The organism is Natrinema sp. 74 (assembly GCF_046097095.1).
Taxonomy (GTDB): Archaea; Halobacteriota; Halobacteria; order Halobacteriales; family Natrialbaceae; genus Natrinema.
Genome location: NZ_CP175698.1, coordinates 2,958,592 through 3,013,439, shown reverse-complemented (window position 1 = coordinate 3,013,439; position 54,848 = coordinate 2,958,592). Strand labels below are relative to the sequence as shown.

Below are 54,848 nucleotides of genomic sequence, written 5' to 3'. Positions count from 1 at the left end.
TGCCACGCCGCGATCGGTCCGACCGCCGGTCGGTCGCGTTCCGACGGAGTCGTCCGGGGTCGTTCCGCGAGCGTGGTCTCACAGACGGGGCAGACGTATGCGACGTGACGGGGTCGCGATCGACGGTTCCAATCGCCGCCGATGGGACTCGAGTGGTCACATTCCCAGCAAAACAGCGTCGCTTTTCGACGCGTCGGCGCACCGTCGGTGCGGTCGGATGCGGGCCGGGTCATCGCGCGGGAGTACGCGAGCCAGCTACAAAATCGTCCCTCGTCGACTGTTCACATAAATCAATCGTACGGCGAATCACCGCTGTGACACCGTCGAATGGGGAGAGAGTGCGAAAAACCGACCGACAACGACCGGCTCACCGTCCGGAGATCGCGATCGGTCGCCGGCACCGAAGCGGCCGTCCGTCACAGGTTTCCCCGACCGGCCCCTTCGTTGTGACATGACCGCGACCGACAAACCGGTTCGGCTCGAGACCGGCGATGAACTCGACGCCTTCGTCGACTCTCGCGACGTGGCGCTCGTAGAGTTCTATACCAGCGGCTGTGCGCTGTGCCAGGCGATGGAGCCAGTGCTCGGAAACGTCGCGCGTGCGACCGACGTCGCGATCGGGATGGTCAACCCGGGCGACGACATCGGACTCGTCGACCGGTTCGACATTCGGTCGGTGCCGACGCTGGTTCTGTTCGAGGACGGGGACGAGACCGCGCGACTGGCCGAGGGATTCCAGGGCGGCGACGCGGTCACCGACTTCCTGGCCGATCACGTCCCGACCGCCGTCAAAGCGGAGTGACGCCGTCAGCGGTCGCGCTTTCGACGGACCGCCACGTCATGCGCTCGTCCACGAACGCTTATGACCGCCCGCCGGCATGCAACGGCTATGACCGCGGGGGACGGTGCCGACCTGTTGGCGTTGCGCTGTGACGCCGTCGCCGAACTGACGAGCGCGGCGCTGGCCGACCTCCTCGAGTACGTCGATCCCGACCTGGTCTACGTGATCCGCGAGGCCGCTGACGTCCGGATCGTGAGCCGCTTCCGTCGCGCGTTCGACGGCCCGGTGGTCGCCGCCACGGGTCCCGCCGACGTGCGACTCGAGACGGTCGCGGGCGTCTCGTTCGCGTTCGCAGGGTCGGCGACGCTGCTCGCCGATCCGCCAGACGACGTCGTCGATCCGTCGACCGCCGACTTCGTCGTCTGTGACGACATCGCGCCGACGACCGATCCCGTCGCGCTCGAGGCGACCCTCGCCGGCCGTGACGGCGCGGCCCGCTGCCAGTCACGAGGGACCGAGCCGACGACGGTTCTCACCGGCGCGCTCGAGGCGAGTTACGACCACGTCTGGACGGCGACCGTCGACGGCGAGCCCGTCCGGCTGCCGGTCCGCGGCGTCGCTCCGCTGCGCCGCTCCGGCGCGGCCGAACTCGCCTGCCTCACCTGCAACCGAACCGGCTCCGTGGCGGTCTCGTCGGTGCCGGCCGACCGGTTCGGACTACAGGCGCTGTCCGGCGTCGGCCCGACGACCGCCGAACGGCTTCGAGCGAACGGCTACGATACGCGCGCGGCCGTCGCCGACGCCGCCGCGGCGGACCTGCGATCGGTCGAGGGCGTCGGCAATTCGACGGCTCGAGCAATCGCTCGGAGCGCCCGCGCACTCGCTGCATCCCGCGTCGTCCGGCGGACGGACGAACCGGTCCCGCCGGCGGCCGAGGGGGCGACGCCGCTGTTCGTCGACATCGAGACCGACGGGCTGCAGCCGACGATCATCTGGCTGATCGGCGTCTACGATCCCGAGCGCGACGCGTACGTCGACTTCGTCGACACCGAGCCGAGTCGCGACGACCCCGGCGCGGCGACCCGCGAGTTCGTCTCGTGGCTGGCCGCCGAGTACGACGCGCCGTCGCTGATCGCGTGGAACGGCCACGCGTTCGACTACGAGCATCTCGAGCGATTCGTCGCCCGCTACGCGCCCGCGTACCGTGAGTACTGGGCCGAGAGCGTGTACAGATACGACCTCTACGACTGGGCTGTGCGACGGGACAACGCCGTCCTGCCGGGTCGCACGAACCGACTCGAGGACGTGGCCGAAGCGCTGGGCTGTGAACGGTCAGGGCCGGCGGCGGCCCTCGACGGGAAGTCACTAGCCAAGCGGATCCGGCGGCTGCTCGAGGGGCCGAGCAACGCCGCCGATTCGAGCGCCGGTGGCGATTCGGCGCACGCGTCGACGATCGACTGGGAGGCCGCACGACGGTACTGCAAGGCCGACGTGCACGAACTGGCCGCGGTCGCCGACGCGATCACAGCGGCCGAGCCGGCGACCGACCGCGATCGAACCATCGGCGGCGAGACGACCCAGACCGGACTCACCGACTTCTAACTATGCCATTCGACGAACCCGACGCGACGGCCGGAGACAAGTTCGAGACCGGAGCGAACGACCTCGCGCTGACCGCCGAGGAGCTACGCGAGACGTACCCGTCGAACCGATACCACGGGCAGTTACGCGAGACGGTCACGCTACCGGCCGAGCCGGCCAGCCACGTCCCGGCCGAGGCGGTGCTCCCGGCCGACCTCGCGGCGAACCTCGGCGTCGACCCCTGGAGCCATCAGGCCGCGGCGCTCGAGGCGCTTGCCGACGGCGAGAACGTCTGCGTCGCGACCTCGACATCGTCGGGGAAGACCTACGTCTACGGCCTCCACGTCGCGCGGCGATTTCGGGAGAATCCCGACGTGCGCGCGCTGCTCGTCTACCCGACGAAGGCGCTCAGCCGCGACCAGGAACGTGAACTGAACGATCTCTTCGACGCGCTCGGACTGGACATCACGGTCGGCGTCTACGACGGCGACACGAAACGCGAAGAGAAGGCCCGCATCCGTGAGGAGGCGACCGTCGTCATCACGAATTTCGCAGGGCTGAACCAGTACCTCGAGGGCCACCACCGCTGGGCTGAGTTCCACGCAGACTGCGAGCTGATTGTGGTCGACGAGGCCCACGCGTGGACCGGGCTCAGCGGGATGCACGCCGCCTGGATCCTCCGGCGTGCCCGCCGGGTGATCGACTGGTACGGCGGCGATCCCCAGTACGTGCTGACGACCGCGACGATCGGTAATCCAGCCGAGCACGCGCAGGCGCTCACCGGCGAGCCGGCGACGGTGATCGACGACGACGGCTCGCCCAGCGGTCGCCGCCATCTCGCGTTTTGGGATCCGCCGACAGACGACGGTGGATACGGCGACGGCACCGGTGACGACGCCCGATCGCCGAGCAAGCGCCCCGCCACCGTCGAAGCGCCCGAGGTGTGGGCCCACTGCTGCTATCACGGCGTCTCCTCGCTGCTGTTCTGTGACTCCCGGAAGGGGACCGAACTGGCCGTCGGCCGGGCGCATGACTACCTCGAGAACCCCACCCTTCCCTATCGCGGGTCGACCCCTCTCGCCGCGTACAACGCGGGCCACGGCAAGCGCTCCCGGCGGGGAACCGAGAACCGACTCAAGAGTGGCGACGTCGACGGCGTCGCGACGACCAGCGCGCTCGAGGTCGGCATCGACGTCGGCGGGATCGATGGCACTGTTCTCATGGGATATCCCGGCTCGCGCCACTCGTTCTGGCAGCGACTCGGCCGCGCAGGGCGGGGCGAGCGCGAGTCGCTCTCGGTGTTCGTCCCCGACCATGCGACGCTGGATCAGTACGTCCTCCGGCACCCGGCGTACCTCCTCGAGGAGGAACCAGAGAGCGCGGTCGTCGATCTCGAGAACAACCACGTCTACCTGCAGCACCTGCGCTGTGCCGCCCAGGAACTCCCGCTGCGCCGGGAGGACGCGGCCCGGTTCGGCGGGCACGACCGCCTCGAGCGCGCCGTCGAGTACGGCCGGCGGACGGGCGATCTCGAGGGCTCGCTCGAAGGCGGGGTGACCTACGCCCACCGCGACCGGCCACAGGACGCAATCAGCCTCTACGCGTCGGGCGGAAATAGCTTCGAGGTCCGGCTGGCCGGCGAGGAATCGATCGACCACCAACCGATCGGTCGCGCACGCGCATACCGGGACTATCACGAGGGTGCGATCGTCCTCTATCAGGGCGACCAGTACGAGGTCATCGCGCTATACGAGGACCGACCGCAGCCGGTCGTCGAACTCGAGCCGGTCGACGTCGACTACTACACGCAGTCCCAGCGGCAAACGACGATCTACGATACCGAGGTCCGCGAGTCCCGCGAGGTCGGCCCAGTTCAACTCAACTGGGGGTACGGCACCGTCACGGTCCGCTACGACACCTTTTCGAAACGCGAGATCGGGACCGGCGACGTCCGGGCCGTCGGCCTCGAGACGGGCGTGTCGCCCCTGGAGATGCGCACCCAACTGTGCTGGGCCGAAGTGCCCACCGACGTCGAGCGCGCGGTGACGACCGCCCACAGCGACTATCGCAACGACAACTGTGCGGACCTCCCGCCGCGGCTCCACGGCTACCTCGGCGGGATCCACGCCGTCGAGCACGCCATGATCGGCGTCGCACCGCTCGAGCTCACCGTCGACGCGGCCGACCTCGGCGGCCTCGCGACCAACCGGCTGCCCGACGGCTCCGACGCCAGCGGCTGGTTCATCTACGACGGCGTCGACGGAGGGGTGGGCTTCTCGCGGCGTATCTACGAGGAATACGAGGCGGTCGCCCGCCGGGCGCGGGATCTGATAACCGACTGTGACTGCGGGCGCGACGAGGGCTGTCCGGCCTGTCTGATGGATCCGCGCTGTGGGAACGACAATCGACCGCTGTACGCGCCCGCCGCAACGGACGTGATCGACGCGCTGCTGGGCACGTTCGACGCGTCGGAAGCGGCGTGCGAGCCGGCCGCCGGCGAGGGCGACGAGAACGAGCGAGACGAGCGGCGGCCGCCGGCGTCGGTTTCCTGAGCTATTTGTCGGGCTCGAGTTCGCTGGGATCGAGTTCGCCGTCGAGGTACCGCTCGCCCGCGTCGGACAGTTCGTAGACGCCGGGCATGAGCTTCTCGAGCAGCCCGTACTTGGTCATCTCGCGGCAGCGAAAGGCCGCGTAGTTCCCCCGGCAGAGCCCCTCCGCTTCGATATGCGAGGGTTCGAAGATCTCCTCGTCGGAGTGGAACAACTCGAGGATCGGCTTGTCCGCAGGATGCATCCACTCGGCGTCGGTCTCTTCATCCTTGAGTTCCGTGTCGGCATCGAAGTCGGCTTCGCTGTCCGGCTCCGGTTCCGAGTCGGAATCGGGGTTGGTCGTGGAGTCGTCCATTGACGGATTCGTTGCGCTCCGGGAAGGAACGTTTGTCGCTCTCGATGCGAAAGCCGGCTACGGCCGGTTGGTGCGCCGCAGTCGACGCGAACGTTCGCATCGTTACCGGCTCGAGACGGTCGTCTCGGCGAGGGATGGACCGTCGCCCGTCCGCGTCCGGTTACGTCTCGTCGTCGAGCAGGCCGAGTTCGGTCGCGACGAGATCCGCGATTTGGTCGGCGACATCGGGGTCGACCTCGGCGATGTCGTCTCCGTCGTGAAGCCGATCGTTGTGTCGGTCGATCGCGTCGGCGACGTCCGATAGCGGGACGCGGGACGTCGTTTCGCAGGCGGGACAGACGACCGGAACGCGCGGGCCGTCCTCGTCCGAGTCGTTCGTATTCGTCATTTCCCGGAGATCAGGCGGCGACCGTCAAAATGTAATTGGTTCCGCTGGCGGATACCTACCCATGTTCCGACGGGAGGCGAGCAGAAATCATCAAATGATATGGTATGACGAACCAATGTGGCCGCACGCCGTCTCTGACAGCCGATTTCGGCAATACCCGCGCTGAACGGCCAGCAGTATTATTGTGATTCAGTCGAATAATCAGATAGACGGGAGTACGACAGTCTGTCGACTGGTCACCCCAGTCGTTTCGCGTCCCCGTCACACACGGAACTCCATGGTTCCTCGGCTACACGTGGGGTGTAGCCATTCCCTGTCTTTCGTCTCGTATCTCTCCTCACGGTGAGCCGCGGCTGCCAGCGACCACGGATGCAACTCGAGGTGGGTGGACGAGCGCACACCGGTCGCTCGTTTTCACGGGTCAGTCTCGGACGCGGGCGAGAATCGCGACCGAGAGGGCGACGCCGGCAACGAGCACGCCGAAGCCGGGCATCTCGTTCCCGCCGTCGGAGCCGGACTCGCTCTTATCGGTGGTCTCGTCCGTTCCGTCTGATGGGGCGGTCGAGCCGTTCTCCGTTCCGTTGGACGCGTTCGGAGGCTCGAAGCGTTCGTCGGCCGGCGCGTCGAGTTGGAGGATGACGTCCACTTGACCGTGGGTCGAATTCTCGGCCGCGTTGTAGGTCCAGCCGCCGCCGGCCGCTTCGTAGGGCTCTGCGGCGGCGATCGGATCGATATCGGTGTTCCAGCCATCGCCCGCGGGCGTCTGCTGGATGTAACCGACGACGTCGATTCGGTCGGCGTACTGGCCGCTGAGCTGTGCTTTGCCGTAGGTGAGGGTCGCATTCTCGGGATTGCCGTGGAACTCGATGCAGTGGGAGTCCAGGTAGCCGTCGCCTTGGGCGATGTCCGGACTGGTCCCGAACTGATCGCCGTCGAGCGGGAACTCGTAGTGGTCGTTCATCGGGAACGTCACGGTCATTGGATCGGCCTCGGAGTGCCACGTCGTCGCCCCGCCGGTCGGGATCGTGACGGACGTGTTCGGCACTGACTCGCCGATGACCGGCTCGCCGTTTTCATTGACCAGCGTGACGCAGATCTTTCCGGAGCCGCCCCCGAGGTACGGACTGCGGTACTCGTCGCGCGGGTTCTCGTAGCTCACCCAGCTCCCGTCGTCGGCCTTCGCCTCGAAGTGCAGATCGCCCGGCTCCGGCACTGGCTCGAGGTAGGCCCGTTCCGAGACGGAGTTGTTCGATGCTTGTGCGACCGTCCCAGCGGTGCTCGCCACGACGAGACTGACGACGACGATCAGTCCGATCCCGAGCGTGAGGAGTCGCTGCCCACTGATTAGGTACGGTCTCCATCGCCTATCCATGGCCACCACCTTCGATTTCGACGGCCGTGCTATCGACGGTACAACTGGTTTGTGACGACGATTGTCGTCTTCCAATACTTGTCATCGGAACTGGGTTCCGGGTACTACATTCTATATATGAGCGTCGTACTCGGGGAGTAGGAGGATGCTATGCACAGTAAGGACCGTCTGTGAACACCTTCATCGCGGAAACCGATCGATACCGGATCGGCCCAGTCGACGCCCGGCTTGAGACGACGGTTCGCCGCGCCTCGTCGTCCTGCGCTCTCTATGGGAGGTTTTGTATCCTGTTCAATTAATAGAGGGCGTCTAGGACTGGAGCCCACATATCGCCCTTTCAGTTAAACTTAACACCCATCATACGACAGTGCGTGGTATGGTAGAAGACACCAGATCGTTTGAGCGGATACTGACGAAGAGAGATCTCTTTGTGCTCGCGTTCGGCGCGATGATCGGCTGGGGATGGATCATCCAGACGGGGTACTGGATCGACGAAGCAGGCGTCGCTGGCTCCGTACTCGGCTTCGTCGCAGGCGCGATTATGGTTTGTATCGTCGGGCTGATCTACGGCGAACTCGCCTCTGCGCTGCCGTTCGTCGGCGGCGAACACGTGTACAGCCACCGAGCGCTCGGGCCGGTCGGCTCGTTCATCTGCACGTGGTCGTTAGTGCTTGGATACGTCGGCGTCGTCGTCTTCGAGGTCATCGCGCTGCCGTCTGCGCTGGCCTACGTCGTGCCGGGGTTCAATATGATCGAACTCTGGACGATCGCCGGTGAGCCGGTGTACGCGTCTTGGGTACTCGTTGGCGGACTTGGAGCGGTCGTCATGACGGCGCTGAACTATCGCGGTGTGAAACCCGCGGCGCAGTTCCAGACGATCCTTGCACTGGTGATCGGGTTGGCTGGGGTTACGCTCGTCGCTGGGGCCCTGCTCAACGGCCAGTCCCAGCCCCATCCGCCGCTGTCGGACGTCGGCGCGACCGGCGTCGCGACGGTCGCGATCATGACGCCGTTCATGTTCGTCGGGTTTGACGTCATTCCGCAGTCGGCGGAGGAAGCCGACGTTCCGCCGCGGTTCATCGGACTGCTTATCCCGGCGTCGGTGACGCTGGCCGCACTGTTCTACATTGCGGTCATCTGGGCATCCGGACAGGCGATGCCCGGCGCTGAACTCGCCGACAGCTCGCTCCCAGCCGCCAAGGCCATGGAAGCAATCTTTAACAGCCAACTGATCGGCCGCATCATGGCACTGGCCGGTATCGCGGGTATCCTAACGAGTTGGAACTCTTTCCTGCTCGGGGCCAGTCGCGCCGTCTTCGCGCTCGCCGACTCTGGAATGCTTCCCGAACGAATCGACACGCTTCACCCCAAATACAACACGCCCTCGACGGCCGTCGTCCTTATCGGCGGGCTCTCAGTCTTTGCCCCGCTGTTCGGCGAACAGATGCTGGTCTGGGTCGTCAACGCCGCCGGTCTCGGACTCGTCGTCGCGTGGTTCTTCGTGGTCGTCTCCTTCTTCGTGTTGCGCCGTCGCGAACCCGAACTGGATCGTCCGCTGAAGCTCCCGTACGGGTACGCGTTCGGAACCGTCGCACTCGTCCTGACACTCGGGTTCATCGGTCTCTACCTGCCGGGCGGCCCGTCGGCGCTCGTCTGGCCCTACGAGTGGGGTATCGTCCTCTTCTGGGCCCTTCTGGGCGTCGCTCTGTACAGCGTCTCGTCGACCGAATCGGACGTTGACGTGACGGATCTGGATACGGACCAACTCGAGTAGCGACGTTCCCACTACGATCTCCGTTGCCCGAGATGGTTGCGTGCCGGCGCGGAATCCGAACCGAGATGGTTCGCAGATAGCGTGCTAATCGAACGGTGCCCACAGACACACCGTAGCTGATTCATACTGAATGGTGAATTGACAGTGGACGATCGCACAGGTCAGAGTGAGACCATCCGGCTCTACTATATGGCGGGCTCTCGGACGGATCGTGCGACTGTCCACTGTCGTGTCGCCGGGCGAGGATGGATCACCGATCGCAACGCCCGTACGGTGTTTCGCTCGTCCCGTCTGCGCCGACTATCGGTGCAGTCACTCCCCGCGCTCGATGGTCTCGAGCAGCGTCTCTAACTCGAAGTCGTTCAGCGGATGCGGTTCGTCCTTGACGGTCTCGACGACGAACTGCGAACTCGTCCGGACGACCTCGTCGATTTCCTCGTAATCGCTGATAAGGCGGTGGACCATCTCGCGGTCGGAGAGGTGGGCGATGACGATGAAATCGGTGTCGCCCATCGTGAAGTAGACCTGATTGACGCCTTCGATATTGGTGAGCTTCTCCCCGACTTCCTCGTGGTATTTGTTGTCGTACTCCGCGATGACTTCCGAGATGACCGTCAGTTCGAGCCCGAGTTTCTCGAGGTCGACGTCGAACAGATCGTTGATCACGACGCCGTCTTCCTTGAGTTTCGTCAGCCGGTAGTGGACGGTCGACTTCGGAATGTCGGTGTGTTCCGAGATTTCGTCCGGGCTCCCCGTTCCGAGTTCCGCGACGGCCTGCAGAATACGAATATTTCGCTCGTCCATGGCCGGCACGACGGACCACGCGGATAAACAACATTCGAACCAGAGCCCAACGACCGACCGAGCGTTGTATTCAATCCGGCTCTCATCGAGCCCCGACGGCTCGAGGCGCTCGACCGACCGGTGGCTGCGATCTGTCGTACATAGTCCCAAATACTATATTTTAATAGGACATGGTCCAGAGATACACAGTATGTCCGAACATCGGTCCGGGTCGTCCGCCGACCGCGAGTCGAACGCGTCCGTGGTATCGACCTACGATGACCACGTCATGCCCATCTGGAAATCGCTCAACGTCCCCGTCAAACGGGCCTCGGGATGTACGCTCGAGGACGTCGACGGAAACGAGTACCTCGACGTATTCTCCGGAATCTCGGTGACGAACGCCGGGCACGGAAACGAAGCGGTCGTCGACGCCGCGAAAGAGCAACTCGACGAGTTCGTCCACGGCTGTTCGTACGTCCACCCGAACGAGCCGGTCGCCGACCTCGCCGAACTGATCGCGGACGTGACGCCGGGTGAGTTACAGAAGAGCTTCTTCTGTAACTCCGGGACGGAAGCGGTCGAGGGCGCAATCAAACTCGCACGCAAGTACACCGGTTCGAAGGAAGTCATTGCCCTCGAGATGGGGTTTCACGGCCGCACCCTCGGCAGTCTCGCGCTGACGGGGAACAAGTCCTACAAGCAGGGCATGGCCCCGACGCTCAACGACGTCGCCCACGCCACACCGCCCTACGGCTACCGGTGTCCGCGCTGTGACGGCGATCGGTGCGATGCCAGTTGCGCCGACGAACTCGAGCGGGTCATCGGCTCGCACACGAGCGGGGATCTCGCAGCGGTCGTCGTCGAACCGGTCATGGGCGAGGCTGGGATCGTCGTTCCGCCGACGGGGTGGCTCGAGCGCGTCCAGGAGATTGCCCACGATCACGGCGCGTTGCTTATCGCCGACGAAGTCCAGACCGGGTACGGCCGCACCGGCGAACTGTTCGCCAGCGAGCACTTCGACGTCGAACCGGACATCATGACGCAGGCGAAGGGGATTGCAAACGGCCTGCCACTCGGTGCCTTCACCGCGTCCGCAGAGATCGCGGACGCCTTCGAGTCGGGCGATCACCTCTCGACGTTCGGCGGGAACCCCGTCGCCTGCGCCGCCGCGCTGGCGACGATCGACGAACTGCAGGACGGCATCGTCGACAACACCCGCGAGCAAGGCGAGTGGCTCGAGTCCGAACTCGCCGCGCTCGAAGACGAGTACGCGGTTGTCGGCCAGACGCGCGGCCTCGGGTTGATGTGGGGCGTCGAACTCGTCGAACCGGGCACGACCGGACCGCAGAACGTCGCACCGCGACCAGACGCCGAGCTCGCGTCGGCCGTGGCCGACCATCTCCGCGACGAGTCGAGCGTCGTGATGGGCGTCGGCGGCTACTACAAGAACGTCATGCGCTTCCAGCCGCCGCTGACCATCTCGCGCGACCAACTCGAGCGAGCCGTCGACGGCCTTCGGACGGCCCTCGATGCGATCGCCTGACGGGCCGATCACGATCGACGCTGCGAGCGGTTGCGATATGACCGACGCGCAGTGACCTCGACGGCTGCCGCTTCGAGGCGACCCGACCGGCACGCCCGGCTATGAATACAGTCCAACAAATTGGGTAAAGGTAGATTTATCTGCTAATGAACAGCACTATTCTACATGATGTTCGAAAAAGTCCTAGTCGCGAACCGCGAGGAGATCGCCGTTCGAATCATCCAGTCGTGTAAAGAGCTGGGTATCGACGCGGTGGCCGTCTACAGCGACACGGACGAGGACGCCAAACACGTCCGTCTGGCCGACGAGGCGTACCACATCGGACCTTCGAAGGCCAAAGAGAGTTACCTGAATCAGGAGGCGCTCCTCGAGGCCGCGCGAGCGGCCGACGCAGATGCGATTCACCCGGGATATGGGTTCCTCGCGGAGAACGAGTCGTTCGCAGCCAACGTCGAGAACAGCGAGTTCACGTGGATCGGACCACCGAGCGACGTGATGGCCGACTTCGGCGAGAAGACCGAAGCGCGCAAGATCATGGCGGACGCGGATGTCCCCATCGTCCCGGGAACGACCGAGCCGGTGACGTCACCAGAGGAAGTCGAGGCGTTCGCCGAAGAGCACGGCTATCCCGTCGCCATCAAGGCCGACGGCGGCGGCGGCGGTCGCGGACTCAAGATCGTTCGCGACCCCGACGAGATCGAATCGAAACTGCAGGAGGCGATCCGAGAGGGGGACGCGTACTTCGACAATCCGAACGTCTACCTCGAGCGGTTCCTCGAAGAGCCACGCCACATCGAAGTCCAGATTATCGGCGACGAACACGGGAACGTCCGGCACCTCGGCGAACGGGATTGCACCATTCAGCGCCGTCAACAGAAGCTCGTCGAAGAGTCTCCTTCGCCGGTACTAGACGACGAGACGCGCGACGAGATCTGTGCGGCCGCCCGTCGCGGCGCAGCGACGGCGGACTACGTCAACGCCGGGACGGTCGAGTTCCTCTATGAGGACGGCGAGTTCTACTTCATCGAAGTCAACGCGCGGATTCAGGTCGAACACACCGTGACGGAGGAACTCACCGATATCGACCTGGTCAAGTGGCAGCTTCGAGTCGCCGCCGGCGAAGAGCTGTCGTTTTCACAAGACGAGATCGAACCGCGGGGCGCTGCCATGGAGTTCCGCCTCAACGCAGAAGACCCCGACAACGACTTCACGCCGATTCCGGGGACGCTCTCGGCGTACGAACCGCCGCGTGGCATCGGTGTCCGCGTCGACGACGGCGTCGACGAGGGCGACTCGATCGCCCCCTTCTACGACTCGATGTTCGGCAAGCTGATCGTCACCGGGCAGGATAGGGACGAAGTGATCGCCCGCGGGAAGCGCGCGCTCGACGAAACGACGATCGAGGGGATTCCGACGACGATCCCCTTCCACCGACGGCTGCTCGAGGACGACGGCTTCGTGGCCAACGAGCACACGACGAAGTACGTAGAGCGAGCGCTCGTCGACGAATAGCGGTCAAAAACCGTCTCGCGCGGCTCGAGGCTATGCGATTTCGGACAGCGACGCGAGTTCGATCCCGTGTTCGTCGAGTCGGTCGTGGATCGCCTCGAGTATCGCAACGGCGTTCGGATTATCCCCGTGGATGCAGATGCTGTCGGCGGGGATCGATATCTCTTCGCCGTTGGCTGCTTCGACGACGCCTTCCGTGGCGATCGAGACGAACCGGTCGGCCACGAGTTCCGGATCGCGGTCGGCGAGTTCCTGTTCGACGATCAGGGATCGGTCGGCCCGATAATCCAGATCGACGTACCCTTCGAAGACGGCCCGGAGGCCGTCGATTTCCTGTGCGACCTCGTAGATATTCATGTCGGTCGCGAGGTACACGAGGTCGTCGTCGACCTCAAGCAGTCCTTCCATGACGGCGCGGGCGTGCTCCGGGCTCTCCGAGAGCATCGAGTACATCGCGCCGTGTGGTTTGACGTGTTGGACGGTGGCCCCGTGTCGGCGCGCGAACGCCGTGAGCGCGCCGAGCTGGTAGACGACGTAATCCCGAACCTCCTCGGGGGTGGCGTCGATCTTCCGGCGGCCAAAGCCGGTTCTGTCCGGGAGGCCGGGGTGGACACCGATTCCGACATCGTGTTCGGCCGCCAGCTCGACCGTCTCGCGCATCACGTGGGGATCGCCGGCATGATAGCCGCCAGCGATGTTCGCGGACGTGATGTAGGGCATGACCTCGGCGTCGTGGCCCATCGTCCAATTCCCGAAGCTCTCTCCCATATCGCAGTTGATGTCTATCGCTGTCATGCTGACTTCCGCTACTCGAGTTCGACGAGCGCCTGATCGGCTTCGACTTCGGCCTCGTTCTCGACGAGGAACTCGCCGACGGTTCCCGAACGGTCGGCTTCGATGTCGTGGAAGTTCTTCATCACTTCGACGAGTCCGACCGTGTCGCCCGCTTCGACCTCGTCTCCTGGCTCGACGAACGGCGGGTCGTCTGGGTCCGGTTGTCGGTAGAAGACGCCTGGCATCGGTGATTTGATCGCGGTTTTCTCGGACATGGTGTGTGGTTGTGTTGAATTCAGTCCCAAATATAGTTGTTGCTCCAACTCACATTCCGTTCCTAATGGTTATATTGAACATCAGTCCTTTCCTTCGATTTCGGCTCGGATCGCTTCGAGGCGATCGTTACGTTCCGTGCGAGCGGTGATCGCGTCATCGACGTCGACGGCCTCGAAGTAGACCGAATCGTGGGTCTGGCGCTGCGCGAGCAGTCCGCGGTCTACGCTGATGACGGTGCCGACGGTCGCGTAGCCGCCGCCCGTAACCGCGTCCTGCATGAGGACGATCGGCTGATTTGGCACCTGAATCGATCCGATAGGATAGCCGAGATCGACGACGTTAGACGGCCCGGTGCCGGCACCGAACGGCTGTTCGCGCTCCTCGAACTCGAGGTCCGGCCCCTCGAGCCTGTAGCCGACGCGATCGGCCTCCGACGAGACCGTCCATTCGGCCTCGCAGAGCGTCTCCCTCGCCTCCTCGGTCAATCGATAATCCGTCAGGCCGAGGACGACTCGAACGGTCTCCTCGGCCGCGTACTCGGGGACGTACTCGTCGTCGAGTCGGGTTCCGACCAGTTCGTCACCGCCGTCGGTCGAGTCGCCGATCGCCAGTTCGTCGCCCGCCTCGAGGGCGCGGCCCTCGTGACCACCGATGCCGACGAGCGTGTACGTCGACCCGCTTCCCATCACGTCCGGTACGTCGATCCCCCCGGCCACGGCGAGATACGCGCGCGCTCCTTCGGTCGCAAACGAGAGCTCGAGTTCGTCGCCGGCGTCGATGGCGACGGTCTCCCACGTGCCGATCGGGTCGCCGTTGACGCTCGGCGACATGTCTGCACCGGTGATCGCGATGACGGCGTCCTCCTGAAACGTCGCCGTGACGCCCTGGTAGGTCATTTCGACGGTCGCGGCGTCGGCGTCGTTCCCGACGAGATAGTTCGCGACCGTGTGCGCGTACCGGTCCATCGCGCCGGACGGCGGCATTCCGATGTGGTAGTGGCCGGAGCGACCGAGATCCTGTACCGTCGTCGCGATGCCGCCCTCCTCGATGTCGATCATTCTAATCCCTCCACGAGTTGCGCGTTGTAGTCGTGTGGCGATTCGAAGAACTCGTCGGGCGAGAAGGTCACCGTCTCGTAGTCGAACTCGTAGGTTCCGTTCTCGACCGCCTCGCGGATCTCGTCGTACTCCTCGCGATCGATCCGTCTGTAACGCAGGATATCGCCGGGATTCGGGAACACCATCGAATCGCGGAAGTCGGGTAACGTCCGTTCGGTATCAAGCACTTCGACCGGCGTCCGACCGAACAGTTGGTAGCCACCGGCCCCCTGTACCGGATAGATGACCGAGAACGCGCCGCCGAAGCCGACCGCACGTCCGGGCGTGTCGGTCCGCGGTTCCACGTACTTCGGGACCTCCAACTGCCGGTTGCGCGGCACCATCTGGAAACACCAGGGGAGTCCCGGAACGAACCCGACCATCGTCACCATATGCGGCGCACCGACGAACGCGTCGATGAATGACTCGACGCTGTCGAATCCGTTAAGCTGTGCCGAGTACTCGAGATCCGTCGACTCCGGGTCCTGATGGCGTTCGCGGAACTCCATGAGCGTCTCGTGTGTCCACGGATCGTCGAACAGAACGGGAACGTCGATGACTCGCGTCTCCCACTCGTAGTTCTCGATGTCGATCTCCGCTTCGATCGCTTTCAGCTCATCGATCAGCGCGTCCGGGTGGATGACTTCCGGATCGATCCGAAGCATGTAGGATGCGTTGGCCGGACAGTTCTCGACGATCCCGTCGATGTCTCGCTCGGCGACCTGTTGGGTGATCGCCATCGCCTTGAAGTTGGCCGTGAAGCTCATCTCCTCTGCAAGCTCGACAAACACGTGATCGTCTCCCCCGTACTCGTACCGCGGTTCGGGGAGTTCCACAGGTGTAATTCGTTCGTCGTCCATGCCGTGCGATGACAATTCAGTAGTCAACTATGAATAGATATTGGTCCCGAACCGATATTTCATAGATATCTCGAACGTGGTCCGGCAGTGAGATGATAGTAGAACGATATCCGAAATAGGGACCGGGCGCGATTTCGCGAACCGGTTATTTTCCGTCCACAGAAATTACTGCCGACCGGTCGGTCGTCGCGCTCACCCGTCCCCGCCTCCGAGCGCTTCCTCGGAAAGCGATCCGTCGACGGCAGTAAATTCCGTACAACCGCACTGACAGCCGTCTCGGCGACCGATCGGCCGGAGCGTTTCGTCGCTAAACTCGAGTGCGGCGTAGAGCGAACCGCACTGTTCGCACGCGGCGATCGTCCGTCGGTTCGCGTCGGTGTTACCCATTTTCCCAGCGATAGTCGTCGAACTACAGGTAAATGGATCCTGTGATAATTCGGGTGACGAAAACAGTGTTATTCCCGGCGTAACAACGTCGATCGGTCGCGCCGACGGACAGTCGGAAACCTAACTGAGCGTCTCTGACGGCGGAGAATACCGCTGTATCATTTTAGAACAGAGAACTATAGCGGGTACGTGACCGGGCTTGAGGGGTGCACGTGCTGGCCGGTCGCTTTTCCGGCGGGTAGCGATACCCTCTCGTATGAGTGATGATGGACGGAGTCACGACCGCGTACAGGACCACGCCGAGCAGCGCAAGTCCGAACGAGCCGCTCACACCGAATCGATCCTCGAGGACGTCGAGCGCCATCTCGGGGAGATGGAGTATCCGGTCACCAGCGAGGAACTCGCCACCGAGTACGGCGACGAACGGATCGATATGCCAAACGAGACGGAGACGCTCGGCGAAGTCTTCGACCGGCTGGTCGACGAGCAGTACGACTCGCCCGAAGCGGCTCGCGAAGCCGTCTACGGTGAGATCACTGGCGAGGCAGGCAGTCCGAACGAGGCCAACGACGAACGCGACCTCGACGAGCTCGAGGAGGAGAGCCAGGGATCGCTCGGCGAGAGCGGCGGCACCACGTACTGACTCACACCTCGACCTGTCGACGGCCGACAGCGTAGGACATCCCGGCGATCGCCGCGCTGTCGGGCGGATTGTGATAGCAGAACGGATTTACGTTCGCAACACCTGTTTTCGTCTATGGATTACGAATCGAGTCTCGACCGAGCGATGGACGACGTACCAGACATCGGGGGCGACGAACAGCGATTGCAGATCCCCGATCCGGAGCCCCAGAAGGACGGCGCGTTCACTCGCGTCACGAACCTAGACGAAATCGCCGACGTACTCTCTCGAGAGACCGAGCACCTCCACCGGTTCATCCAGCGCGAACTGGGGACCAGCGGGAAACTCGAGAACGGTCGCGGCCGGTACAACGGGACATTCTCCCAACAGGACTTCGGCGCGGCGATCGACGCCTACGTCGACGAGTACGTCCTCTGCTCGGAGTGTGGCCTCCCCGACACCCGCCTCGTCCGCGAGGACCGCACGCCGATGCTCCGCTGTGACGCCTGCGGTGCGTTCCGGCCGGTCACCAAGCGCTCGACCAGCAGCCAGCAACAACAGCAGCAAGACGCCGTCGAAGAGGGCCAGACCTACACGGTCGAAATCACCGGAACCGGCCGCAAGGGCGACGGCGTCGCGGAGAAAGGCAGCTACACGATCTTCGTCCCCGGTGCCGACGAGGGCGACGTGGTCGACATCTACATCAAGAATATCTCGGGCAATCTGGCGTTCGCCCGACTCGACTGAGCTCACGGGTCGATCGTCCGTTTTCCGCCGCGAGCGCGACGCGCCACTGCGACGGCCGCTTGCGGACCGCGAAATTAAAGTCAACTTGTGCTAGTTACAGTCATGTGGGAGTATCGTTCGACCTCTTCGGGACGCTGGTGACCGCCGACCGCCCGGCCGACCCGGCCGCGGCCGTCGCGACCGAACTCGAGACGCGGGACGTGGCGGTACCCGACGACTGGGCCGACGCCTACGCCGAGCCCCACGTCGATGCGCCCGAGGGTGCAGAGGTACCGCTGCCGGCTCACGTCTCACAAGCGCTCGCGAGTCGCGGCGTCGACGACGAGCACAACGCGGCCAGACGCGCGGTCGTGGCGGCGTTCGATCCGACCGTCGAGACCAGACCGGGCGCACTCGAGACGGTCGCGGCCGCCCGCGAGCGGGGGCCGGTCGCGATCTGTTCGAACTGCAGCGTCCCGGAGCTGGTCGGCCGGACGCTTGTCAGATCCGAGTTCGAGCGCGACGACTTCGACGCTATCGTCACGAGCGTCGGCTGCGGCTGGCGCAAGCCCGCTCCCGACATCTTCGAAGAGACCGCCGACCGGCTCGGCGTCGCCCCCGACGAGCTGCTCCACGTCGGCGACGATCCGGTCGCCGACGGCGGGATCGAAGCCGTCGGCGGCACGGCACTGTTACTCGAGGAGTCGTCGCTCGCGGACGTGCCGGCCGAACTGGCGGCGTTCGCCGAACGCAGGAGCCATGACTGAGCGGCGACAGCGGGCGAACGGCACGGAGGCGACGACGTGACGCTGACGGCGCTGGCGGTCATCGGGCTGGCGTTCGGCCTCGATCTCGTGGTCGGCGAGCCGCCGACCGCACTCCATCCGGTGGCGTGGTTCGGCCGGCTCGTCGGCGTTCTCGATCGAGAGTGGAGCGAATCCGATCGCGGCCAGCGATTCGTCGGCATCGTGATCGCCGCCGTCGCCCCGCTCGTCTCCGCCGCGGTCGTCGGCGGGGTAGTCATCGCAGCGGCCGCGCTACATCCGATAGTCGGTGCCGTCGCCGCCGCGATCGTTCTGTTCCTGACGACTAGCCTGCGCTCGCTGCTCGAGTTGACCGAGACCGTGGTCGCGGCCACGGACGGCAGCCTCGAGCGCGCTCGCGAGAATATCATCGGGCTCGTCGGCCGCGATACGTCGACGCTTTCGGCGGACGAGCTTCGCAGTGCCGCCGTCGAGAGCGCGGCCGAGAATCTCGCAGATGGGGTGGTCGCGAGCCTGCTGCCCTTTGCGGTCCTCGTGCCGATCTCGCTGCCGGCCGCCGCCGCGATCGCCGCCTGGGTCAAGGGCGTCAACACGCTGGATTCGATGCTGGGCTACCCATCGAAGCCGATCGGAACGGCCAGCGCGCGGCTGGACGACGCCGTCATGTACCTGCCAGCCCGGATCGCGGCGGTCGCCATCGCCGTCGCCGCGGCCGATCCGCTGGCGCTTCGCCGCTCTCGGCGCTGGGCGCGGGTCCCGCCGTCGCCCAACTCCGGGTGGCCGATGGCGACGCTCGCGGTCGCGCTCTCGGTGCGCCTCGAGAAACGCGACGTCTATACGCTCAATCCGGCCGCCGACCTGCCGACGCTGGCCGAGGGCGAGCGGGCCGTCTCTCTCGTGGGACGAGGGGCCGTGGTCGCGGTCGTCGTCGCCGTCGCGCTTGCGCTCGTCGCACCGGCGGTCGGCGGGGGCCTCGCGACGCTGTCCCGAACGGGGCTGGGGGTGGCCGGATGACCGCGATCGGCCGCTGGCTCGGTGCCGTCCGCGGCGCTTGTGGCTTTCTGACGCGGCTGCCGGTCGACTACCGCGACGGCGACTGGGACGCGTTCCGGACGACGCCGGGTGCGTTCCCGGCCGTCGGTTTCGTCGCGGGCGCGCTGGCCGCGGTTCCGCTGCTCGCTGCCGACGCGCTGACAGCGCCGACCGTCGCGCTGGGCTACCTCCTCGCCGTCTACGCCGTGACGGGGATCCACCACCTCGACGGAATCGCGGATCTGGGCGACGCGCTAGTCGTCCACGGCGACGAAGAGCGCCGCCGCGAGGTGCTGAAGGATACGACGACCGGCGTCGGCGCGCTGCTGGCGGTCGCGATCACCGTCGCCGCGTTGGCGCTGGCCGGTCTTGGACTGGCCGGCCTCCCGGTCCGCGCGGCGGTCGGCGTCGCGGTCGCGGCCGAGGTCGGGACGAAACTCGGGATGGCCGCGATGGCTTGTTTCGGAGCGGCGAGTTACGACGGGATGGGGCGGCAGTTCACCGCGGCGTCCGGCCCCGGCTCGTTCGTCGCACCTGCGGCGGTCTCGCTCCCCGTCGTCGCGCTCACCTCGCCACCCCTCGCCGCGGTGACGGCCCTCTGCGGTGCCGTCGCCGGCATCGGGCTCCCGTGGTACTGGGCGAACCGCCACCTCGGGGGAATCAACGGCGACATCTTTGGCGCGGCCAACGAGATCGGCCGCGTCGCCGGCGTCCATCTGGGGGTGATCGCGTGGACGCTCTTGTGATGTGCGGGGGGAAGGGGACTCGTCTCGAGAGCGCTCGCGAAAAACCACTGCACCCGATCGCCGGGACGCCGATGGTCGACCGCGTGCTGGCGGCCCTCCGCGAGAGCGCGGTCGAGACGATCCACTGTGCCGTCTCGCCGAACGCGCCGGAAACGCGAGCACACCTCGAGTCGGCTGCCGGCGCAGCGACGATCGAGACGGCCGGCGAGGGGTACGTGACCGACCTGATGGAACTCCTCGAGCGCCCCGTGATTTCGCCGCCGGTGCTGACCGTCGCCGCGGACCTGCCGCTGCTCGAGGCCCCCGTCGTCGACCGGGTGCTCGCGGCCCACGGCGACGGAACCGGTTCGCGGACGGTCTGCGTCCCCGCGGCACTCAAGCGACGACTCGGGGTCAGCATCGACTCAAGACTCGAACCGAACGACCACCTCGCGCCGACCGGCGTCAACGTGGTCGGCACGACCGACGATACCACAGCCATGACAGACGTGTCCTACGACCCGCGACTCGCAGTGAACGTGAACCGACTCGAAGACGCCCGTATCGCGGCCGATCGGCTGCGGAGTTCCACCGCAGGAGGGAACTGAGATGCGCGTGCTCCTCCCCGCCGGAACGACCGAGACGGCCCTGATCGACGGCATCAGCGCCGCCGGAGCCGCGCCGGAGCTGATGGAACACACCCCCTCCGCCGACGTCGAGATCCTCGCGTACGGCGAGCCGACCGCGTCGCCGGTGACGCCGGTGAGCCCGAACGGCTGTCCGACGCCCGCGGCCGTGACCCGCGCCGTCCGGGAGGTCGTCGGCTTCGACGTGTCGGTGATCGACGCGGGGCTTACCCAGTCGACGGCCGCGCCGACGGTCGATCTCGGCGTCGATCCCGGGACCGATATCCGCGAGCCAACGGCCGTGCCGGACGCGGCCGCCGCCTTCGACCGCGCGTACGACTACGGCGCGAGCCTGCCCGAGGACGAGGTCATGATCGGCGAGACGGTCCCCGGCGGGACGACCACCGCACTCGGCGTCCTCACCGCGCTCGGCGAGCCGACAGGCGTCTCCTCGTCGCTGCCCGAGAACCCGATCGAGCGCAAGCGCCGCGTCGTCGACGAGGCCCTGGCCGCGAGCGACCTCGAGGCGGGCGACTGCGAGGGTGCGCCGCTCGAGGCGATCGAAGCCGTTGGCGACCCCGTCCAGCCGACGGTGGCCGGCATCGCAGCGGGCGCGCTCGAGGCCGGCACCGAGGTGACGCTGGCCGGCGGCACGCAGATGGTCGCCGTCGCGGCTATCCTTCGCCACGCCGGCGTCGACGAGCCGCTGTCGATCGCGACCACCTCGTTCGTGGCCGACGAGCGGGGCGACCGGCTCACCGCGTCCTGTGACCGGTTCGACTGCGAACTCACCGTCACCGATCCCGGCTTCGATGGACGCGATCACGTCGCGATGGCGCGTTACTGCGCCGGCGAGGCCAAGGAAGGCGTCGCGATGGGCGGCGCGCTCTCGCTCGTTCCCGAGGGACGGATGGACGCGGTCAGAGACCAACTCGAGACGGTCTGTGCCCGGCTCGGAATTGAGACCGGCGATGGCGGCGAGCCTGCCGGGCGCGACGCCGACGCCGGCGACGGGCCGGAGGGCGATTGTGGACCCTGAGTCGATACACACCGCCGAGCGGGTCCTCCATGGCGGCGAGTCCGACCGCGACCTGCTTGACTTCTCGGCTAACACCAACCCACGGACGCCCGAGGGCGTCGACGAGGTGTACACGGCTGCGCTCGAGGAATCGCGCCGCTATCCGGACGACGGCTATGCAGACTACCGTGACGCGGCGGCCGCGTTCGTCGGCTGCGATCCCGAACGGGTGATCCCGACCCCCGGCGGGCTGGCCGCGATCCGGCTGGCGATGGAACGTTCCCTCGAGCCGGGCGACGAGGCGCTGGTTCCCTACCCGAGTTTCGGCGAATACGCCCGCGAAGTCCGGTTACAGGGGGCCACCCCGCGGTTCGTCCGCTACGACGACCTGTTCGAGATGGGGCCGACGGTGCTCGAGCCCTGCGCGCTGGCGGTGGTCTGTACGCCGAACAACCCGACCGGGGAGGCGGCCGATCCGGCGGCGCTCGAGGCCTTCGCGGACCGCTGTGCGGCCGCGGACACGACCCTGCTCGTCGATGAGGCCTTCCTGGGCTATACGGAACTGCCGTCGGCGGCCACTCTCGAGCGCGACCACGTCATCGTCGCCCGCTCGCTCACCAAACTGTTCGGCTTGCCGGGGCTGCGCGCCGGCTTCGCCGTCGCGAGCGGGCAGCGACGAGACGACCTCGAGACGGCCCGGCGCGCGTGGTCGCTCGGGACGCCGGCGGCTCGAGTCGGCGCACACTGCCTGCGACGGGAGGGATTCGTTCGCGACACGCGCGAGCGCGTCGCCAGCGAGCGCGAACGGCTGCGCGCGGCGCTCGCGGCGACGTTCGATGTTCGCCCGTCAGACGCGCCCTACCTCCTGTGTAACGTCGGCGACCGCGACGTCGCTCGGGTCCTCGCCGACGCGCGGGCCGACGGCGTTGCGATCCGGGACGCGACGACCTTCCGGGGACTCGACTCGCACGTCCGCATCGCGGTCAAGGACCGTCCGTCGAACGACCGCCTGCTCGCGGCGGTAGGCGTGGGCGACGTCGGCGGTGAGAGTGAGCGTGAGTGACGGCCTCGCGTACGACGCGGTCGAGCGAGACGGCGTCCTCCGGGTCACCCGTCCGGACACCGAGTGGCTCTCGACCGGCTGGAACGGCGGCCGCCGCGTGGCCGATCACGCGTACAACGTCTCGGTTCCGGACGGGTGGAGTCGGACCGATCTCGAGGCGTACGTCGACGAACGACTCGAGCGCGCGTCCTTCGAGCAGGCTGGCACGGACGCGGGCGGGCCGGCCCTGCTGACCGGCGTCGACATCGGGGACGCCCGCGGGGCTCGCCGCGGTCCCGTGACGGCCTATGCGACCGCGGGCATCTCGAACCCCGCCGCGTTACCGATGGAGCCAACCGGCGACGCCGCGTCGGATCACGGGCGCCGGGAGCGCGGTCAGGGCCGGGGAACCGTCAACGTCATCCTCGGGACGACGCGGTCGCTCGCACCGGGCGCGCTGGCGAACCTGATCGCGGTCACGGCGGAGGCGAAGGCGGCGACGCTGCTCGCCGCGGCCGGCGTTCCCGGTACTACGACGGATGCAGTCGTCGTCGGCCACGATCCCACGGGGACGCCGGCCGACTTCTCCGGCAGCGCCACCGAAGTCGGCGCGGCGGCTCGCGCCTGCGTTCGAGAGGCCGTCCGAGCGTCGCTGCGCGCCCACTACGCCGAGAGCGACGTGACGCTTCCAGACACTGTCGCGGACGCGGCGTACGGCGTGTCGACCGACGGACGCGCCGCGGTGTTTCAGCCGGCGCTCGAGTCGACACCAGACACCGATCGAGACTCGGCAGAGTAACGGAGTCCGACGCGTCTCGATCGACGGGCCGGTATCGAACGGGCTCCGTCCCGTGTGCTCACGACAGCGGGACACCCCGTTGTATTGCCTTCTTTCGGTCTGTCTTCGCCAGTTACGAACGGAACACGCGTCCAATCCCGGCAGTTAACCAGCCGCGCGCACAACACCGCCCAATGGTCGAGGACGATCCGTCAGCCGAGAACGACGATCCGTCGGCGATCCGTTCGGTCGCGCTCTCGCCGGACGACGCCGTCAACGCCTACGCCTACAGTCGGGAGAACCCCGGCGAGGCCGTCCTTCGGATCACGCCGCCGTTTCACGGCCGAATGCGGGCTCGCATCCACGTCTACCGCGTCGACGACACCGAACTGACCGGCGCGGTCCACCTCGCGCCAGCCGACGTCATCGCGGACGATGTCGTCGCCGACTACCCCGACCTCGAGTCGGCGCTTGCAGACGCGGACATCGATACGGACGCGAACCCGGACGCGGCCGGGCGGATCCGCGAACGCCACGCCGACGCCGTCGCGGACTGGCAGGACCGCGCTCGCGGAGCGATCGTCGACGCGGTGACGCTCGAGGCCGACGATAGCCCCCGTCGCGTCGAGATCAAGACGCTCGGTTGAACGGAACGGACACCGCTCGAGCGGGGGTGCCGCGAGCGACACGACTCGCGGCTCGACGCGATCGATCGCAGAGCATCCTGTCTCACACTTTCACTTTCACTCCGGGCGGGTCGGTTTGACGTACTGTCGGTTTGACCGACCCGTATGGCACCGATCGTCGAGGCGGCCGACGAACGCGCCGATCGCAGCGAGGGAAGCGACCGATTCGGCTTCGACCCCGTCGACCGCCGCCCCGAGACGCGGCGAGAGCGAGAGCGGATCGACGTCACCGACCTGTCCGCCACGGACATCGAGGCGTTCGTCCGCACGAACGTCGAGACCGACGCCGTCTCGCTCGAGCACCGAGGCGGGCGCACGTACCTACTGCTCGAGGAGTGAGCGCGGACCGCCGACCGCGACATGTCGCGGATACCGTGTCCGCGCTCGCGGACGGATTCGTCACATGAGCTTTTGACCTCGGGCCGACGGCCGGGCGATGGGAACACGCTCCGCTCGATCGGTGAAATCGATATCGGACCCCGTAGCGTTTTCCGCGGCTCCGTGGGAGGAACACGCATGGAATCGCGGAACGGTGGCGACCGGGACCGATCGCCCGGCGTTACGTCGCGACGGCGGCTTCTCGTGGCCGCGGGAACCGCCGGCTTTGGCGGCGGCATCGGACCAATATCGACGCCATCGGCCGCGAACATTGGGAAACGGCGCGACGGTCGAACCGACGACGGAGCGGCGACCGCCGTCGCGGAACTGCCGCTGGTCGACGCACACACCCACGTGATTCCCCACGAGGCGCTCGACCGAGAGCCGTTGGTCGCCGACGATCTAGTGGCCTGGATGGACGAACACGGAATCGACCGCGCCGTCGTGCAGGCGCTGGATTCGCCTGAGAGCTATCCCGTGTCGGCCCCGAGCTGGTGGGTCCTCGAGCAGTGTTCCGCCCACCCCGATCGCCTGCTCCCGTTCTGTTCGGTCGACCCCCGGACGCTGGTCTACGGGACAGCGACGGTCGACTCCCTGCTCGAGGGGTACGTCGAGCGCGGCGCGCGCGGATTCGGGGAACTCAAGCCCGGCCTGCCGATCGACGACCGGCGACTTCGGACGGTGTACGACCTGTGCGCCGAGTACGAGCTGCCGATTCTCTGCCACATAGACGACAAAGCCATGCTGGACGCGCCCGGCTTGCCGGCGTTCGAGGACGTGCTAGCCTCCTATCCCGAGGTCGATTTCGTCGCCCACGCACACTTCTGGTGGGCGCATGTTTCGGGCACCGTGACGGCGGCCGATCGGAGACGTTACCCGGACGGCCCGGTCGAACCCGGCGGACGGGTCCCCGAACTGCTCGCGACGTACGACAACGTCTACGGTGACCTCTCGGCCGGCTCGGGCTGGAACGCGCTGACCCGTGACCCCGACTTCGCACAGGGGTTCCTCGAGGAACACCACGAACAGCTCGTCTGGGGCTCAGACTATCTCGCTCCCGGTCAGCGGGTCCCGCAGCTCACGCTGTTCGATCGGTTCGACCTCGAGGTCGAGGCGTGGGCGGACATCCGCGCCCGGGCCCTCGAGGCCGTGCTTCGGTGACGAATCACCGTCGGTGGCCGGTCGTATCGCGGCGGTCCCTCGAAATCGCGTCCGGACCCGCACCGGCCGTTCAGAGTCGCCGGAGTCGTACTTCGTCGTCGGAGACCGACTCGACGTCGTCCTCGTCGAGTCGGTAGGTCTCATCGTCGCTGTCGCCCCAGCCGAGTTTCGATTTGATGGTATCGGTCATGCTGGGATCGGGATCGACGTGGACGGCCCCCGCGGAGACGTCCCGTACGATGCCGATCTCTTCGCTGTTAGCGTTGACGACCCGCTTCCCTTCGTCGTCGTCCGTGAAATTCACGCACATACCGTCGACTCTGTCGGGTAGTCACATATAAACGGGACCTGCACTCGCCCGCGACTCGCGGACGTCGGGGCGTTCGTCTTCGAATTTGCCGTAGCAAAACCGGACGCCGTCCCCCTCAGAGCCGCCGGATCCTGACCTCGTCGTCGGAGATCGACTCGACGTACTCTTCGTCGAGTCGATAGGTCGTCGTCTCGGTTGCGCGCCAGCCGAGCCTGGATTTGATGCTGTCGGACATGTCGGGGCCGGGTTCGACGCGGGCGGTGTGCACGTCGACCTCGCGGACGGTTCCGATCTGTTCACCGTCGGCGGTGACCACCGGCTTCCCTTCGTCGTCCGTCGTGAAATCGGGAGTCATCGTCTCAGTCGTGACCGGGAAGTCGGGTATGGACCGCCCCTACATGTGCGCGGAACGGCGGTATCCGGCTGCCGGTGATCGTGGCCGCGCAGTTGCTCGCGCTCCTGCGGTTTCGACGCGTCCGAAATCGAATCGGTACGCCTAATCCGCCACGACAGAGAGCGCCCAGTAATGAAACTCGCGCGAATCGCGACGGACGACGGCCCGGTCACCGGACGGTACGAAGATGGCGTTGTACACGCTGCCGACGGAATCTACGAGGTCGGCACCGACGCCGAGTTCCTTCCGCCGTGTACCCCCTCGGCGCTGTACTGCGTCGGGCGAAACTTCGCGGCGACGATCGACCAAATGGCGTACGAACGGCCCGACGAACCCGACTTCTTCGTCAAGCCGCCGGCGTCGCTCGTCGGCCACGAGGATCCGGTTCCCTACCCCGAATTTAGCGACGAGGTGACCTACGCCGGCGAACTCGCGGCCGTCATCGACGAACCCTGCCGGAACCTCTCGGAAGACGAGGTCCCGGAGGTCGTCCGCGGCTACACGATCATGAACGATATGGACGCGCTCGATCAGGGCGAGCGCTCGCCTCGGAAAGCGTTCGACGCCTCCGGCCCGCTTGGCCCGTGGATCGAGACCGCCGTCGATCCGACCGACATCGACATGCACACCGACGTAGCCGGCGAACGCCGCCAGGAGGCCACCACCGAACTGATGCTGTTCGACCCCTACGAGGTCATCGCCCACCTCTCGCGCCGAGTTACCTTCCGGCCCGGCGACGTGGTCTCCTTCGGTAGCCCCGCCAACCCCGGCCTCGTCGAACCCGGCGACACCGTCGAGATCACCTACGAGGGCGTCGGCACCCTCCGAAACACCGTCGTCGACTCGAGCGAACGGGACGCCCTCCCGCTCGAGGACCCCGCCGTTCGCACGTAGGGTCGCCCGTTCGCCGACCGAGACGATGTGTGCGACACAGACACATAGGTTATGGGCATGGCTGACGTACCGTCGCCCATGGGAGTCATCGAATCGATGAAGGCCGTACTCGCGTCACCCGCACCGCGAAGCCGCCCCGATGACGGCTCTAACGGGGCCTACTGGTGTGACGACTGCGACGTCCGAATCAGAGACGTCGATCTCGAGGGAGAACCCGTCTGTCCGGACTGCGGCGCGGCGATGCGCTTCGAGCGCGCCACCGGCCGCGACTGCGCGTGCTGAGGCTATCGGGGCGGCTCAGGGTTCGCGGACGACCGTCTCCTCGCCCTGCTCGGCGGGGAATCGGTCCTCGAGAGCGCCGTCTCGCTCCCACTCCTCGTCGGTGACCAGCGCGTTCTCGAGGCCCGCTCGGAGGCCCGCCTCGTCGTACTTGGTGCCGATGAAGACGAGTTCGGTCCGGCGGTCGCCGTGTTCGTCGTCCCACTCGAGATTCGGCCGGTTCGATCGGTACATGTCGCGCTCGACCTCGGGGAGGCTCGCGATCCACGGCCCCTGCGCGGTGGCCCTGATCGACGGGCCGGCCTGCGCGATCGACACCCGCATCTCGTTGCTGGCGAGCCAGGCGGTCCCCTTCGCGCGGACGATCTTGCTCGGCAGTTCCTCGAGGAACGCGGCGAACCGCTCGGGGTGGAACGGCCGGCGGCGGCGGTAGACGAACGAGGAGACGCCGTAGACCTCGTCAGGGTGGTGGTGGCCGCCGTGGTGGTCGCCCTCGTGGCCGTCGTCCGCATCGTCGCCGTGTCCGCGGTCGCCCTCGGCCGACTCGAGCGCCCGTTTCCAGCCCGGCAGCTCGCCGATTCGCTTCGGATCGAACAGCCCTACGCCGAGCAGCCGGTCGGGGTCGACCGCCGAGAACGCCGTGCGGATCGTCTCGGCGTCGGGCTGAAGCGCGCCGACGAGTTCCTCGGCTTCCTCGAGTTCCGTCTCCGAACAGAGATCGGTCTTGTTGAGGAGGACGAGATTCGAGACCTCCACCTGTTCGACGAGCAGGTCCGACAGCGGTCGATCGCCCTCGTCGCCGCGGCGCTCGGCCGTTCCCTCGCCGCCGAAGGCCGCGAGGAACGCGGGCGTGTCGAGCACGGTCACGAGCGTGTCCACGTCGTACAGCGCCGCGACGCGGGACTCGGTCGTGAACAGCCGCGCGACGGGTGCGGGCTCTGAGATACCCGAGGATTCAACGAGCAGGTGGTCGAACGACCGATCGCGGGCCAGCCTGACCACGGCCGTCTCGAGGTCGTCCTGTAGCTCACAGCAGATACAGCCGTTCGAGAGCTCCGCGACGCCGTCGTCAAGCTCGAGTTCCGAACCCTCGGCGACGAGTTCGGCGTCGACGTTGACCGCGCCCATGTCGTTGACCAGCACCGCCAGCCGTCGGTCCCCGGCGGTCGACAGCAGGTGGTTGAGCAGCGTCGTCTTGCCGGCACCCAGACTCCCGGAAAGGATCGTCACCGGAATCGCCTCGTCCGTCCCCGTTGCCATGCCCGTACGGTGGCGGCGAAGCGACTTGAAACCGATCATGAGTGTTTTTAGCATTCAACACGGAGGGACGGACATGGAACTGGCCGACCGGATCGAATCGTATCGCGAAACGCTCGAGGAGTGGCTGCGGGGCCTCTACCACGGGATGATCTCGCACCCGGCCTACGAGAAGATCGAGAAGGAAGCCGAGGACACCGAAGACGCGTTCATCCTGGCATGTTTCCCCGACGCCTTCGGCATTCCGTCGCCGGTCTCGTACTACACGGCGGAGCTACTGCCCTATCTCGAGGACGAGTTCGAATCGTGGGAGCGGCGGCTGTGGGATCGGGACTCGTACATCGAGCGCAAGGGACAGCAGTACCACTTCTGATGGAACCGTTCGTCTTCTTCGGCGGCAAGGGCGGCGTCGGTAAAACGACCGTCTCCTGTGCCTACGCGCTGCGCTGTGCGCGCGACGGGCACCGGACGCTCGTGGTCTCGACCGACCCGGCCCACTCCGTCACCGACGTGTTCGACCAGCCGTTCGACGATTCGCCGCAGTCCGTCGAGGGCATCGACGGGCTCGATGCCATGCAGATCGACCCGGACGAGGAGGTCACCCGTCACCTGGACGAGATCCGCCAGGACCTCTCGGAGCAGGTATCGGCGTCGATGGTCAACGAGATCAACCGCCAACTCGAGATGGCCCACGGGACGCCGGGGGCCTACGAGTCGGCGCTGTTCGACCGGTTCGTCGACGTGATGCAAAACGCGGAGGCCTACGACCGGGTCGTCTTCGACACCTCGCCGACGGGCGGCACGCTCCGCCTGCTCGGCCTGCCCGACCTCCTCGAGGGCTGGATCGACCGGCTGATGCACAAGCGCCGGACGAGCATCGACCTCTTCGAGAAGGCCGCGGTCGGCAACAACGAACCGCGGCGCGTGATGGAAGGCGATCCCGTCCTCGCGCGACTGCAGGAACGCAAGGAGTTCTTCGAGTTCGCCGGCGCGGCGCTGCACGACGACGCCGCGTTCTTCCTCGTGGTGAATCCCGACGAACTGTCGCTCAACGAGACCAGACGCGCGATCGACGATCTGCGTGACAAGGACCTCGCGGTCCGCGGACTCGTCGCCAACAAGCTCACGCCCTCGCCCGAGGCCGACGAGACCGGCCGCGGCGCGCGCTACCTCCGCGAGCGCGTCGCGACCGAAACCGAGCGCCTCGAGACGATCCGCTCCGAGTTCGAACCGCCGCTCGTCGCCGAAATCGGCTGGCGGAGTTCGGAGGTCAAAGGTGATCTGCTCTCCGACGTCGCCGCCGACCTCGACATCGAGACGGCCGTCGAGCCGCCGACGCACGTGTGACTCGAGTCGGGGCCTGGCTTGCTACGTCCGGTCATGCCATGCTGCCTGCGGACAGAAACCCGTTTAGGCGTTCCACGACCAGAACGGGTAATGAGTACGAGTTACCGGATCGGACTGGTCGGGAAACCGTCCGTCGGCAAGTCTTCCTTTTTCAATGCAGCCACGATGAACGACGTGCCCGAGGGGGCCTATCCGTTTACAACCATCGACCCCAGCGTCGGCGAGGCGTACGCTCGCGTCGACTGCGCGGCACCGGAGTTCGACGAGGAGTGCACCCCGAACGTCGGCTTCTGTGACGGCGGCACGCGGTTCGTCCCGACGAAACTCGTCGACGTCGCCGGGCTGATTCCCGGCGCACACGAGGGCAACGGACTGGGCAATCAGTTCCTCTCGGACCTGAACGAGACCGACGTGCTCGTCCACGTCGTCGACTTCTCTGGCGAAACCGACGCCGAGGGCGAACCCACCGAGGGCCACGACCCGCGCGAGGACATCGACTTCCTCGAGGAGGAACTCGACCAATGGTATCTCGGCATCTTGCAGAAGGGGATCGAGCGCTACGAGACGGGCTACACGACCGAGGACGACGCCATCGAGGCGGAACTCGCCGAGCAGATGAGCGCGTTCAAGGCGAGCGAAGACGAGATCAAGCGCCTGATCCGGCGCGTCGATATCGGCTTCGACCCCGACGAGTGGGACGAAGCCGACGAACTCGAACTTGCCCGCGAGATCCGCAAGGAGACCAAGCCGATGGTGATCGCGGCGAACAAGATGGACACCCCTGCGGCGCAGGACAACTACGAGGAGATCACGAACGATCCCGACTACGCCCACCTGACGATCGTTCCCTGCAGCGCCCACGCCGAGAAGGCCCTGAAGTCGGCTGCGGGAGCCGACGTCGTCGACTACCGACCCGGCGACGCGACGTTCGAAATCACGGGGGACATCTCGGGCGACCAGGAACAGGGCTTAGAGCAGATCCGCGACTTCCTTACGGAGTACGGCGCGACGGGCGTGCAGGCGGCCCTCGAGACGGCGCTGTTCGACGTGCTTGGCGTGACGCCGGTGTTCCCCGGCGGCGCGAACGGGCTAGGGAACGAACGCGGCGAGGTGCTGCCCGACTGTTATTTGATCCCGCCGAACTCGACCGCCGAGGACTTCGCCTACAGCCTCCACTCCGATATCGGCGACGGCTTCTTACACGCCATCGACTGTCGGACGAATCGCCAACTGGGGAAGGACTACGAGGTCGAATCGCGGGACGTGATCGAGGTCATCACGACGAACTGACCGACTGGGTCGCGAAGTCCGCCCCCGATGACCGTTGTGACGAGGCGACAGGTTCTCGTCACGGGCGCTCTTTGTCTCGATAATGAGTCTGGGGGTCCCCTCCGCGTACCGGCCGACGAAACCCGACATCGCAGTGTTCGTTTCCGGCGTTACCAGTATGGGGCTCGAGATTCTCGCCGGACGAATCATCGCCCCGCAGTTCGGGGACAGCATCTACACCTGGGGGAGTATCATCACCGTCTTTCTCACCGCGCTGAGCCTGGGCTACTGGCAGGGCGGCAAGCAGGCGGGGACGGCGTCGAATCGGCGGATGAGCTGGCTCTTACTGGGGACTGCCGGCTACGTCGCGATCGTCGTCTACGGGAGCGACCAACTACTGCTCTCAGCGTCGACGTTACCGCTGCCGGTCCGATACGCCTCGCTGCCGGCGGTGCTCATCCTCTTTGGCCCGCCGACCTATCTGCTCGGCTTCATCAGCCCCTACGCGGCCGAACTCTCCCAGAAAGAGGGGACCGGCGAAGCGTCGGGCCACGTCTACGCGCTTGGCACTATCGGTAGCATCGTCGGTGCCGGCGCGACGACGTACGTCCTCATTCCGTCGCTTGGCATCGACATGATCGGCTTTTTGTTCGGACTCGTCCTCGTCGGCACCGCGTTCGGACTCACGCTTCCCGCGCTCTCCCCGAAGCCGGCGTCGGCCAGCGTCGCTATCGCGCTCGTGCTCGTCGTCGCGGCCGGCATCGGCCCGGTGACGTTCGACCACCGCGGCGATGTCGTCTACCAGACGCAAACGGCCTATCAGGAGCTCGAGGTCGTCGACAGCGACGGCGTTCGGACGCTGTATCTCGACGGTGCCCGCCACAGCGCGATGGATCTCGACGATCCCGACCGACACGTCTTCGAGTACACGCGATACTTCCACATCCCCATGCTGATGGTCGACGATCCACAGGAAGTCGAGAACGTGCTGTTCATCGGCGGGGGTGGGTACACTGGTCCGAAGGACTTCGAGCGGAAGTACGACGCCAACGTCGACGTCGTGGAACTCGATCCCAAGGTAACGCAGGCCGCCAAGGAGTACTTCCGCCTCGAGGAGAGCAAGAACCTGACCGCACACACGGCGGACGGCCGGGTATTCCTCCAGAACACCGAGCAACAGTACGATCTAATCGTCCTCGACGCCTACCAGAAAGACCAGGTCCCGGCCCACCTGACCCAGCTCGGCTTCATGGAACTCGCCGAGGACCACCTCGACGAAGACGGCGTCTTCCTCGCGAACGTCATCGCCGCGCCAAGCGGCAGCGGCTCCGCGTTCTACCGGGCGCAGTACAAGACGATCGACGAGGCCTTCGCGTCGACCTACAGTTTTCGCACCTCGAGTCAGGACATGGTCCAGAATATCGAAGTCATCGCGACGAAGGCAAACACCGACTTCACCGCAGCCGAACTGCAGGAGCGAAACCGAAACCGAAATCTCGGAATCGATCTGCGCGCCGAGATCGACGGCTACATAGATCCACCCCCGACCGACGACGTGTCGGTGCTGACCGAGGACCACGCGCCCGTCGCCACCCTGCAGGCGTCGACGGTCGACCAGCAGTACGTCATCGAGCGGACCGACGGCGAGCGGACGACGGAACCCGCGTCGTCGCTCGCGGCCGGACCGCAGCCGGCGACCGTCGCACGACCCGCGCCGACGCTCGAGCCAGCGTCGACAACGTCCCCGCTCGAGCTACCGGCGTCGCCGTAGAGCCACGCTCGAGTCGGTCGTCAGTCGGCGAGCGTCTCGGGCTCGAGCGGTGTCGCCGTCCGCCAGTAGTGATCGAGCGCGTCCACGGCCCACGCCCGCACGGCGCTGTCATCGGTGTCGACGGAGGCTCGCAGGATCCCGTTCTCGTCGCGCAAGAGCAGGTAGATGCGGTCGTCGACGAGCATGACCGCGATCGGGACGCCCTCCTCGCGGACCCTGATCGCGGCGTCGTCGGCCGCGAGCAGCGCCTCGAGCCGACTTCGGAGCGCGGAATCGTCGGCCAGCGCGTCGATCGCGCTGCGGCCGAAGACGCCCCGAAACCGCTGCTCGCCGTCGGTCACCCGCTCGTGGACGACGCCCAGCGTCTGCTCGTTGAACGTGTGCGAGAACGTCCGGACGTCGTCGCCGTCGTGGAGAAACTCGAGTAGCCGCCCCAGCGGTGCGTTCGGCCGGGTCGCACTCGGGACGGTGATCGTCGCGTCCGCGAGCCGCCGGAGGTCGATATCCATCGCGTGAGTCGGCAGGTAGTCCACGATATCGCGCAGCTTCCCTTCGGTTTCGAGGATCTCCTGGAGGTCGGTAAAGCCCTCCGCGACGAGTCGTCCCGTCGCCGTCGCGACATACGCGTCGCCGTCGCGCCTGATCCACGACCGGTCCTCGAAGTCCCCGAGGATACGCCCGAGCGTCGCCTGCGAGGCACCGGTCTCGGCCGCCAGTTCGGTTCGCGTCCGTCGCCCCGCCGAGAGCGACTCGAGCACCTCGACGCGGTTCGCCGAGAGCGCCAGAAACTCGATCTCCTCGAGCGCGGATTCCATACCGCCCACTCGTCCCTACTGCGGTAAACCGTTTTCGTGCCGTGAAAGGATTTCACGATGTGCTGCCGTATCGCGTCGGCCGATCGTTTCCCGATGTACGCGCCTTTCTTACCGTGAAATATTTTACGAACGAAACTATAACCCCGGCGCTAATACGGTGTAGTACCATGATGTTCGCTATCCGCGCGTCGCTCGTTTTCGGGGCGACGCAGACGAGACCCACGGAGGTGACGGCGTAAATGGTCTCTCGCCGCACGCTCACGTTTTTCGCCCTCTCGAGTCTGTTCTTTGGCGGCACGTTCGTCGCCGCGAAGGCCGGACTCGCCTATTTCCCGCCGCTGTTGTTCGTCGCGTTCCGATTCGACGTCGCCGCCGTCGTGATGCTGGCGTACGTCGGCTGGACGTCCTCGCGGGCGGAGTTGCTCCCGCGAACGCGCGGCGACGTCGGTGGTATCCTCGCAACCGGCGTGCTCGCGATCGGGCTGACTAACGCTCTGTTGTTCGTCGGCCAGGAGTACGTCTCGAGCGCCGTCGGTTCGATCGTCTACAGTCTCAATCCGATTATGACGCCGGTGTTCGCCGCGTTCTTGCTCTCCGACGAGCGCCTCTCCGCCCGCGGCGCGGCCGGGATGGGGCTTGGCCTGCTCGGCGTCGGTCTCGTCGTCAGTCCTAACCCCACGAACCTCCTCGGCGGGGCCGTCGGCAAGGGGATTCTCCTCGCCGGCGCGGCCGCCGCCGCGCTCGGGGCCGTTCTCATCCGCCGGGCCGACAGCGACCTCTCGAGTACGGTCCGCGTCGCCTGGGGACTCCCGTTCGCCGCGGCGCTGTGTCACCTGTTTGCCTGGGCCGCCGGCGAGTCGGCAGCCGCGATCACGTGGACAACCGAGGCGGCGCTGGCGCTTGGCTACGTCAGCATCTTCGCGGGCGTCCTCGCGTACATCGCCTACTTCGGCCTCATCGACACGGCCGGCGCGATCCGCGCGAATCTGATCTTCTACATCGTGCCCGTCGTCTCGACGCTCGGCGGCTGGGCGCTGCTCGGCGAGACCATCGACGCGCTCACGGTCGTCGGCTTCCTGACGATTTTCGCCGGCTTCGCCGTGCTTGGCAGCGAGTCGATCGACGTTGGCTCGCTGCTCTCGAGTGTTCGCACCAACACGTCGCTGGCCGACGACGACTCGACGGTCAGAGAGGAGCCGCGGGGCCACCGCTCCGATTAGCGCTGATCACGACACGCGCCCGCGTACCGCCGCGGCCGTCCGATTAGAAGAGCGAGAGGTCGCCGGTCACGCTATCCACGCGGTCGTCCGCGGCCGGCCCGACGGCCAGCGCGGTGACAGTGCCGGGCTCGAGTTGCGTGTGGCCAGCATCGCGGATGACGGCGTTGGGAATCCCGTCGCGGTCGGCGATTTCGGCGAGTTCATGCAATTGACGCTCGCTTTCGCCTTTCAGGACGACCTTCTTCTGGCCGCCTTGCTTCCACTGCGATTGCAGTTGCCCGTCGGCCTTCTCGTAGGCCGACAGCGACGCGTGGGCGACCTGCGCGGCGAGTTTTCCCTGCCCCATGCCGATGTCCGTGCGGGCGACGATGGCCTGTTTCATGGCCGACTCGAAGAGGGGAAGCCCTTTAGCCGTGACTATACCGTCTCCGCGACCGACTAGCGAGCGCGAAGCGACGGCGATCGCTCAGTAGACGAGTTCATCCTCGAGGCCGAGTTCTCGCTCTGTCCGTCTCGCCTCCGGCCCCGCCTCGACGAGGGTCGGCTCGTCGATCGACTCAGAAAATCGATCGGGGTCCGGCTCGACGCGCTCGAGCAGCGCCGAGAAGGTCGAGCCCCGCCGGCCGTCGGCCGAGACGACGCCGCCGTATTCGCGCTCCTCGGGTGTGGTCTCGTCGGGATCGGGGAACTCCTCCCGGATGATGTCGGCCGTCTCGCGGAGATACGTCGCGGCCTGTTGCTGTGAGTAGAGACTCTCCTCGTAGTACGTCTCCGCGTGTTCGTCGGAGAGATCCGCCGACGCGTGTTCCGGCGACTCGTACCGGATCGACTCCGGGGTCGCGTAGCCGCTCGCAAACCGAATGTTCGTCGTGAAACAGTCTGGATAGCGGAGAATGAGCGGGGCCAACAGCATGTCCGTTATCGTGGTTCGCTGTTGGGTCCGCCACGCGCCCTCGACATAGTACGCGGCGAGCGCACCGATCCGGTCGTCCCGCTCGCCGCGGTTGTACGCCATCGCGACCTCTTGATAGTCGTCACCGACGATCCGCCGGAGTCGCCGTTCGAAACTCTCGGCGATCCGATCGCGCTCCGTCTCGTACGCGGTCAACAACGGAATATCCGGATCGGCGAGCAGGTCTGCTTTCTGCTCTCGAGCATCCGCGACGGTCATCATGTTCTCGTGGAAGACGCGCTCGGCCTTCTCGTCGAGAAGCGGCACTCTAACCGCCCGCTGATGCAGAACCCTCGTCTCCCCGGTAAACCGGTCCTGCGTCCCATCCATGCGACGCGCTTCGTGATACAGCATTATAATCGCTGAGGCCGTTCGAGAGTGTGTGTTGGAGGCGTTACAGGTCCGTGCGGTGACGAAATCGGGGGCATCGGTCGCCGGCGAATCGACGGCATTTATGGCTCCGTGTTCGCTCCTACTCGGTATGATCCTCTCCGATGCAGATATCTTAGAGCGCCTCGAGGCCGGCGACCTTGTCGTCGAGCCGCTCGACGATCCGGAGTTGCAGATCCAGCCCGCCAGCGTCGACCTCCGGCTGGGACGAGAGTTTCTCGAGTTCCAGCGGACGAACATCCCCTGTATCCACCCGAACTCCGAACGGGAGGTCGACGAGTACGTCACCGAGACGGTCGTCGACGACGGCGACGACTTCATCCTCCACCCCGGCGACTTCGTGCTCGGAACGACCCACGAGCGCGTCGAGATTCCGGCGGACCTGATCGCCCACGTCGAAGGCCGGTCGTCACTGGGACGGCTCGCCGTGGTGGTACACGCCACGGCGGGCCTGTGTGATCCCGGATATCGCGGCCAAATAACCCTCGAGCTCTCCAATCTCGGCACAGCGCCCGTCGCGCTCACCCCCGGGATGCGCATCTCCCAGCTCACCTTCACGGAGCTCAAGACGCCGGCCGAACGGCCCTACGGCAGCGAGCGCGGGTCGAAGTATCAGGATCAGGACGGTCCGCAGGCCTCGCGCATCCAGAGCGACGACGAATTCGGCGGCGACCAACTCGAGCGCGACGACTAACGCGGGTTCGACCGGCAACCGGCGACGGGGGAGCAGTGAGCAGCGACGGCCGCACACCAGTCGGTTGCCGGCAGGGGATTCACCCGCGGGCCGGCCGTAGCCGGACGCAGCCGCCACACTGTGACGCCGTATCGGACCGCGTAGCGTCGTCGCTGGTTCGCGGGGGCCGACCGCGTGCCCGACGACGTGTCCGTCGACGGTGTGGCGATGACAGCCTGATACGCATGTCCCGCGCGAACTACGAACTCCACGAGCGACTCGATCGGCTTGCCACCGCGTCGGCGGATCGCGACGTACTCGTCACGCTGGCCGTCCCGCCCGATCAGTCGATCGGCGAGGCACGCCGGCCCGTCGAGACCGATTACGCCGAGGCCACGCAGGGCGACCGGCCCGTCCCCGACCGGCTCGCCGAGGCCCTTGCGGACGTCCGAGACCGGCTGACCGAGTACGAGGAGATCCCCGAGGGCGGGCTCGTCCTCTACGCCGGCATCGTCGACGACGACCTCGCCACCGCCACCTTCGACGATCTCCCTGTCGTGATCGACGAGGGAACTTACGAACACGCCAGTGAGTTCGACCTCGAGCCCCTCGCGGACGTGACCGGCCCAGACGCGACCTACGGCCTGCTGGTCGTCGAGCGCGACGGGGCCGCGCTAGGCCGGCTGAACGGCGACGGCGTCGACCCGATCGAGACGTTCGACGGCGACGTCCCGGGGAAGTCGAGCGCCGGCGGCCAGTCGCCCGAGCGCTTCGAGCGCGACCGCGAGCGCCATAAACGCGACTTCTTCGACGAAATCGCCGAGCGCGCTCGCCTCGAGTTCGTCGAGGGCGAGTCGATCGACGGCCTGTTGCTCGGCGGCACCACGGGCATCGTCGAGGAGTTCCGCGACGCGGCGACCCTCGACCACCGGCTCGCGGACGACCTGATCGGCGCGTTCGCCGTCGAGTACGCCACCGAACAGGGGCTCCGCCGGCTCGCCGAACATGGCGAGGAGGCCATCGACGAGCGCGATCGGACCGACGTTCGCGAGCCGCTCGAGGCCTTCTTCAGCGGAATCCGAGGCGACGAGGGCGAGGGGCCCGTCGCCTCCGGCCGCGAGGAGGTCGACGACGCCCTCGCGTACGACGCGGTCGAGACGCTGTTGCTCTCGACGGCGCTCGAGGGGCCGCAGTTACAGGAGCTCGGCGACCGGGCGCTCGAGCAAGGCGGCGAGACGGTCGTGGTGCCGGACGACTTCGCCGACGGCGAGCGGTTTCTCGAGGCGTTCGACGGCGTCGGTGCGCTGCTGCGGTTTCCGATCGATTGACGGTCGCGTCGACTGCGCCCCTCCGAGACCGGCGGCGACCGGCCGTTGCAGGCACCACCGGCTTGCCTCGAGTCGGGATAGCCGAAGACATGTGTGCCAGCTTTTCGGACGACGATATCGACAAACCCGTCGAGAATGCCACCGGCGACGAGGTCGGCGTCATCGCCACAGTCGAGGGTGCTGTCGCGCAGGTCAGGCCCGACCCGGCGGTCATGGATTCGATCAAATCGTCGCTCGGCTGGGACGGCGCCGCCGAGGAACGCGTCACGCTCGATCGCGCGTCGGTTCGTGAGATTACCGACGATGCAGTCCGGCTCGAGGGAGAGCTACCCGTTCACGGAACGCCGGACGGTGAACGCGACGGCTCGACCCGGCGCGAGCCGGAGACGGACCCGACCGGCGGCATGAGCGGCGTCGACGAGACCGAGGAGCTGGCGGACGAGAGACGAGAGTCGAGCACCGAGGGCGACGCCGTCGAGGACCGTGGCCGCGGCGCGGAAGTCGACCCGACCGAACTCGCGGACCGGGACACGGGGTTCTCGGCCCGGCCGGACGAGGACGAGCAGCGGACGGACGCCGCGGTGGACGTCGACGACGAGACACAGCGGACGGACGCGGCCGTCGATCCCGACGATACCGCTGCTCGGACCGACGCTGCGGTCGATCCGGACGTGATCCGCGAGGAGACGGCCGATCGAGGGCCGACGACCGAGGACGGCGCACGGGGGATCGAAGACGGTCCCGAGGAGCAGTGGCTCACCGACGCCGGTCCGGACGACGAGACCGACACTGATCCGGACGACAGGGCCGACGCCGACGAAGACCGATAACCGTCGCGGCTGTTCTGGTCGCCCGGCTTCGACTCCCCCGCGGCGCTGACTCGTCTCTCGCTTACCGGTCCGACGGTCTTCCGCGGCGCGTTGTCGGGGGACCTACTAAGACCCCACCCGTGATACCTCCGACACCATGGCCCACAGCGACGAGCGAGGCAGTGAGCAGGGAATCGACGTCGTCGGCCCGTCGGACGCGCGGTCGATCGTGTTCGTCCACGGCGCGATGTTCACGCGAACGATGTGGCTCCCCCAACGACGCGGCCTCTCCGACCAGTTTCACGTCGCCGCGCCGGACCTTCCCGGCCACGGTGCTCGCGCCGATGAGCCGTTCCGAATGGCCCCGGCGATCGACGTCCTCGAGGAGGCCCTCGAGACGCACACTGACGGCTCGGCGGTTCTCGTCGGCCTCTCGCTGGGCGGCTACGTCGCGACCGAGTACGCCTACCGCAACCCCGACGCGGTCGACGGGCTGGTGCTGTCGGGGTGTAGCGCAAATCCGGTACGGGGGCTGGACCAAGGCACGCGCCTGCTCGGCGGGCTGGGCCGGCTGCTGACGAAGCCGGATCTCGGTTCCCGCGTCGTCGAGAAACTGGCGACGCGCTGGGTACGGAATCGAGATCTCGCGCCGGACATCGAGCGCGAGATCGTCGAGGCGGGTTTCTATCCGCGGGCGTTTGGCGACGCGGGGCCGGAACTTGCCGGCGAGGACTTCCGGGCGAAGCTCTCGACGGTCCCCGCCGCGACGCTGGTCCTCAACGGTGAGAACGACAAGCTGATGCGCCGCGGCGAGCAGGCCCACGCCGCCGCGGCGAGAGACGGGCGCGTCGAGGTGCTCGCGGACGCCGGGCACATCTGTAGCCTCCACCGGCCAGCAACGTACACGGATCGAGTCCGACGGTTCGTTCGGCGCTCCGTCCAAACAGAACAGTAAGGGGCGTCAGGAGCGGCGCTCGCCGATCGTATCGCGCAGGCGGCCGGGAACACCGAGCAGGGTAATTCCGAAGCCGAACAGTACCATCAGGACGTAGAGCCCGAGCGTCGAGGTCCAGACGACGAACATCGCGAGGATCGCCCAGCCGCCCTCGAGGAACCGAAACGCCCCGATGGACATCGCGGTGCCGTACAGTAAGACGAGATACGGCCCCCAGTCACTGGCGTGGCCGCGGCGAACCCGTCTCCGGACGTAGCGTTTGAGCTCGCCCTCGAGGGACTCCTTCCTGACGGTACGGTCCTCGACGTCGTCCTCGAAGGCGTCGACGCGGTCGCGCAGCCGTTCGATCTCCTCGCGCAAGGCTTCGGGATCGTCCGCCCGGTCGTGCGTCCGGGCGCTCGCACGGCTCGTTGCAGCGCGCTCGCTCTCGCGGTCCTCCGCGGCCCCCTCGTCGGCACCCGTGGCGTCGTCGGTCATCGCTTCTGTGGAGATCTGTCGTCCGCCGGGACTTTGTAGCTGCCGATCCACTTCACGGTCGACGAGGACCGCGTTGAGCACTGCCGCGAAGACCAGAACGATCGCGCTGAGATACAGCCAGACGAGCACGAGAAAGACGGCTCCGAGCGCGCCATAGACCGTGTAGCCGGTGACGAGGGTCGTGTAGACGGCGAACGTTCGACTGAGCGCGAACCAGCCGACCGCGGCGACGATCGTCCCCGGAAGGGCGTCGCGGATCCCGACGTTGGCGTCCGGGAAAATGACGTATAGCGGCAGGAACGTCACCGCCAGCCCGACCACGACGAACAGCCGGCCGACGATCGCCAGTCCGGACCCCGGGAGGAACTGGATCACGTACTCGAGGAGCCCGACGAGGACGAGGCCGGCGACGATGACGAGGGAGACGACGATCGCGTCCCAGATCGTATCGAGTAGCGATTTCGACCCCGCGGTCCCGTACACTTCGGAGAACGCTCGATCGAGACCGCGAAGAACTCGACTCGAGCCCCAGAGCAAGCCGAGAACGCCGACGACGGTCGCGCCCTGCCGGTTGGTCTGATCGACGATCGCCTCGGCGAGTAACTCCTGGGCCTGCGACGTAAGCACGTCGTCGGCCGCGACCGACAGCCGGGTCGCGAGCGCCTCCCCGCCGACCGACGCGGCGATCCCCAGCGCGAGCAAGGCCAGCGGGACGAGCGATACGAATCCGTAAAACGCGACACCGGCCGCAAGCAGCGTCAGCTGTTCGTCCTTCGCGAGCCGGAGAGCCCGCGTCGCCAGTTCGCGTCCCCGGCGGTGATCGATCACGCGTCTACATTCGGGGCCTCACGCAATATGTAATTGCATAGCACAGCCCCGAAATAGAGCGTTACGGGACCTGAATACACCTCGGCAGCAGAATCAGGAGACTATTCGACACTGTAGTTGCCCGTTTCTATCGCCGATATACCATAGGCCGTCGTTAGCACGGTTCTGTCCATGTTTGGCCGGAGGCCGACTACTGAGTTCGAAAGCGATAGATGCACGGTCTGACGACGTGTCGATCCAGTCCGACCGGCCGGTCGACGGCTCACGTCCGCTTTTGGCTCGATTTCCGGATGTAGAGATGGACTACAAACGGTTCGAGATGTCTTTCGTCCAATCAGTAGTTCAGGCCAGTTATTCGGTATTCGTAGACGGTCAGCGGATCCGTACCATCTGTCGACAGTGAGTCCCTTCCAAACGTGAGTGGCTCCATTACAATAATTGACATTCAGATACGGTGAGATAGCCAGCCGAAAGCTGGATCTGACCAATGGCAGAAAACGCAGAGACGCAGTCCAATTCCGATGTCGAATCGTCAGCGATCAGAGACAGACCGACTCGTCGGACCTTCCTCAAGGGTTCGGCTGTGTCTGCCGGAGTGTTGGCCGCGTCCGGGTGTATGGGCAATAATTCGGTCGACAGCAAGAAAGAGGCGTTCGCGCCCGGCGAACCGGCGCCGGGCGGACAGGTCCGGAAGTTCACCGTCCACGCGATCGAGGTCGACGTCGTCTACAACGCCTTTGGGCTCCACCAGCCCAAGACCGCGATCTACGTCCTCGAGGAGAACCTCGTGGAGGCGCTCGCCGCCTCGGGCGTCACGCCGGACGATGCCTTCGCCGACGTGCCGGACGATGCACGCGACGACCACCACGACCACCACGACGACCTCAACAAGAAGGAGCGAAAGAAGGCTGAAAAGAAACTCGAGGCGGCGGATCGAGAGATCGAGGAAGCCAAGAAACGCAACGAGAAGGCGGGCAACGACAAGGAGCGCAAGAAAGCCCGGAAGAAGCTCCACTGTGCGCGGAAGAAGAAGGCGAAGGCCAAGCGCAAACTCGGCGACGTCGACACGACGGTCCTACAGCCGCTGACGATCCGCGCGAACGTCGGCGATATCATCGAGATCGAGTTCGTCAACCACCTCGATCGACATGCGTCGATACACCAGACGGCGCTGCCCTACCAGGTGACCGAGTCCGACGGCGCGAGCGTCGGCTACAACCCCGACACGACCGCAGCTCCCGGAGAAATCGCCAGCTACGAGTGGTATGCAACTCACGAAGGAACTCATTTCTTCCATGACCTCGCCAACCCGGCGTTCGACAGTGCCGACGAACCGCCCGAAGAGGCTAACCTCGTCTCCCGCGGGCTATTCGGCTCGGCGGTCGTCGAACCACCCAAAGCGACGTGGACTCATCCCGAGACCGGCGAGGAACACCGCAGCGGCGTCCGTGCGGACGTCCACCTGCCCGGAGAGGACGAACCAAATCACCGCGAGTTCATCCTCCACTATCACACCCCAAAGGGGATCTATCCCGCCGACGGCCGGGAGTTGACCTGGCCCGGCTCCGACGAACCGCAGACGGTCCACGCGATCAACTACCGGGCGGATCCGACCGGTATCAGATTGGGCGAGGAGGGACTCGAGCTCGTCGACGACCCCGATCCGGACCCCGACGAACTCGGGGAGTACTTCTACAACTCCTGGCTGTTCGGCGATCCCGGCGGCGGCGACAACGTCTACCGGACCTACCTCGGCGATCCGGTAAAGCTGGTCGCCGTCGGCGCCTCCCACGAGGAACGTCATGCACACCACCTCCACGGCCACCGCTGGAAGGAGGTCAAAGGCCGCGAGGACGTCGACACGATCGACGCGCAGAACCTCGGGTTCGGCGGTACTCACGAGACGTATCTGGTCGCCGCCCACGGGGGTATCGGCTTCTTCGACGTCCGGCCGATCGGCTTCGGTCCCGGTGAGGTGCCCGAGCGACTCGAGGGCGGGCTCAACCTCGTCGAAGACGACCTCGATCTCAACGGCGGCGATGACGGACTCGGCGACGAGATTGCCGATCCGCTTACGACGGTCCGACCGGAGATGAGTTGGGAGGAGGCCTTCGAGGTCGGTGCCGGTGGCGCACACGGAAGTACCGGCGACTTCCTGTTCCACTGCCATCTCTTCCCCCACTACGCTGAGGGAATGTGGGGGCTCATGCGCGTCTACGACAAGGTCCAGGAGGATCTCGAGTTACTGCAGAACAACGAGCCGCCACTGGATGCCGACGCCGAGACGCCTGGCTTCCCGGACTTCGTCCCCGGGGAAATCGGCGAAGCGCCGCCGAAGCCGCCGTACGACTTCGTCCGCGATCCAACGCCCGAAGAAGCCGCGGCGCTCGGCGATATCGTTCCTGGCGCGCCGTACACCGATCCCTGCGACCCCGAAATCGCTCCTGAAGAGTTCGGCGGTCCCAAAGCCGGCGAAGACGCGCCGGTACGGGAGTACAATATCGTCGCTTTGCCGGCCGAACTCGTCTACAACGACGCCGGCGATCACGATCCGAAGGGGCAGGTGTACGTGCTCGAGGAGGACGTCGCGGACGTCCTGACCGGGAAGATGAACCCCGAACCGCTGATCATCCGCGCGAACGTCGGCGACTGCGTCGAGATCAACCTGACGAACCTGATGCCGGAGGGACGGTCGAACCACATCCACTTCGTCTCCTACGACGTGCTCGGCTCGGATTCGCTCGCGAACGGCTTCAACTACGACCAGTCTGCCGATCCCGGCGAGACGATGACCTATCGCTGGTACGCCGACGAGGAGGGGACGATCTTCTTCCACGATCACATCAACGGGATCGATCAGATCATGCACGGCCACTTCGCCACGCTGATCGTCGAGCCCGAAGACTCCGAGTGGCTCGACCCCCACACTGGCGACCCGATCGAGGCAGGCTCACAAGCGATCATCACGCAGCAAGACGGCGAGGACTTCCGCGAGTTCGCGCTGATGTACCACGACTTCGCCCCGCTGCGCAACCGCCAGGGCGAGTTCGTTAATCAACTCGAGGAGCACAACCAGAACGCGGGCGTGATGGCGATGAACTACCGCAACGCGCCCTACTACCGGCGCGGGCCCGATCCCGACCCGGCGTACGTCCACAGCTCCTACGTCCACGGCGACCCGCCGACGCCGACCCTCGAGGCCTACGACGGCGATCCGATTCGGATTCGTCTGGTCATGGGGCCGTACGAGGAGCAGCACAACTTCATGATAGAGGGCACTCAGATGACTCCCGCCGGAGCGAGTCCGGAAGACTCGGTCTCGCAGGCAGTTCACGTCTCCGAAGCGTTCACCTTCTTCCTCGACGCGGACACTGGCGATCTCCCGAACCCGAACGGGCTGCCCGTCTACGATTATCTCTACGGCTCGGGCGTCGTCGACGACCTCTGGGACGGGATGTGGGGCATCCACCGCGTCTTCGGCGCGAAAGTTGACCACCTGCAGCCGCTGCCCGACCGCGACGCGCCGAAAGGGAAGATCACCGAGGAGCAACTGCGCGAGATGGGCCACCCGGCCCCGTTCCTCGACTGGGAGGAACTGGGTCACGAAGCGTGGCTCACCTATTCCGATGACGTCCAGCGGACGTACGAGCTCGGCAAATACGCCCTCGAGGAGGAGTGGCAGCGCGACCTCGTCGAGGCGTTCGAGAAGACCGAGCACGACGGACTCCTCTCGAAGCTCCTGCGCGGCGATCTCAGTCTCGACGACATCCTAAAAGCGCTCGGGCTCACGCGCAAGGAGTTCAAGCACAAGACGGGAATCGATCCGAAGCGGCTGAAGACCCGCCTCGAGGCGTTCGACGGGATCGGCCGTGTCGACAAGCCGCCGTTCCCGCCGGACGAACCCGCCCGCCAGAACCCCAACATCGGGGAGATTCCGCCAGTGGCGCCCGAACCGGGCGATCCGTGTCCCGACGATACGATCGTCCGCGAGTACGACGTGACCGTCTTCCAGACGGACATCGTCTTCAACGAGTACGGCGACCACGATCCCCACGGCATCGTCTTCGCGCTCGACGAACACGTCGACGAAATCCGTGCCGGCGAGCGACCACCGGAACTGCTGACGATCCGGGCCAACCGGGGCGACTGTATCCAAATCAATCTCACAAACGAACTGCCCGCGGAGTACGCCCCCGAACACGCCCATCCGCAGATGCGGACCCGCGAGCAGGATCTAAACATCGAGTGGGAGGAGTCCGCCCGGGCTTCGCTCACTCCCCAGCGACTCGAGCTCGATCCTCAGGGCTCCGAGGGCGTGACCGTCGGCTTCAGTTTCGACCAGACGATTCCGCCGGGCGAGACGATCACCTACCGCTGGTTCGCCGACGAACTCGTGAGCACGGCCACCCTGTGGGACTTCGCCGACATTCGCGGGCACCGCCATCACGGTGCGTTCGGCCGACTGCTCGTCGAGGAAGCGGGATCGACGTGGCTCGATTCCCGCACCGCCGAGCCGCTGGCCGACCACGGCGACCGGTTCGCCGCCGCGACGGCCGCCGAGAGCATCATCGTGCCCGACGACGGTCCGGCGTTCCGCGAGTTCCCGCTGTCGTTCAGCGACGGCCGGTACATCATCAACCGGAACGATCCTGACGACTGCGTGGTACCGCCGGGCTTCGACGAGGAAGCGGAGGTGAACGTACCCGAAAACGGCGACGCTCCCTGTAATCAGATCCCCGACGATCCGGAGGACCAGGGCTACGTCGCGATCAACAACCGCGCGGAGCCGTTCAGCCGCCGTTTCGAGCGCGGCCCCGACGATCAGTATCTCGTCTTCGATTCGGAGGTCCACGGCGACCCGGCCACGCCCGTGGTGAATGCGTTCCTCGACGATCCGGTCCGGTTCCGCGTCCAACACGCGGCCGACAAGGCGCGGGGGCTCGACTTTCACCTCGCCGCTCACCAGCAGCTCCGCCACCGGGACGTGCCCGAGTCCGAGATCATCGGCGTCGAGGATCAGTTCATGCCCGGCAAAGCACGCGGATTCGAGCCGCTTGGCGATGCCGGCGGGCTCGTCGACAGCGTCGGCGACCACATCTACATGGGGACGAAGATGCGCCGCCGCCTCGAGGCTGGCTTCTGGGGAATCTTCCGCGTTGGTGAGGACGACGGAGACTTCACCGAGCCGGTCCAGCCGCTGCCGGACCGGGTCGATAAGAAGAAGCTACTGCCGGAGCGCCGCGACGGCTGGACCGTCGCCCGCGGCGACGCTACCGGTAACGGAACAACCGACGTGCTGATCGGCGTACCCGGCAGCCGCATCGCGGGCGACGATGCCGGCGCAGCGTACCTGTTCAACGGCCCGGTCGACGAGGACGATCTCATCGATCTATCCAACGCCGACGTCCAGTTCCTGGGCGAGCCCGGGAAGCGAATCGGCTACGACGTTAGCATTCGGAACAACGAAATCTGCCTTCACTCGAAGAACCATCGGAGGCGGTACGTCTTCGACGGCACGACGAAGCTGCCGCCGTCGCTCGAGCTGGCGGACGCGGACGAGGTCCGCTAACAGCGTCGGCCCGTATCGAGACGCTTTTTTCATTCTGTGTTAACGTTACGTATGGAGGAACGGCGCTGTCCTGACTGCGGCGTGACGATGGAACGGGTCTCTGTCCGCGACGGCGAAGGGATGAAGCCGTCGATCGCGACCGGCAAACGCGACGGACTACTTGGGAAGATCGGCCTGCAGAACACGACGAAACTACAGGGGGTTTGCTGTCCCGAGTGCGGGCTCGTTCGGCTCTACGCCGACGTGGAGTAGCGGCGGCTGTGACGTACGCAGTAGCGGCAAACGCGATACGAGCGGACGCTCAGTCGAGGTTTCCTTCCGTCGCCGCGCGGATCTCGCCCACGCTCGCGTCCGTCTTGAACGTCGTCCCGCCGTAGTGGGCTCTCGAGGCCGCGTAGCCCGCTGCACGGAGATCGGCCAGGAAATCGTCCATCGCGTTTGCAGGTAGGCCCCAGTTTCGACAGAGCTTATGTTGGTCGTAGTGGGTCGGCTCGTCGAGTTCCGCCGCGAGCGTGTCACAGAGTTCGCGGGCGTCCGGCGCAGTGTCGAACGTGTAAGGGATCTCGTCGCGGACCGCGCCGACGAACTCGGGATCTCGCACGGGGCCGAGCCAGACCGGCCCGGCAGCGAGCATGCGATTCCCGCCGCAGTGGGGGCACGTCTCGAGCGGGTCGGCGATCAGCCCCGGATCCGTCTCGCGGTAGAGGCAGTCTTCACAGTGGTAGACGTGGCCTAACTCGTCGATCGCCGCGTCGGCCGACGTCGCCTTGTGCTCGAGCTCGAGGTAGGTCCGAACATAGTGGCTGGTCGCGTGGGTCAGGATCGGCTCGACGCCGACGTCGAAGCGGGCGGCACTGCGGGCAAGCGCCGAAATGAGGATTCGAACGCCCATCTCGGCGTGGTAGTCCGTATTGCGGGGGACAGCGGAGTACGAGCGGACGCCGCTGTTGAAGTGTGCGCCACACAGCGGCGCGGTGTCGGTCGCGGTGACACAGACCAGATCGCGGCAGTTCGCGAACGCGGCGTCCGCGAAGGGCATGGGCGTCCCGTAGGGGTCGAGGTCGATCACGTCGAACGGCCGCTCGTGCATGAGCGCCGAGACGTTCCGATGCTCGACCTGCGCTCGCTCGCCACAGTCGTTTCGCTCGAGGTTTTCCTGTGCGAGGGAGACGGCCTCCTCGTCGATATCACAGCAGGTCACGTCCCAGCCGTCGGCGGCGGCCCGAACCCCGCGGACGCCGCTTGCCGTCATCGCGTCGAGATACGATTCCGCGCGGTCCTCGCGATCGCGGTAGGCCCGCAGCGTCGCGATCGTCAGATCTCTGTTCAGTTCCTGTCGCGGATTGTAGAACACCGCCTCCTCGATGCCCTCGGTCTGCTCGCCGGGGACCTCGAGTTCGACCCCGCCCTCGGTGACGCGCATACGTCTTCTGGACGCCCCCGGTCGAAAAACGTCGTGATCTCGTGTCGATTCGACTCCCGCCGTTCCGACGGCGTGACGGCGGCGCGACAACCAAACCGATTTTACAGTCGCGTGCACAGTTCCGGCCGTGTCGGAGGCTACCCCCGTCGAGCGATGGCAGGCCGCCCTCGAGGAGGCCGGCGAACTCACCCCCGAGATCGTCGGCGATATCTCGCGGATCCACGGCGACCGCGGAGTCCGCGCCATCGAGGCGGTCGGCGAAAACCGGGTGAAGGCCTACCGCGATTTCACGATCGTCGTCGGCTACGACGACGAGTATATCGTCGAGGACGGCGGCTGTACCTGCAAGGACAGCGAGTACAACCTCGACGCCGACGATCCGACCGAGCGCTGCTGGCACTCGCTGGCTGTCGCCATCGCGCGCCGGGTCGGCCACGTCGACTATCACGACATGTGGTATTCGGACGTACGCGAACTGCTCTGAGATCGTCGCGAGATCGGGTGCCGCTCGTTGTGCTCGGACCCGTCGACCCTCACCGATCGAGTGCGAGTAGAGGTACGAAACCGGATCGACCGACGGCACCAGCCGGACATTCAATTGGCGGTGACGGCATAAACATTCGGAACCGGAGTTCTGCTGTATACTCTGGATTTCGCCACGAGAGCCCCCGAATTGGTGAAAAGCCACCCCGGAGTGCCGCTGTATAGCGGCGAACACACCCCGCGGTGCCGCTGTAGCGAGGTGCGGATGTGAGTCGGCCCAAAATCGGACGGCGGATTCCTAAAGCGTGCCGGACACGCGACGAGCGGATCGATCTCCCTAACGAGCGGAGCTATTCCGGAATCAGCGGCCAAATCCAATTCAACATCAGCAACCGGATCCGATTTAACATCAGCAATCGATCCGGTTCGGAACCAGCGGCCGTCTCACGCACGAACTCGTCGGTGAGGCCTCGGTATCTGTGAGGGGACCGACCGCGATAGCGGCGACGAGCGTGGCGAGCGCCGCCGGCTGAGAACGACCACTGAAGTCTGATTGAGAACGGGGAGCAGTTCGCCTCGAGCGGCGATGCCGCGTCCAATTCCGATTGGACACTTTTTCGTCCAAACTACTTAACAAACGATTACACAGTAATAGTATTTAGTAGTGGTGATTAGCGTTGGCTGTGAGGCAGCGCCTGGCGACCGTTCGATAATCTCGTTCAACTTACATCCCCCGGATTCACACGTGAGGAGGGCTCTTCCAACACCATACAGCGGCACTGCGGGGTGTGTCTGCACCAGCCCGGGATCGCCACTCGCTCGAGATACCATCCGAAAGTCCGAACGACGACACAGGAGATCGGCCGCCCGAAACCAAGCTGTCGAATCGAGACGCGGCCGATGTGTGATTACTCCTCGGCGCAGATCTCGACAAAGTTCCGCAGAATCTGCAGTCCCGTCTCGCCGCTCTTCTCGGGGTGGAACTGCGTCCCGAAGACGTTGCCCGCCTCGTTGGCGACGATCGAGGGGAACTCGGTCTCGTAGTCCGTCGTCGCGACGGCCGCGTTTTCGTCGTCGGGGACCGCGTAGTAGGAGTGGACGAAGTAGGCGTAGTTGCCATCTACACCCTCCACGAGCGGGTGCTCGCGCTGTACCTCGAGTTCGTTCCAGCCCATGTGGGGGACCTTCTGGCCCTCGGCGAACCGGACGTTGGTCCCCGGAACGAGATCCAGCCCCTCGACGGCGGCGTCACCGTCGGTTTCGCCCTCCTCGCTGGTCGTCAGCAGCATCTGCATGCCGAGACAGATGCCGAACAGGGGCTGGCCGCGCTCGGCGACCGCGAGGAGGTCCTCGCGGAGCGGGTCGGCGTTTTCGATGCCCTCGCGAAACGCGCCGACGCCGGGCAGGACGACGCCGTCGGCCGCGTCGAACGCCGCGGGGTCGTCGGTGATCTCGACCTCGGCACCCGCCCGTTCTAAGCCGCGGGTGACGCTGCGGAGGTTCCCTAGCCCGTAGTCGACGACGACCACGGAGGCGAGGGACTGCTCCTGTGTGGAGGAGACACTGCTCATACTGATACTCGGTGCAGCGCGTTGAAGTGCGTTGCCCTTCGCGCAATCGCGGGCTACTCGGACGTCGAACGATCACCTGCTGCCTCCGCCGGTCTGCGCCCGCCGACATGCTGTCGCCGCCGATACACGTAGTACGCGATCGTCGGGACCGAGAGCAGATACGGATATGCTATCACCGCTCCGGCGACGTGGACGACGCCGAGTACGCCGACGAGCCACGGGTTCGGGTTCCACGCAGGGTAGTCGCGAAGCGCGCGTGCGTCCATGATCAGCGCGACCGCGACGATAGCAGCGAATAGGTACGATAGCCAGTTAGCGAGGACGGTCGCGAGGAAGGCGGCGATTCCGACTCCGACCGAGTCACCCTCGCTCGCCGAGACGAAGAGCCAGAGTCCGGCATACGAGCCGAGCATCGAAAGTGGTCCGACCGGGAACAGGTACACGCCGTATCGCCACAACGGGTCGGAGGGCACCGGCGGTTCGGAACCGGGGGAGGACGACATGCGCAACTCCGTATTGACAGTCGACATGCATATAGTTTCTGAATTTTATAGACAGATACAACGCTAGCTCACGCGGTGTTCGCCGCTGCCGGCCGCCATCGAACGCGACCGACGACGGATATCCAGCCGTCAGAAGTCGTCGAATCGCGTCTGTCCACCATCGCTGTCGGCGACGCCAGCCAGCTCCGCAGCCCGCTCGAGCGCGGCCTCGAACGTCTCCCGCTGACTGCGATCGTACAGCGTCGCCGCCGGGTGAACGCAGAGCAGGACGCGCCGTGGCGTGTCCTCGATGCGGACTTCCTCGAGATCGCCGGCCTCCTTGGTGACCGCGACCGAGCGCCCCAGGAGGTGTTCGCTCGGGACCTTTCCCAGCGTGACGATCACCTCGGGGTCGAGTGCGTCGATCTCACGCTCGAGGTAGCCCCGGCAGTTCCCGAGTTCCTCTTTCGTGGGATCGCGGTTCTCGGGCGGCCGACAGCGCACGCAGTTGGTGATACGCACGTCTTCGCGTGCGAGTCCGACGTCCCGGAGCCCGTCGTCCAGCACGGTGCCGCTGCGCCCGACGAACGGCTCGCCCTCCTCGTCCTCGTTAGCTCCGGGCCCCTCGCCGACGAACAGCAGGTCGGCGTCCTCGGGGCCGGTGCCGTTGACGATCCGGCTGCGGGAGTCGACCAGCGCCGGACAGCGCGTACACTCCGTCACGCAGAGATCCTCCATCTCGCCCATACCGATGGCTCAGCCGGCCGCCTCCTACCTCTTTCGGCACGCGACGACTTACGGCTCGAGCGACCGCGCGTACGAATCGGCCGCTCGAGCAGCCAGCTTCGCGACTCGGATCGGCTCCGGCCGGCCGCCCGCGGGCGTGAACGCGCGGACGACCGCATCGGCGTCGGCGGGCTCGAGCCCGAGACACCTGACGTAGACCGTCTCGTCGTTGACCGACAGTTCGCGGCGATCCGGCAGCGACCGGTATGTCGCGAGGCGCTCCTCGAGCTTGTCGCCCGAAAACGCGTCGCGGAGGCCGGACGCGAGGCCGTCGCTCTCCTCGAACGTGACGGCGACTACCGGCCGGTCGGCGGCCTCGTGAACGCGCGAAAGATCGAGAAGGTTGTACCACGCGGGGGCGACGGCGCCGAGCAAGACGTACCGGACGTCCGGCCGACCGAGGTCCTCGAGTAGACCGACGACGGCGTCGGTCGCGTCGGTGCCACCGATGTCGCAGTCGCCGTATGCGAGCCCGTCGCAGACGCGGTCGGCGCGGACGACGGCACCGGCCAGCGTGCTGTGATCGCGGTCGCGGCGGTACGATTCGGCGACGCCCAGCGCCCGCGCCCCGGCTTTCATCAGGCGTCGTCTTCGTCTTTGATCTCCTTGAGCCGATCGAGCAACTCGTCGCTAGACGCGCCGTTTTCGAACTCAATAGTTCCGTCGTGGCTGTTCTCTCCCGACTTCACTGCATCGTCGTCGTCAAAATCAGCGTCGACCTCCTGCTGTTCGGATTCGTCGTAGCTCCCGAATCCCATACACTGTCGTCTACGGGATTCCGATTGAAAAATTCCATGGTCACTGGTTTATTAGAGTTTTACAACCCGTTTACATCTTCGCCAGAGCCCGTATCGGCGGAAGTATGTCAACTCCGTATAAGAAATCCATCATACCGTACGGGTGTCGAACGGTCGTAAGCGAACCGCCGTTTCCGATCGGTCATCGATGCCACCGTTTTTGCCGGCGGCACGCAAGTATCCGGGTATGGAAGTCCATCACGTCACCGAGGACGCGGAGACGTTCACCTGCAACGCCTACCTCGCCGTCGGCGACCGGACGACGCTGGTCGATGCCGGCGCGATGGACGGCGTCGTCGACGAGATTCGCGCCCGCACCGACGACCTCGAGGCGGTCGTCTTGACCCACCAACATGGCGATCACATCGCCCAGCTCGAGGCCGTCGTGGAGGCCTTCGAGCCAGAGGTGTACGCCTACGCCGACCACCCGACGCGTACCCACGAGCTCGACGACGGAGATACGATCGAAATCGGCGACGAGACGTTCGACACGGTATTCACGCCGGGTCACGCCGACGACCACGTCTCGCTGGTCTCCGACTCGTCGCTGTTCTCCGGTGACGTGGTCGTCCACGACGACGGAGCCTTCGACGACGGCAGCTTCGGCCGCACCGACATGGCCGGCCAGTCCCGCGAGCGACTCATCGAGAGCATTCGGCACCTCCTCAAGCGCACACCCGAGGGTGTCGAGCACATGTACGCCGGCCACGGCGGCGTCTTCCACGGCGACGTCCGCGACGTGGTCGAGACGGCACTCGAGCGGGCGGAGAAGCGAGAACCGAAGTACCCCGACGAGTAGGCTGCAAGCGGCTCACCTTCGATACGACCGAACCCGATCGACGGCACTGCTGCGCCCCGTGGCGGTGACTCCACCGCCGGCTCGAGCAGCGTTCGCGACTGCGTCGCTGACCATTACGTGTCAAACGCCCGTAAAGAATAACCCGTTGCAACGATTGTCGGGGTGTATGGACGACACAGGGGAGGATATCGTTTCGGCAATACCGATCGGAGAGACTGACGGTGGCCTGCGGACGGACGGAGGAAAACGGAAACTGGAGACGTTACTTGCGGTGCTGGCGAATCGCCGGCGGCGGTACGCACTCTACTACCTTCGAGAGAACGAGGTCGCCGACATCGACGAACTGGCGCGGTGGCTCACCGAGACCGGCGAGAACCCCCAAACATCGGCGAACGAGGATCGGTTCGGGCGGGCGAAGACGGCGCTGATTCACACCTCGCTCCCCCGGTTGCGGGAGGCAGGCTGCATCGAGTACGATCGCCGAAGCGGAACGGTTCGGTACCGACGGCCATCACAGTCGCTGGCCGCGCTGCTCGAGGTCTGTTCGGAACTCGAGTCGCCCTCGATGGAGTTCGAGTGACCGGCCGGCGAGAGGGTGTCTACGAACGGCCGAGACTCGAGGACGACGCACTGAACAGGTGATGCGACTTCGGGCGCAACAACGGTCGAGAACGGAGCGATCGATTATGCGGCGCGGGGTTCCTTCGCCTTGGGGCGAAGCTTCTCGTAGCCGCACTTCCGACAGCGGTCCGCTCGCGGGGAGTTGCGAGCGTTACAGCGCATGCAGATCATCTTCTCGAGCATCCGTTTCTCGGCGGCGTCGAAACTGGCCATACCCACCCTTTAGCCGTGGTGCATTTAATCGCTGTGATTACTCCTCGTCTGCCAGATAGTCGTCTTGGACCGCGACGACCTCGCTCGAGTCCGTACACTCGCTATAGCGTCGCAGCGGCTCCTCGTTGAGCGTCAGAAAGGTCTCGCCCCACCGAAACGGTTCGAGGAGGTCCTCGGCCAACTCTCGTTCGCCGAAGATGCAGGCCGCGCCGGCCAGTGCCTCGACGGTGGTCAGCCGAAACGGCCGGCCGTAGTTGACCGGATTCGCGGCGACGAGAAAGGGGAGCGCCCGGTGGACACCGCGCATTTTGAACGACGCCGCCTCGGCGGACTCCCACGAGCAGTCCAGCGCGACCAGCGTCCCCAGCCCCTCCTCGGCGTCGGCCGGCGACAGCGCCTGCTCGGCGTGGGGGTTGAGCACGACCCCATATGGCACCTGCCCCATCGACCGGTAGAGGGTCGCCTTGTCGAACTTCTCGAGGCGACGCGCGGTGCACTTTTCGGGGTCGTCGTCGCCCTCGTAGTAGACGTGACACTCCACGCAAG

59 protein-coding genes (1 of these 59 running past the window's edge) are annotated in these 54,848 nt (G+C 66.0%); 34 read left to right on the top strand and 25 right to left on the bottom strand.

What is annotated here, in order from left to right; translation table 11 throughout:
- A protein-coding gene (locus tag ACJ70B_RS15035; RefSeq protein ID WP_408957804.1) for a hypothetical protein crosses the window boundary here: on the bottom strand, positions 1-233 show its 5' portion. It extends 121 nt beyond the left edge of the window; only the first 233 of its 354 coding nucleotides appear in the window; the start codon lies at positions 231-233; the stop codon falls past the left edge of the window.
- 218 nt (positions 234-451) lie between these two features.
- Here ACJ70B_RS15035 and ACJ70B_RS15030 point away from each other — a divergent pair, with 218 nt between their 5' ends.
- From ACJ70B_RS15030 to ACJ70B_RS15020, 3 genes are all read left to right on the top strand, one after another.
- Entirely contained in the window at positions 452-802 is a 351-nt protein-coding gene (locus tag ACJ70B_RS15030; protein ID WP_408957803.1) for a thioredoxin family protein, read from the top strand.
- A gap of 87 nt (positions 803-889) precedes the next feature.
- Positions 890-2,383 (top strand): ribonuclease H-like domain-containing protein, encoded by a 1,494-nt coding sequence (locus ACJ70B_RS15025; protein ID WP_408957802.1) that lies wholly within the window; start codon positions 890-892, stop codon positions 2,381-2,383.
- A 2-nt stretch (positions 2,384-2,385) separates the two neighbouring features.
- Positions 2,386-4,914, top strand: coding sequence for a DEAD/DEAH box helicase (locus ACJ70B_RS15020; protein WP_408957801.1), 2,529 nt, complete (start codon positions 2,386-2,388; stop codon positions 4,912-4,914).
- A 1-nt stretch (position 4,915) separates the two neighbouring features.
- Here ACJ70B_RS15020 and ACJ70B_RS15015 read toward each other — a convergent pair whose 3' ends face one another.
- The 3 genes from ACJ70B_RS15015 to ACJ70B_RS15005 all read right to left on the bottom strand — a co-directional run bounded on the left by ACJ70B_RS15015 (position 4,916) and on the right by ACJ70B_RS15005 (position 7,026).
- Positions 4,916-5,266, bottom strand: a complete 351-nt coding sequence (locus ACJ70B_RS15015) for a hypothetical protein (protein ID WP_408957800.1) — start codon at positions 5,264-5,266, stop codon at positions 4,916-4,918.
- Between the two features lie 160 nt (positions 5,267-5,426).
- Complete coding sequence (locus ACJ70B_RS15010; RefSeq protein ID WP_408957799.1) at positions 5,427-5,654, bottom strand: hypothetical protein; 228 nt, start codon at positions 5,652-5,654, stop codon at positions 5,427-5,429.
- Between the two features lie 421 nt (positions 5,655-6,075).
- Positions 6,076-7,026 (bottom strand): PGF-CTERM sorting domain-containing protein, encoded by a 951-nt coding sequence (locus ACJ70B_RS15005; protein WP_408957798.1) that lies wholly within the window; start codon positions 7,024-7,026, stop codon positions 6,076-6,078.
- A 376-nt stretch (positions 7,027-7,402) separates the two neighbouring features.
- Here ACJ70B_RS15005 and ACJ70B_RS15000 point away from each other — a divergent pair, with 376 nt between their 5' ends.
- Positions 7,403-8,800 (top strand): APC family permease, encoded by a 1,398-nt coding sequence (locus tag ACJ70B_RS15000; protein WP_408957797.1) that lies wholly within the window; start codon positions 7,403-7,405, stop codon positions 8,798-8,800.
- A 312-nt stretch (positions 8,801-9,112) separates the two neighbouring features.
- Here ACJ70B_RS15000 and ACJ70B_RS14995 read toward each other — a convergent pair whose 3' ends face one another.
- Entirely contained in the window at positions 9,113-9,604 is a 492-nt protein-coding gene (locus ACJ70B_RS14995) for an Lrp/AsnC family transcriptional regulator (RefSeq protein WP_408957796.1), read from the bottom strand.
- 190 nt (positions 9,605-9,794) lie between these two features.
- On the opposite strand from ACJ70B_RS14995, the gene ACJ70B_RS14990 reads away from it, so the two are divergent.
- Positions 9,795-11,129, top strand: a complete 1,335-nt coding sequence (locus ACJ70B_RS14990) for an aspartate aminotransferase family protein (RefSeq protein ID WP_408957795.1) — start codon at positions 9,795-9,797, stop codon at positions 11,127-11,129.
- A gap of 168 nt (positions 11,130-11,297) precedes the next feature.
- Complete coding sequence (locus tag ACJ70B_RS14985) at positions 11,298-12,641, top strand: acetyl/propionyl/methylcrotonyl-CoA carboxylase subunit alpha (RefSeq protein WP_408960121.1); 1,344 nt, start codon at positions 11,298-11,300, stop codon at positions 12,639-12,641.
- A gap of 30 nt (positions 12,642-12,671) precedes the next feature.
- Here ACJ70B_RS14985 and ACJ70B_RS14980 read toward each other — a convergent pair whose 3' ends face one another.
- The 5 genes from ACJ70B_RS14980 to ACJ70B_RS14960 form a co-directional block, all read right to left on the bottom strand.
- Positions 12,672-13,433: a LamB/YcsF family protein gene (locus tag ACJ70B_RS14980; protein ID WP_408957794.1), complete on the bottom strand. Its 762-nt coding sequence runs from the start codon at positions 13,431-13,433 to the stop codon at positions 12,672-12,674.
- An 11-nt stretch (positions 13,434-13,444) separates the two neighbouring features.
- Positions 13,445-13,687 carry an acetyl-CoA carboxylase gene (locus tag ACJ70B_RS14975; protein ID WP_408957793.1) on the bottom strand — a complete coding sequence of 81 codons (243 nt, stop codon included), beginning with the start codon at positions 13,685-13,687 and terminating at the stop codon, positions 13,445-13,447.
- 81 nt (positions 13,688-13,768) lie between these two features.
- Complete coding sequence (locus ACJ70B_RS14970) at positions 13,769-14,746, bottom strand: biotin-dependent carboxyltransferase family protein (RefSeq protein WP_408957792.1); 978 nt, start codon at positions 14,744-14,746, stop codon at positions 13,769-13,771.
- Positions 14,743-15,645, bottom strand: a complete 903-nt coding sequence (locus ACJ70B_RS14965) for a 5-oxoprolinase subunit B family protein (RefSeq protein ID WP_408957791.1) — start codon at positions 15,643-15,645, stop codon at positions 14,743-14,745. Before ACJ70B_RS14965 ends, ACJ70B_RS14970 begins: the two co-directional genes overlap by 4 nt.
- Positions 15,646-15,837: 192 nt before the next feature.
- Positions 15,838-16,032, bottom strand: a complete 195-nt coding sequence (locus tag ACJ70B_RS14960) for a hypothetical protein (RefSeq protein WP_408957790.1) — start codon at positions 16,030-16,032, stop codon at positions 15,838-15,840.
- Between the two features lie 256 nt (positions 16,033-16,288).
- On the opposite strand from ACJ70B_RS14960, the gene ACJ70B_RS14955 reads away from it, so the two are divergent.
- The 12 genes from ACJ70B_RS14955 to ACJ70B_RS14900 all read left to right on the top strand — a co-directional run bounded on the left by ACJ70B_RS14955 (position 16,289) and on the right by ACJ70B_RS14900 (position 25,590).
- Positions 16,289-16,675, top strand: a complete 387-nt coding sequence (locus ACJ70B_RS14955) for a hypothetical protein (protein WP_408957789.1) — start codon at positions 16,289-16,291, stop codon at positions 16,673-16,675.
- A gap of 114 nt (positions 16,676-16,789) precedes the next feature.
- Positions 16,790-17,401: a translation initiation factor IF-2 subunit beta gene (locus tag ACJ70B_RS14950; protein WP_408957788.1), complete on the top strand. Its 612-nt coding sequence runs from the start codon at positions 16,790-16,792 to the stop codon at positions 17,399-17,401.
- A 104-nt stretch (positions 17,402-17,505) separates the two neighbouring features.
- Positions 17,506-18,147 (top strand): HAD family hydrolase, encoded by a 642-nt coding sequence (locus tag ACJ70B_RS14945; protein ID WP_408957787.1) that lies wholly within the window; start codon positions 17,506-17,508, stop codon positions 18,145-18,147.
- Positions 18,148-18,183: 36 nt separating this feature from the next.
- Complete coding sequence (gene cbiB, locus ACJ70B_RS14940) at positions 18,184-19,158, top strand: adenosylcobinamide-phosphate synthase CbiB (RefSeq protein WP_408957786.1); 975 nt, start codon at positions 18,184-18,186, stop codon at positions 19,156-19,158.
- A complete protein-coding gene (gene cobS, locus ACJ70B_RS14935) occupies positions 19,155-19,922 on the top strand; it encodes an adenosylcobinamide-GDP ribazoletransferase (RefSeq protein WP_408957785.1) in 768 nt (255 codons plus the stop codon). Before cbiB ends, cobS begins: the two co-directional genes overlap by 4 nt.
- A complete protein-coding gene (locus ACJ70B_RS14930) occupies positions 19,922-20,509 on the top strand; it encodes an NTP transferase domain-containing protein (RefSeq protein WP_408960120.1) in 588 nt (195 codons plus the stop codon). The genes cobS and ACJ70B_RS14930 overlap by 1 nt, the downstream gene beginning before the upstream one ends.
- Position 20,510: 1 nt before the next feature.
- The gene (cobT, locus tag ACJ70B_RS14925; protein WP_408957784.1) at positions 20,511-21,566 is read left to right on the top strand and encodes a nicotinate mononucleotide-dependent phosphoribosyltransferase CobT; all 1,056 of its coding nucleotides are present in this window, start codon (positions 20,511-20,513) and stop codon (positions 21,564-21,566) included.
- Positions 21,556-22,608: an aminotransferase class I/II-fold pyridoxal phosphate-dependent enzyme gene (locus ACJ70B_RS14920; RefSeq protein ID WP_408960119.1), complete on the top strand. Its 1,053-nt coding sequence runs from the start codon at positions 21,556-21,558 to the stop codon at positions 22,606-22,608. The genes cobT and ACJ70B_RS14920 overlap by 11 nt, the downstream gene beginning before the upstream one ends.
- Positions 22,601-23,386 carry an adenosylcobinamide amidohydrolase gene (locus tag ACJ70B_RS14915; protein ID WP_408960118.1) on the top strand — a complete coding sequence of 262 codons (786 nt, stop codon included), beginning with the start codon at positions 22,601-22,603 and terminating at the stop codon, positions 23,384-23,386. Before ACJ70B_RS14920 ends, ACJ70B_RS14915 begins: the two co-directional genes overlap by 8 nt.
- Positions 23,387-23,559: 173 nt before the next feature.
- Positions 23,560-24,012, top strand: a complete 453-nt coding sequence (locus tag ACJ70B_RS14910) for a hypothetical protein (RefSeq protein ID WP_408957783.1) — start codon at positions 23,560-23,562, stop codon at positions 24,010-24,012.
- A gap of 144 nt (positions 24,013-24,156) precedes the next feature.
- The gene (locus ACJ70B_RS14905; RefSeq protein ID WP_408957782.1) at positions 24,157-24,390 is read left to right on the top strand and encodes a hypothetical protein; all 234 of its coding nucleotides are present in this window, start codon (positions 24,157-24,159) and stop codon (positions 24,388-24,390) included.
- Positions 24,391-24,567: 177 nt separating this feature from the next.
- The gene (locus tag ACJ70B_RS14900) at positions 24,568-25,590 is read left to right on the top strand and encodes an amidohydrolase family protein (RefSeq protein WP_408957781.1); all 1,023 of its coding nucleotides are present in this window, start codon (positions 24,568-24,570) and stop codon (positions 25,588-25,590) included.
- Between the two features lie 70 nt (positions 25,591-25,660).
- Here the strand turns inward: ACJ70B_RS14900 and ACJ70B_RS14895 are convergent, their stop codons facing one another.
- Together ACJ70B_RS14895 and ACJ70B_RS14890 are read right to left on the bottom strand one after the other, a co-directional pair.
- Positions 25,661-25,900 (bottom strand): PRC-barrel domain containing protein, encoded by a 240-nt coding sequence (locus ACJ70B_RS14895; protein ID WP_408957780.1) that lies wholly within the window; start codon positions 25,898-25,900, stop codon positions 25,661-25,663.
- A 115-nt stretch (positions 25,901-26,015) separates the two neighbouring features.
- Complete coding sequence (locus ACJ70B_RS14890; protein WP_408957779.1) at positions 26,016-26,255, bottom strand: PRC-barrel domain-containing protein; 240 nt, start codon at positions 26,253-26,255, stop codon at positions 26,016-26,018.
- Positions 26,256-26,426: 171 nt separating this feature from the next.
- Between ACJ70B_RS14890 and ACJ70B_RS14885 the strand changes: the two genes are divergently transcribed.
- Together ACJ70B_RS14885 and ACJ70B_RS14880 are read left to right on the top strand one after the other, a co-directional pair.
- Positions 26,427-27,188 carry a fumarylacetoacetate hydrolase family protein gene (locus ACJ70B_RS14885; protein WP_408957778.1) on the top strand — a complete coding sequence of 254 codons (762 nt, stop codon included), beginning with the start codon at positions 26,427-26,429 and terminating at the stop codon, positions 27,186-27,188.
- A gap of 78 nt (positions 27,189-27,266) precedes the next feature.
- A complete protein-coding gene (locus ACJ70B_RS14880) occupies positions 27,267-27,470 on the top strand; it encodes a hypothetical protein (protein ID WP_408957777.1) in 204 nt (67 codons plus the stop codon).
- A 15-nt stretch (positions 27,471-27,485) separates the two neighbouring features.
- On the opposite strand, the gene ACJ70B_RS14875 is transcribed toward ACJ70B_RS14880, so the two are convergent.
- Positions 27,486-28,727 (bottom strand): CobW family GTP-binding protein, encoded by a 1,242-nt coding sequence (locus ACJ70B_RS14875; protein WP_408957776.1) that lies wholly within the window; start codon positions 28,725-28,727, stop codon positions 27,486-27,488.
- Positions 28,728-28,800: 73 nt separating this feature from the next.
- Here ACJ70B_RS14875 and ACJ70B_RS14870 point away from each other — a divergent pair, with 73 nt between their 5' ends.
- The 4 genes from ACJ70B_RS14870 to ACJ70B_RS14855 all read left to right on the top strand — a co-directional run bounded on the left by ACJ70B_RS14870 (position 28,801) and on the right by ACJ70B_RS14855 (position 33,111).
- Entirely contained in the window at positions 28,801-29,097 is a 297-nt protein-coding gene (locus ACJ70B_RS14870; RefSeq protein ID WP_408957775.1) for a hypothetical protein, read from the top strand.
- Positions 29,097-30,071: an ArsA family ATPase gene (locus ACJ70B_RS14865; protein WP_408957774.1), complete on the top strand. Its 975-nt coding sequence runs from the start codon at positions 29,097-29,099 to the stop codon at positions 30,069-30,071. The genes ACJ70B_RS14870 and ACJ70B_RS14865 overlap by 1 nt, the downstream gene beginning before the upstream one ends.
- A 90-nt stretch (positions 30,072-30,161) precedes the next feature.
- Positions 30,162-31,361, top strand: coding sequence for a redox-regulated ATPase YchF (locus tag ACJ70B_RS14860; protein ID WP_408957773.1), 1,200 nt, complete (start codon positions 30,162-30,164; stop codon positions 31,359-31,361).
- An 82-nt stretch (positions 31,362-31,443) separates the two neighbouring features.
- On the top strand, positions 31,444-33,111 hold the full coding sequence (locus ACJ70B_RS14855) for a spermidine synthase (RefSeq protein WP_408957772.1): 1,668 nt from the start codon (positions 31,444-31,446) through the stop codon (positions 33,109-33,111).
- Between the two features lie 20 nt (positions 33,112-33,131).
- Here the strand turns inward: ACJ70B_RS14855 and ACJ70B_RS14850 are convergent, their stop codons facing one another.
- Positions 33,132-33,926 carry a helix-turn-helix transcriptional regulator gene (locus ACJ70B_RS14850; RefSeq protein WP_408957771.1) on the bottom strand — a complete coding sequence of 265 codons (795 nt, stop codon included), beginning with the start codon at positions 33,924-33,926 and terminating at the stop codon, positions 33,132-33,134.
- A gap of 239 nt (positions 33,927-34,165) precedes the next feature.
- On the opposite strand from ACJ70B_RS14850, the gene ACJ70B_RS14845 reads away from it, so the two are divergent.
- Positions 34,166-35,146 carry a DMT family transporter gene (locus ACJ70B_RS14845; protein ID WP_408957770.1) on the top strand — a complete coding sequence of 327 codons (981 nt, stop codon included), beginning with the start codon at positions 34,166-34,168 and terminating at the stop codon, positions 35,144-35,146.
- Positions 35,147-35,189: 43 nt separating this feature from the next.
- On the opposite strand, the gene pth2 is transcribed toward ACJ70B_RS14845, so the two are convergent.
- Both pth2 and ACJ70B_RS14835 read right to left on the bottom strand, forming a co-directional pair.
- Positions 35,190-35,528 (bottom strand): peptidyl-tRNA hydrolase Pth2, encoded by a 339-nt coding sequence (gene pth2, locus ACJ70B_RS14840; RefSeq protein ID WP_408957769.1) that lies wholly within the window; start codon positions 35,526-35,528, stop codon positions 35,190-35,192.
- Positions 35,529-35,612: 84 nt separating this feature from the next.
- Positions 35,613-36,428, bottom strand: coding sequence for a hypothetical protein (locus ACJ70B_RS14835; RefSeq protein WP_408957768.1), 816 nt, complete (start codon positions 36,426-36,428; stop codon positions 35,613-35,615).
- A gap of 151 nt (positions 36,429-36,579) precedes the next feature.
- Here ACJ70B_RS14835 and dcd point away from each other — a divergent pair, with 151 nt between their 5' ends.
- From dcd to ACJ70B_RS14815, 4 genes are all read left to right on the top strand, one after another.
- Positions 36,580-37,182: a dCTP deaminase gene (dcd, locus tag ACJ70B_RS14830; RefSeq protein ID WP_408957767.1), complete on the top strand. Its 603-nt coding sequence runs from the start codon at positions 36,580-36,582 to the stop codon at positions 37,180-37,182.
- 224 nt (positions 37,183-37,406) lie between these two features.
- A complete protein-coding gene (locus ACJ70B_RS14825; protein WP_408957766.1) occupies positions 37,407-38,489 on the top strand; it encodes a Vms1/Ankzf1 family peptidyl-tRNA hydrolase in 1,083 nt (360 codons plus the stop codon).
- 89 nt (positions 38,490-38,578) lie between these two features.
- A complete protein-coding gene (locus ACJ70B_RS14820; RefSeq protein ID WP_408957765.1) occupies positions 38,579-39,319 on the top strand; it encodes a hypothetical protein in 741 nt (246 codons plus the stop codon).
- Between the two features lie 136 nt (positions 39,320-39,455).
- Positions 39,456-40,253, top strand: a complete 798-nt coding sequence (locus ACJ70B_RS14815; protein WP_408957764.1) for an alpha/beta fold hydrolase — start codon at positions 39,456-39,458, stop codon at positions 40,251-40,253.
- Between the two features lie 6 nt (positions 40,254-40,259).
- On the opposite strand, the gene ACJ70B_RS14810 is transcribed toward ACJ70B_RS14815, so the two are convergent.
- Positions 40,260-41,558: a YhjD/YihY/BrkB family envelope integrity protein gene (locus ACJ70B_RS14810; protein WP_408957763.1), complete on the bottom strand. Its 1,299-nt coding sequence runs from the start codon at positions 41,556-41,558 to the stop codon at positions 40,260-40,262.
- A 487-nt stretch (positions 41,559-42,045) separates the two neighbouring features.
- Here ACJ70B_RS14810 and ACJ70B_RS14805 point away from each other — a divergent pair, with 487 nt between their 5' ends.
- Together ACJ70B_RS14805 and ACJ70B_RS14800 are read left to right on the top strand one after the other, a co-directional pair.
- Complete coding sequence (locus ACJ70B_RS14805; protein WP_408957762.1) at positions 42,046-47,127, top strand: multicopper oxidase domain-containing protein; 5,082 nt, start codon at positions 42,046-42,048, stop codon at positions 47,125-47,127.
- A gap of 51 nt (positions 47,128-47,178) precedes the next feature.
- The gene (locus ACJ70B_RS14800; protein WP_408957761.1) at positions 47,179-47,379 is read left to right on the top strand and encodes a hypothetical protein; all 201 of its coding nucleotides are present in this window, start codon (positions 47,179-47,181) and stop codon (positions 47,377-47,379) included.
- 49 nt (positions 47,380-47,428) lie between these two features.
- On the opposite strand, the gene ACJ70B_RS14795 is transcribed toward ACJ70B_RS14800, so the two are convergent.
- Positions 47,429-48,550 carry a tRNA (guanine(26)-N(2))-dimethyltransferase gene (locus ACJ70B_RS14795; protein ID WP_408957760.1) on the bottom strand — a complete coding sequence of 374 codons (1,122 nt, stop codon included), beginning with the start codon at positions 48,548-48,550 and terminating at the stop codon, positions 47,429-47,431.
- A 127-nt stretch (positions 48,551-48,677) separates the two neighbouring features.
- On the opposite strand from ACJ70B_RS14795, the gene ACJ70B_RS14790 reads away from it, so the two are divergent.
- A complete protein-coding gene (locus ACJ70B_RS14790; RefSeq protein ID WP_408957759.1) occupies positions 48,678-49,034 on the top strand; it encodes a hypothetical protein in 357 nt (118 codons plus the stop codon).
- Positions 49,035-49,941: 907 nt separating this feature from the next.
- Here the strand turns inward: ACJ70B_RS14790 and hisH are convergent.
- From hisH to ACJ70B_RS14765, 5 genes are all read right to left on the bottom strand, one after another.
- On the bottom strand, positions 49,942-50,604 hold the full coding sequence (hisH, locus tag ACJ70B_RS14785; protein WP_408957758.1) for an imidazole glycerol phosphate synthase subunit HisH: 663 nt from the start codon (positions 50,602-50,604) through the stop codon (positions 49,942-49,944).
- A gap of 53 nt (positions 50,605-50,657) precedes the next feature.
- Positions 50,658-51,107, bottom strand: coding sequence for a hypothetical protein (locus ACJ70B_RS14780; RefSeq protein WP_408957757.1), 450 nt, complete (start codon positions 51,105-51,107; stop codon positions 50,658-50,660).
- Positions 51,108-51,236: 129 nt separating this feature from the next.
- Positions 51,237-51,833: a uracil-DNA glycosylase family protein gene (locus ACJ70B_RS14775; protein WP_408957756.1), complete on the bottom strand. Its 597-nt coding sequence runs from the start codon at positions 51,831-51,833 to the stop codon at positions 51,237-51,239.
- 48 nt (positions 51,834-51,881) lie between these two features.
- Complete coding sequence (locus ACJ70B_RS14770; protein WP_408957755.1) at positions 51,882-52,451, bottom strand: DUF99 family protein; 570 nt, start codon at positions 52,449-52,451, stop codon at positions 51,882-51,884.
- Complete coding sequence (locus ACJ70B_RS14765; RefSeq protein ID WP_408957754.1) at positions 52,451-52,630, bottom strand: DUF5786 family protein; 180 nt, start codon at positions 52,628-52,630, stop codon at positions 52,451-52,453. Before ACJ70B_RS14765 ends, ACJ70B_RS14770 begins: the two co-directional genes overlap by 1 nt.
- A gap of 226 nt (positions 52,631-52,856) precedes the next feature.
- Between ACJ70B_RS14765 and ACJ70B_RS14760 the strand changes: the two genes are divergently transcribed.
- The gene (locus ACJ70B_RS14760; RefSeq protein ID WP_408957753.1) at positions 52,857-53,468 is read left to right on the top strand and encodes an MBL fold metallo-hydrolase; all 612 of its coding nucleotides are present in this window, start codon (positions 52,857-52,859) and stop codon (positions 53,466-53,468) included.
- Between the two features lie 166 nt (positions 53,469-53,634).
- Positions 53,635-54,048, top strand: coding sequence for a hypothetical protein (locus ACJ70B_RS14755; protein WP_408957752.1), 414 nt, complete (start codon positions 53,635-53,637; stop codon positions 54,046-54,048).
- Between the two features lie 104 nt (positions 54,049-54,152).
- Here the strand turns inward: ACJ70B_RS14755 and ACJ70B_RS14750 are convergent, their stop codons facing one another.
- Together ACJ70B_RS14750 and ACJ70B_RS14745 are read right to left on the bottom strand one after the other, a co-directional pair.
- Positions 54,153-54,302 (bottom strand): 50S ribosomal protein L40e, encoded by a 150-nt coding sequence (locus ACJ70B_RS14750; protein ID WP_408957751.1) that lies wholly within the window; start codon positions 54,300-54,302, stop codon positions 54,153-54,155.
- 37 nt (positions 54,303-54,339) lie between these two features.
- On the bottom strand, positions 54,340-54,843 hold the full coding sequence (locus ACJ70B_RS14745) for a DUF367 family protein (RefSeq protein ID WP_408957750.1): 504 nt from the start codon (positions 54,841-54,843) through the stop codon (positions 54,340-54,342).
- Between the last annotated feature and the right edge of the window lie 5 nt (positions 54,844-54,848).

Excerpts from the sequence above, each read along its gene's own strand:
- cobT (WP_408957784.1), top strand. The coding sequence starts at position 20,511 with ATGCGCGTGCTCCTCCCCGCCGGAACGACCGAGACGGCCCTGATCGAC.
- ACJ70B_RS14980 (WP_408957794.1), bottom strand. The coding sequence starts at position 13,433 with ATGACAGCGATAGACATCAACTGCGATATGGGAGAGAGCTTCGGGAAT.
- ACJ70B_RS14890 (WP_408957779.1), bottom strand. The coding sequence starts at position 26,255 with ATGACTCCCGATTTCACGACGGACGACGAAGGGAAGCCGGTGGTCACC.
- ACJ70B_RS14865 (WP_408957774.1), top strand. The coding sequence starts at position 29,097 with ATGGAACCGTTCGTCTTCTTCGGCGGCAAGGGCGGCGTCGGTAAAACG.
- ACJ70B_RS14755 (WP_408957752.1), top strand. The coding sequence starts at position 53,635 with ATGGACGACACAGGGGAGGATATCGTTTCGGCAATACCGATCGGAGAG.
- dcd (WP_408957767.1), top strand. The coding sequence starts at position 36,580 with ATGATCCTCTCCGATGCAGATATCTTAGAGCGCCTCGAGGCCGGCGAC.
- ACJ70B_RS14950 (WP_408957788.1), top strand. The coding sequence starts at position 16,790 with ATGGATTACGAATCGAGTCTCGACCGAGCGATGGACGACGTACCAGAC.
- ACJ70B_RS15020 (WP_408957801.1), top strand. The coding sequence starts at position 2,386 with ATGCCATTCGACGAACCCGACGCGACGGCCGGAGACAAGTTCGAGACC.
- ACJ70B_RS14975 (WP_408957793.1), bottom strand. The coding sequence starts at position 13,687 with ATGTCCGAGAAAACCGCGATCAAATCACCGATGCCAGGCGTCTTCTAC.
- ACJ70B_RS15010 (WP_408957799.1), bottom strand. The coding sequence starts at position 5,654 with ATGACGAATACGAACGACTCGGACGAGGACGGCCCGCGCGTTCCGGTC.
- ACJ70B_RS14850 (WP_408957771.1), bottom strand. The coding sequence starts at position 33,926 with ATGGAATCCGCGCTCGAGGAGATCGAGTTTCTGGCGCTCTCGGCGAAC.
- ACJ70B_RS14835 (WP_408957768.1), bottom strand. The coding sequence starts at position 36,428 with ATGGATGGGACGCAGGACCGGTTTACCGGGGAGACGAGGGTTCTGCAT.
- ACJ70B_RS14990 (WP_408957795.1), top strand. The coding sequence starts at position 9,795 with ATGTCCGAACATCGGTCCGGGTCGTCCGCCGACCGCGAGTCGAACGCG.
- ACJ70B_RS14960 (WP_408957790.1), bottom strand. The coding sequence starts at position 16,032 with ATGGGTAACACCGACGCGAACCGACGGACGATCGCCGCGTGCGAACAG.
- ACJ70B_RS14955 (WP_408957789.1), top strand. The coding sequence starts at position 16,289 with ATGAGTGATGATGGACGGAGTCACGACCGCGTACAGGACCACGCCGAG.
- ACJ70B_RS14930 (WP_408960120.1), top strand. The coding sequence starts at position 19,922 with ATGTGCGGGGGGAAGGGGACTCGTCTCGAGAGCGCTCGCGAAAAACCA.
- ACJ70B_RS14765 (WP_408957754.1), bottom strand. The coding sequence starts at position 52,630 with ATGGGATTCGGGAGCTACGACGAATCCGAACAGCAGGAGGTCGACGCT.
- ACJ70B_RS14795 (WP_408957760.1), bottom strand. The coding sequence starts at position 48,550 with ATGCGCGTCACCGAGGGCGGGGTCGAACTCGAGGTCCCCGGCGAGCAG.
- ACJ70B_RS14815 (WP_408957764.1), top strand. The coding sequence starts at position 39,456 with ATGGCCCACAGCGACGAGCGAGGCAGTGAGCAGGGAATCGACGTCGTC.
- ACJ70B_RS14855 (WP_408957772.1), top strand. The coding sequence starts at position 31,444 with ATGAGTCTGGGGGTCCCCTCCGCGTACCGGCCGACGAAACCCGACATC.
- ACJ70B_RS15030 (WP_408957803.1), top strand. The coding sequence starts at position 452 with ATGACCGCGACCGACAAACCGGTTCGGCTCGAGACCGGCGATGAACTC.
- ACJ70B_RS14750 (WP_408957751.1), bottom strand. The coding sequence starts at position 54,302 with ATGGCCAGTTTCGACGCCGCCGAGAAACGGATGCTCGAGAAGATGATC.
- ACJ70B_RS14805 (WP_408957762.1), top strand. The coding sequence starts at position 42,046 with ATGGCAGAAAACGCAGAGACGCAGTCCAATTCCGATGTCGAATCGTCA.
- ACJ70B_RS14985 (WP_408960121.1), top strand. The coding sequence starts at position 11,298 with ATGTTCGAAAAAGTCCTAGTCGCGAACCGCGAGGAGATCGCCGTTCGA.
- ACJ70B_RS14900 (WP_408957781.1), top strand. The coding sequence starts at position 24,568 with ATGGAATCGCGGAACGGTGGCGACCGGGACCGATCGCCCGGCGTTACG.
- ACJ70B_RS14800 (WP_408957761.1), top strand. The coding sequence starts at position 47,179 with ATGGAGGAACGGCGCTGTCCTGACTGCGGCGTGACGATGGAACGGGTC.
- ACJ70B_RS15005 (WP_408957798.1), bottom strand. The coding sequence starts at position 7,026 with ATGGATAGGCGATGGAGACCGTACCTAATCAGTGGGCAGCGACTCCTC.
- pth2 (WP_408957769.1), bottom strand. The coding sequence starts at position 35,528 with ATGAAACAGGCCATCGTCGCCCGCACGGACATCGGCATGGGGCAGGGA.
- ACJ70B_RS14780 (WP_408957757.1), bottom strand. The coding sequence starts at position 51,107 with ATGTCGTCCTCCCCCGGTTCCGAACCGCCGGTGCCCTCCGACCCGTTG.
- ACJ70B_RS15025 (WP_408957802.1), top strand. The coding sequence starts at position 890 with ATGACCGCGGGGGACGGTGCCGACCTGTTGGCGTTGCGCTGTGACGCC.
- ACJ70B_RS14885 (WP_408957778.1), top strand. The coding sequence starts at position 26,427 with ATGAAACTCGCGCGAATCGCGACGGACGACGGCCCGGTCACCGGACGG.
- ACJ70B_RS14820 (WP_408957765.1), top strand. The coding sequence starts at position 38,579 with ATGTGTGCCAGCTTTTCGGACGACGATATCGACAAACCCGTCGAGAAT.
- ACJ70B_RS14910 (WP_408957783.1), top strand. The coding sequence starts at position 23,560 with ATGGTCGAGGACGATCCGTCAGCCGAGAACGACGATCCGTCGGCGATC.
- ACJ70B_RS14860 (WP_408957773.1), top strand. The coding sequence starts at position 30,162 with ATGAGTACGAGTTACCGGATCGGACTGGTCGGGAAACCGTCCGTCGGC.
- ACJ70B_RS14825 (WP_408957766.1), top strand. The coding sequence starts at position 37,407 with ATGTCCCGCGCGAACTACGAACTCCACGAGCGACTCGATCGGCTTGCC.
- ACJ70B_RS14760 (WP_408957753.1), top strand. The coding sequence starts at position 52,857 with ATGGAAGTCCATCACGTCACCGAGGACGCGGAGACGTTCACCTGCAAC.
- ACJ70B_RS14905 (WP_408957782.1), top strand. The coding sequence starts at position 24,157 with ATGGCACCGATCGTCGAGGCGGCCGACGAACGCGCCGATCGCAGCGAG.
- cobS (WP_408957785.1), top strand. The coding sequence starts at position 19,155 with ATGACCGCGATCGGCCGCTGGCTCGGTGCCGTCCGCGGCGCTTGTGGC.
- ACJ70B_RS14895 (WP_408957780.1), bottom strand. The coding sequence starts at position 25,900 with ATGTGCGTGAATTTCACGGACGACGACGAAGGGAAGCGGGTCGTCAAC.
- ACJ70B_RS14875 (WP_408957776.1), bottom strand. The coding sequence starts at position 28,727 with ATGGCAACGGGGACGGACGAGGCGATTCCGGTGACGATCCTTTCCGGG.
- ACJ70B_RS14845 (WP_408957770.1), top strand. The coding sequence starts at position 34,166 with ATGGTCTCTCGCCGCACGCTCACGTTTTTCGCCCTCTCGAGTCTGTTC.
- ACJ70B_RS14970 (WP_408957792.1), bottom strand. The coding sequence starts at position 14,746 with ATGATCGACATCGAGGAGGGCGGCATCGCGACGACGGTACAGGATCTC.
- hisH (WP_408957758.1), bottom strand. The coding sequence starts at position 50,604 with ATGAGCAGTGTCTCCTCCACACAGGAGCAGTCCCTCGCCTCCGTGGTC.
- ACJ70B_RS14995 (WP_408957796.1), bottom strand. The coding sequence starts at position 9,604 with ATGGACGAGCGAAATATTCGTATTCTGCAGGCCGTCGCGGAACTCGGA.
- ACJ70B_RS14775 (WP_408957756.1), bottom strand. The coding sequence starts at position 51,833 with ATGGGCGAGATGGAGGATCTCTGCGTGACGGAGTGTACGCGCTGTCCG.
- ACJ70B_RS14965 (WP_408957791.1), bottom strand. The coding sequence starts at position 15,645 with ATGGACGACGAACGAATTACACCTGTGGAACTCCCCGAACCGCGGTAC.
- ACJ70B_RS14870 (WP_408957775.1), top strand. The coding sequence starts at position 28,801 with ATGGAACTGGCCGACCGGATCGAATCGTATCGCGAAACGCTCGAGGAG.
- ACJ70B_RS14880 (WP_408957777.1), top strand. The coding sequence starts at position 27,267 with ATGGGAGTCATCGAATCGATGAAGGCCGTACTCGCGTCACCCGCACCG.
- ACJ70B_RS14770 (WP_408957755.1), bottom strand. The coding sequence starts at position 52,451 with ATGAAAGCCGGGGCGCGGGCGCTGGGCGTCGCCGAATCGTACCGCCGC.
- ACJ70B_RS15015 (WP_408957800.1), bottom strand. The coding sequence starts at position 5,266 with ATGGACGACTCCACGACCAACCCCGATTCCGACTCGGAACCGGAGCCG.
- ACJ70B_RS15000 (WP_408957797.1), top strand. The coding sequence starts at position 7,403 with ATGGTAGAAGACACCAGATCGTTTGAGCGGATACTGACGAAGAGAGAT.